The following is a 57,671-nucleotide window of genomic DNA, read 5'->3' as shown; positions in this document are numbered from 1 at the left end:
TGGACAAATACCGCACCCTGCCTGAACCCCTATTGCCCGCCAGATATCGCGATCGCCTTGAACACAACGTTTCCCCCAGTCGCAATCACGCATGGCGCCTGCCGCGCGAGTTGTATGACCGCCTCAATGCGCTGGCGAAGACGTCAAGCCGGTCGAATGCCTTCCATGTGATCCTGGGCGCGCTGTACACCTACTTCGCCCGCGTTACCCAGCGTGATGAGCTGGTGTTCGGAGTGCCGATCCTCAACCGTGCCAATGCCGTGCAAAAGGCAACGCTTGGCCTGTTTGCCGGCATGAGCCCGGTGCGGCTGAGCCTGGGCCATGCCCTTGGTTTCGACGAACTGGTCAGGAACATCGCCCAGGTCCTCAAACAGGACTATCGCCACCAGCGCTTTCCTCTCAGCGAACTGAACCGCGAACTTGAACTGCAGCGCACGGGGCGACGGCAACTGTTCGATGTGGTCGTTTCCTACGAGATCGCGGACCAGGAGCTCTGGTTCGGCCAATCGCGTGGACATCCGGTGAAACTCTGCAACGGTTTTGAACAGACTCCGCTGTCCGTCCACATACGTGAGTCTGCGCCGGGCGACGATGTCTGGATGCATTTGATTTACAACCAAGCCTATTTCGACGGCGCGGAGATCGAAGCGCTGCAACAGCGCATCATGAGCATCCTGCAATCTGTGCTCGAGAATTTCTCCCGGCCGGTCAGCACCCTCTCGTTACTGTCAGCCACCGAGCATGAACAGGTCGACAAGTGGAATCATACGGCCGTCGAGTACCCGGACGACCCATTGCTGCACACCCTGATCGAAGCCCAGGCCGCAGCCAGGCCCGATGCTATTGCCGTGCGATTCGAAAACCAGGTCCTGACCTATGGCGAGCTGAACCGGCAAGCCAATCGGTTGGCCCATTCGTTGCTCGCGCTGGGCATCCGTCCGGACGAGCGCGTTGCCCTCTGCGTTGAACGCAGCCTGGAGATGGTCGTGGGACTGCTCGGCATCCTGAAAGCTGGCGGGGCCTATGTACCGCTGGACCCCGGTTATCCGGCGGACCGCCTGGCCCATATGCTGAGCGACAGCACTCCACGCGCGCTGTTGACGACCACGACGCTGCTCGCGACCTTGCCCGAGGCGAGCATGCCGGTACTGCGACTGGATGCGGACCGCGAGATCTTTTCGTCAAGCCCGGACAGCAACCCTGATGCTTCGGCGCTCGGGCTGACCGCCAGGCATCTGGCCTACGTGATCTATACCTCGGGTTCTACCGGGCTCCCCAAGGGGGTGATGAACCAGCACGACGGCGTGGTCAACCGGCTACGCTGGGCGCAGCAGACCTATGGTGTCGATCATGACAGCCGCATCCTGCAGAAAACCCCGTTCAGTTTCGATGTGTCGGTGTGGGAGTTCTTTCTGCCGCTGCTCGCAGGCGCGCAACTGGTGGTAGCGGCCCCTGGCGGCCATCAGGACCCGCACTACCTGACGGACATCATGGCCGGCGCCGAGATCACGATGCTGCACTTCGTGCCGTCGATGCTGCAGCTCTTCCTCGATCAGGCCGACCCCGACCGCCTGCCCTGCCTGCGGCAAGTACTGTGCAGCGGCGAAGCCTTGCCTTACGCCTTGCAGGAGCGTTTTTTCGAACGCCTGCCAGGGGTCCAGCTGCACAACCTCTATGGCCCCACGGAAGCCGCTATCGACGTCAGCGCCTGGCATTGCCGTCCCGATGTGCATGAAGGCATCACCCCGATCGGCAAACCCATCGCCAATATGCAGATGCATATCCTCGACACGCACTTGCAACCGATGCCGCCGGGGGTAGAGGGCGAGATCTATCTCGGCGGCATTGGCGTGGCCCGAGGCTACCTGAACCAGGCCGAACTGACTGCCGAGCGCTTTCTCGATCATCCGTTGGGCAGCGCTGGACCCAAGCGCCTCTACAAGACCGGCGATCTGGGCCGCTGGTTGCCCGATGGCAGTGTCCAGTACCTGGGACGCAACGACTTCCAGATCAAGATCCGTGGTTTGCGGATCGAGCTGGGCGAAATCGAAAGCCGGCTGCGGGCCTGCGAAGGCGTCAAGGATGTGGTAGTGGCCGCCAGCCACGACGATGATGGCGATACGAGCCTGATCGCCTATCTGCTGAGCGACGAAGGTTGCGTCCTGGAGCATTCCACACTGCGCACCGAACTGCGCAGGCACGTCCCGGACTACATGGTTCCTCGACACTGCATCGAACTCGAGCGTTTCCCCCTCAATGTCAACGGCAAGCTCGACCGCAAGGCCCTGCCGGTACCGGATGCAGTATCCGGCGGCGAAGCCGCGGTCGAGCCGCGCAACGAACTGGAGCGCACCCTGGTCGAGCTGTTTCAGGAAAACCTGAAATGCGACTCGATCGGCATCCATGACAATTACTTCATGCTGGGCGGCGACTCACTGAAAGTGATCCGCTTGAAGGTCAAGGCCCGCGAACGCAACATCCCCCTCAACCTGGAGGACGTTTATCAGCATCCGGACATCGCGCAACTGGCCCGGCACCTCGAAACACAGGACAGCGTTGCCACAGACGCGGACTCGTTTGAGCGGGCGCTCCCGTTCTCGCTGGTAGCGCCCGACATCCGGCGCATCAACCAGCCGGTATTCGACGACATGTTCCCGGCGAGCCAGTTGCAGGTCGGGATGATCTACCACTCGATGATGCATCCGGATTCGGCGATCTATCACGATATCTTTCGCTATACCCTGCGCCTGAAGTGGGATGCCGCGGCCTGGCAACAAGCCTGTGAAGCCCTGATCCGGCGGCACCCGGCGCTGCGGATGTCGTTCGACATGGCCCATGCCGGCCAGCCGATGGCACGTATCCATAAAAGAATCCGCCCGCCGGTACGGACCGTCGACGTCCGCGGGCTGACGCCGGAGGAGCGCCAACGGCTCATCGCCGCCCATGTCGAGGAGCGCAAGCGTCTGCGCACCGACTGGAAACGTCCGCCGCTGTACCTTTTCTGTGTGTTTGCCGCGCAGGACGAGATCGACCTGGTGTTCAGCTTCCATCACGCCATTCTCGATGGATGGAGTGTTGCGACGCTGATGCGCGACTTGCTCGCCTTGTACACCGACCGCTCGGCCACGCTGCCGCTGCTCACCACCTCTGCGGCCGACTTCGCGCGACTGGAACAGCAAGCGATTGCCAACCAAAGCCACAGCGCATTCTGGAAAGGCTACCTGGAGAACGCCCCCGCCGCCGCCCTGGTCAACTGGGCCTACTGTGTTGCGCCAGACACAGTGACGCACCGGACGCTGTATCGCGAGATCCCCGCCCGGAAAGCGGCAGATCTCGAAGCGTTCTGCCAGCGCCACGCCCTGCCGCTACGCACCGTCCTGCTCGCTGCGCACGGGGTTGCCCATTCGATACTGTCCGGCCAGGAAGAGATCCTGTGCGGGGTCATCGGCCATGGTCGACCGGAGTTCGACGACACCGAGTCGCTGCTGGGGCTGTTCCTCAATACCCTGCCGTTGCGCTTCGATCGTCGCGCCGACAGTTGGCTCGGGATGATCGAAGCCTTGATGGAACAGGAACGACAGATCCATGCCCACCGCCGTTATCCATTCGCCCTCATCCACCGCCAAACGGGTGTGTCTTTGCATGGGGTGTTCAACTACGTCGATTTTTACGTGCTGGACCAGGCCCGGGAGCAGGATGAGCCAGTGCTCGCGCACTGGGAAACCACGGAGGCCAGCAACTACGATCTGCTGACCACGGTAGGACGACACCCGGTCAATGGATCGCTCTTGCTGAAGATGGACTACCAGACCGCCCGCGTTGCAACGAGCCAGGCGCAGCTGTATGCCGAATACGTCGTTCGCGTTCTCGAGGCGATGGTCGCGGCGCCGAAGTCCGCCCCTGTGATACCGGTGCGGCCAGCGACCGACAGCTCGCCGCCGGCCATGGGTTCAGTACCCTCGGTGTTGGCCTGTGACAATCTTTCGAGCCTACTGCAGGACGCATTCTCTCGGGGCGGCGAGCAGATCGCGCTGAGCGCGGGCGACACTCGCCTGTCCTACGCCCACCTGGCCGAAGCGAGCGCCCGGATCGCCGACTGGTTGCATCGCCAGGGCATCGGCAAGGGTGACCGGGTCGCGCTCATGCTGCCGCGCTCCCCGGACCTGGTGATCGCACTGTTGGGCATCCTGCAGGCCGGCGCCGCGTATGTGCCGATCGACCTTGGGTATCCGCAAGAACGCATTCAGCTGATTCTCGACGATTCACAGCCACGACTGGTGCTGATCGACGAAACCGTTGCGGAGCGCATCGACACACGACCGGCATGCACCTGGAAAACCTTGACCGAGCAACTGAGCGACGACCGCCGCGGCTGTCGACGACAGGTCGCCTCGATAGCCGCCGACCTGAGCGGCCAGGACCTCGCTTACCTGCTGTACACCTCAGGATCGACCGGGCGCCCCAAGGGCGTGGCGATGCCTCACCGCGCACTGGTCAACATGGTCCTCTGGCAGACTCGCCAAGACCTGCCAGCGCCCAAAGCCTGTGGCCAGCAGAAAACCTTGCAGTACGCGCCCATCTCATTCGACGTGTCGTTCCAGGAAATCGTCTCGACACTCATCTGCGGCGGCGAACTGGTGATGATCGACGAAAGCCTGCGCTACGACTTCATCCGGTTGCTGAAGTTTATTCGCACGCAGGAGATCAACCGTCTATTCCTGCCTTATGTCGCGTTTCAGGGACTGGCCGAAGTGGCCTCGCAGCTCGATCTCCGTCCGGCCTCGCTACGCCAGATCAATGTGGCGGGCGAAGCGCTGAAAATCACCGATGAGATCCGCAACCTGATCGACGGCATCGGCCAATGCGTCGTGGAAAATCACTACGGCCCGACCGAAACCCACGTCGTCACGCACTTGCGCCTGGAGGGGCCGGCCGCTTCCTGGCCAAGCCTGCCGCCCATCGGCAAGGCGATCGACGGCGTACGGGTGCATATCCTCGATAGCGCGGGCCAGCGTTGCCTGGCCGGTGTCGCTGGCGATCTGTACATCGAAGGTATTTGCCTGGCGAACGGCTACTGGAACCAGCCCGCCTTGACCGAAGAACGCTTTGTCGTGCGGACCCTCGACGGTCAGCCGCGACGCATGTACCTGACGGGCGATATCGGGTTCTGCCTGCCGTCGGGCGATGTCGTCTATCTGGGTCGCAGCGACACGCAAGTCAAGATCCGCGGCTACCGTGTCGAACCCGGCGAAGTGGAAATGGCCCTGTTGCGGGCCAATCATCAAGGCGTCGACATCCAGCAAGTGGCGGTCGTCGACCGGCAGGCTCCCGACGGTCAGAGTTTCCTGGTGGGTTTCATTCAGGTCGCGCCAGCCCAGGTACTCGACCTGGAACGACTCAAGGCTGGAATGCGCAGCCTGCTGCCCGCTTACATGCTCCCCGCCTCACTGGTCATCATTGACCGGATGCCCTTGGGGCCGACCGGCAAGATCGACCGTAATCGCCTGCGGCAGATGGAGGTCCAGGTTACCCGGCAACGATCGTTCACTGCACCGGGCAACCCTGAAGAGCAGCTTCTCCAGGCTTGCTGGCAGAAGACTCTGGGGATCGAAGACATCGGCGTGCATGACGACTTCTTCGAGATCGGCGGCAACTCGCTCATGGCCGTCCGCCTGATCGCGATGCTGGCCAAGGAGCATGGCCTGGAACCGCCGCTGTCCGACTTCATCCAGGCACCGACCATTGCCGAATTCGCTCGGGTGCTGCAACGAATCGACAGCGAACCGCACGACACCGGTGTGCTGGTCGACTTCAGAAATGCCGAACAGGCGCCCGCACTCTTCCTCATCCATCCAATCGGTGGCCATGTACTGTGCTATGCCGCGCTGGCGCGGGCCATGCGGGACAAAGTCCGCCTGTATGCGCTGCAATCGCCGGGAACCTGGGATGCCCGTGAACCTTTGCAGTCGGTTCAAGCCCAGGCGGCGTACTACGCCGACGCTATTGAGGCAGTCATGCCCCAGGGGCCGCTGAATGTCGGCGGCTGGTCCTATGGCGGCGTCGTGGCCTACGAGCTGGCCAGAGAACTGCGCAAACGCGGGCGTGAACTGCAGAACGTGTTCCTGCTGGACACAATCGTGCGGTTAAGTAAGGGCAAGGTAGAGATCGACCCTGGCGACTTCCTGAACTGGTTCATGTGGGAGTTGCTCAGCGGCGACGGTCAACGCGAGTACGACTATGAAGCGCTCGAGTTTGCCACGCTCAGTGAATCGCAGGCCCTGGAGGCGATCCGCCAGCACGGCGTCGACAAAGGCATTTTCGATGCCTCCATGACACTGCTCGCCCTGGAGCGGATCTATCGGGTCTTCCATGCCAACTGGCAAGCGCTGGTCGACTATGAATTCCCGCCTCTGAACCTGCCGCTGACGCTGTTCGCGGCCGACACCGAACTGCCCGAGGTGTTGCTGGCCCCGCATGAGCTGGTCGGCACGGCATTCCGCGACCCGTACCGAGGCTGGCTGTCGGTTTCGGACAAGGTAGAGCGGATCGCTGTACAGGGTAACCACCTGACCATGATGCGCCTGCCGCATATCGAGTATGTGGGCAGCACCATCGCCACCCGATTGAAGCGCTCCTTGCCCAGGACAGGGGCACCGAAGGTGGAGCTGGCATAGCCACCCGTCGATCGACGAGGCCGCGTGGCGCGGTCTCGTTTTCTTTCCAGACCCGGACCGGTGCCGGGCCAACCAGGTTCAACAGATATGACTCAATCCAGAAAAGCGATCATTGTCGGCGCGGGAATCGGCGGCCTGACTGCGGCCATTGCCCTGCAACGCGCAGGGTGGCAGGTCGAGGTGTTCGAGGCCGCCCAGGCATTGCGCACCGAGGGCAGCGGCTTGTCCGTGATGTCGAATGCCATGGCGGCGCTGCATTCGATCGACGCCCACGGACCGGTGGCGGAAGCCGGCCAGGCGATCCGGCATTTCTACTTCAAGGACAAGAACGGACGCACCATCACTCGTTTACCCATCCATGAGGTCGGCGAAGAACTGGGACATCCCAGTGTAAACATCCAGCGCCCCCTGTTGCTCAAGGCACTGGCCGGACAGCTCACGCCCGGCACGATCCGCACCGGACGACGCTGTACCGGATATACCCATCTTGCCAATGGCGTCAGTGTCGCGTTCGATGGCGGCGCCTGTCACACCGCCGACCTGCTGATCGGCGCAGACGGCCTGAACTCGATGGTCCGCCGCCAGATGCTGGGCGAAACCTGCGTGCGCTCATCGGGCTACATCGCGTGGCTGGCGGTGACGCCATTCGAGGCACCGGCCACGACACCGGGCACGGTGGCCCACTACTGGGGCCAGGGTAAAAGGTTTGGCCTGTGCGATGTTGGCGACGGGCATGTGTACTGGTGGGGCACCTGTAACCAGCCCGATGCAGCCCTGGCGGCGCAGAGCCTCAGCAAATATGAAGTGCTGCAGGCTTACTCCGGCTGGGCACCGGAAGTGCTGGCCGCCATCGAGGCGACGCCGCCAGCCAGGATCCTGAAAGTGCATGCCCGGGACCGCGACCCCGTCACCCAGTTCTGCGACGCTCATGTCGCATTGCTGGGGGATGCGGCCCATCCGATGCTTCCCAGCCTGGGCCAGGGCGCGGCGCAGGCTATCGAGGACGCGGTAGTGCTGGCCGACTGCATCGCGCGAAACCCCGAGCTTCCCGCGGCACTGGCGACCTATGAGGCGATCCGCCTGCCGCGCGCCAATGACGTGGTCAAGGCCGCACGCTCGATGAGCGGTATCGAGCAGACGCAGTCCAGGTTTCTGTGCTGGCTGCGCGAGCGGTATCTGCGCCTGACGCCGCAGAGCAGCTTGCGCAAGAAGAATCTGGCCTTGCTGTCGTTCAAACTCCCCACCTAGGCCGCGACCGGGCCGGGCAGGAGCGACACGCGCGCGCCTGCCTGGTCAGCTCGCCGGCGCGCTACAGCATCCAGAGCCCGGGGTCGAGGCTCTGGTGCTTCGAGAACGGCGTGTAGACCGGCACCGTTCCGGACGCCGAGCCGGGAACCAGGATGTACTTGCAATACGTCGACAAGGTTCCGGAGGGGCTGACGTCCACATAGAGATTGGGGCCCTGCCGCTCCAGGATGGCCAGCGTTTCCTTGAAGTGAATCGGCTCCCTGAGCACCGCATCGAAATGCTCGGCCTCGTAGGCGCGGATAAGCGCTTTTTTCTGGCAGGAGAACACCGGCACCAAGGGGTGGCCCGGCGCGCTGTTCCCATATTGCTCGCGCAACGCCGAGCGGGCGGGATCGATGGCGGACGAATGAAACCCATACTCGACCGGCAAGCGGCTGGTGATATGGTTGCCGGCCTTGAGGTGCGCCTCGACCCGCTCGATCCGCGCGCGGGTTCCGGCGACCACGAAGTGCCGGTCAAAAGACACCGATGCGATCTCGCAGTTGTCGTGCAACAGCCGGTCTTCGTCGAACAGACTTGGCGGCGCGAAGACCGACAGCATCCCTCCCCGCTCGCAGGTCCGCGCCAGCACCCGGGCGCTGGCCGCCAGCAATTGGATGCACTCCCTGGGGCTCAGCGCCCCGGACACCGCGGCACACACGACCTCCCCCAGGCTCGCACCCAACAGCACATCGGGATAGATACCCCGCGATAACAGGGATTGGGTCAAGGCATATTCAAAACAGAAGACCGCCTGATTGGAGTAAAGGGTGGTGTCGAACGGGACCAGGGCACTGACCCGGTCGTCGAACACATATTCGATGAGCGACCCGCCGATTTCGGTTTCCACCCAGCGGTCAAGACGCTTGAGGCTGTCACGGAAAACCGTGTCGTGAACAAACAGGGTCTTGCACATGTGGAAGTACTGACACCCTTGTCCGGGGTACATGAAAATGGTTTTGCGTTGGGTCATGGGTTCTGACTCTTCAAGAAATGCACAGGCCCGGCAGTCGGCATCCGGACTGATCGGGCCAGACAGGTGAAATCGGCAAAATGTTCGCTGGCCAGGGGACAGATGCGCCGCAACAGCAAATGCGGCGCGCCGTCCCCATGCCCCGAACAGCACACCGCGGCCACATGCGTGAGGTTCGGCTCGAGCAGGCTGAAATGCCAGCCTGCGGCCTGTTGCGCGGGATCGTCGAACCGGCAGTCGATTCGCTCGTCGTCGGGCATCCGGAAGCCGAAGCAGTCGAGTGCCGTCGCCAGCCCCGCGCCGGTGGCCTTGACATAGGCCTCCTTCAACGTCCAGTAGCCGACATATCGCTGCCATCGTTGCACCGGCGCCAGACGATCGAGGGCCGAGACCTCGTCCGCGCGAAAACAGCGCTGGCCGATGGCGACAAAATCATCGCGTCGCTCATAGGACTCGGTGTCGACCCCCAGCTGGCCGCCTCTCATCACCCCGACCAGCACCACTCCCGCGCCATGGGAAATGTTGAACGACAGCTCACGCTCCTCATCGGACGGACACAGAATCGTCGGGCGGCCGTGCGCCGTCTTGCCGAACCGCCAATCCGCCGCGGCCCGCAGGCTGTAGCGCGAAAGTACACAACGCACCAGGGCACGGGTGATCAGGTATTGCCGACGATCATGGGCAAAATGAAAGGTCGACTCGATCGCCCTCTCCTCTTCGCAGAGCAACTCCTGGCGATAGCGTTCAAACAGCGCCGGCTCGATTTCGCTGCACGTTGCCATCCATAAGTGGATCTGCCCCCGGGGCAATTCCAGCCGCTCATGCAGGGCATCGACCTGACCGATATGCCTCATACCGTGACCGAAGATTGTGGTCCTTGAGCCAGCAAGGCCAGCAACCGCGGCAGAAACCGGCTGCCGAGCGCCAGTGCCCGTTGCTCCTGGACAACCTCCTGGAGTATCGACGCAGTCGTCAGCGGGTTTGCCAGCACCACGCGCAAGACACTGATCGAGCGGTTTGCCCAGCGCTCCGGCGTCAACCGGGTACGCGAGACAAAGGAGCGTCCGGCATCCCGTTGCCGCTCCTGGATATCGTCGTTCAGCGCATCCAGGCATTCCTGCAAAGCGTCCACCTTTGCAGCGTCAGCCTTGTGCAAGGCCTGCATGACCAGCGACGGGACATAACGATAAGTCAGCAGGCAGAGTTGCGGTTCGCTGAGCAGCTCGAAGTCGTCCTGCTGCTTGATCAGGTCGGCAAAGTAACGGGCGTTGTCGACGCCGTGATCGATCAACTGCTCATATCCCTGACGCCCAAGAAGGTGCAGGTTGGCGTACAGCAACATCGCCATCGCGCTGCGCGAGCCTTCCAGGGTATGGCGCCCCAGGTCCTTGGAGCCCTTGCGCACGATGTAATTGGCATGTTGGCTGATCGCGGCGGTCAGCGTCGGCTGCCTGAAAAAAACCAGGCCGGCCCCCATCGGCACATACAGCTGCTTGTGCGCATCGATAACCACCGAGTCGGCGCGTTCTATTCCCTTGAACAAGGGGCGTTGTCGATCCGACATCAGGCTCGCGCCCCCCCAGGCCGCATCCACATGGAAATGACAACCCGCCTGCGCGGCCACATCGGCCATGGCATCGAGATCGTCGATAGCCCCGGTTTCGGTGGTCCCTGCGATCCCTACAAGCGCAAGCGGCTTGATATTGTCCAGGCGCAACCGCTCAAGGCAGCGTTGCAAGGCATCGATGCGAATACGCTCGGCGCCATCGGTGGGCACGGCAATCAGTTGGTCCTGGCCAATGCCGAGAAGATCGGCCGCTTTTTTCAATGAATAATGACCGCGCTCGGACACCAGCAGGGCCAGGCCATCGTAACCGTAGTGCTTGAGCCCCTTGGCCAGCCCCTCCCGGGCAACGCCCGCGAACCCCTTGTCGGCGGGCAGCAGGTTATTGCGACTGGCCCACAGGGCCGTGATGTTGGCGGTGGTCCCACCTGCGCAGAATGCCCCCAGGGCATGCTCGCCGCTGTGCAACGTCTGTCGGTAGAAATCCTCGTCATTGCCATAGATCAGCCGGTGCAGCATCCCGAGTACCTGACGCTCCAGCGGCGTGAAGGCATTGGAGGTTTCCAGCTTCACCGGGTTCTGATTCAGCGCCGTCATGATCTTTGCCAACGGCAGCAGATACGACGGCAACGCGGAAGTCATGTGGCCGATGAATGACGGCGAGGCCGTCGGCGTGGCGCGGCTGAACACCTGGTTCTGCAGGTACTGGACATGCTCGTCGAAGCACACGGGCGACTCCGGGAGACAGACGCTGGAGAACGCCGACTCCAGCCCCCCCCGAGCGTCACTCCCGAACCCTGGGTTGCTGAAGTAGCCGGCTGGATGTCCCGCGATAGTGCGCTCCAGCTCCTCCAGTACCCTACCGTTGTTCGCAGAGGGACCGAACAGGCGTAGCAGCTGTTGCAAGCGCGGCGACATCGGCTCGCCCTGCCGCGTCCGGCCAGGCACGCTTCGCTCAAACCCGTGCTCTAGCTGCGTCATAGTATTTTCCCAACGAGCTTGGTCAGCACGTCGCCCGGGCCGACCTCCTTGAACCGCGTGACACCGGCTGCCCGCATGTTCAGCACCGAATCCCGCCACATCACCGAACTGCACAGCTGCGCGGACAGCCGCTCCACCAGGTTGCTGTCGCTATAAAAACCGCCATCGACATTGGACAGTACCGGAACCTGCAACGGGGAAAACCCGATACCCCTCAGGAAATCGGCGAACGCTTCCTTGAGCGGCGCCATCTGGCGGGAGTGGAATGCCGCGCTGACCTTCAGGGGGACGTAGACGATGCCCTGCTCGTCAAACAAGCCATAGGCTGCTGCCAGGTCGGGTTGCAGCCCCGCGATCACTATCTGCGAGTCCGAGTTGTAGTTGGCCACGTCGATGCCATCCAGCCCCCCCTGGTTCAGGCAGGCACGAAGCCTGTCGATGTCACAGTTGATCACCGCCGCCATGCCGCCACCGGAAGCACTGCTCATCAGTTGCGCGCGTTTATGGACGATGCGCAGACCATCATCGAAACCGAATGCTCCAGCGGCTAGAAGCGCGTTGTACTCCCCCAGACTATGACCGGCCAGGCATGCCGCGGGCGTGGGGTCGTCCTGAATGGCTTTCAGGTAACACAGCGTATTGACGGTAAACAGTGCCGGTTGGGTGTAGAGCGTGTTGTTGAGTTGGCGTTCCGGGTCGTTCAGGCACAACTCCTTGATCGAGTAGCCGAGGATGTCATCCGCCATGCGCGTATAAAAATCGAACTCGTCGAACAACTCGCCACCCATGCCCTGGCTTTGCGACCCTTGGCCGGGAAAAATGTAGGCTTTCATTTCCATGCACTCCTTTTCATTAGGGACCGCCGATTGGCGGCTCAGGCCTCGACCGATTGCGCCGACAGGTTTTTTGTCGACCCGGGCGTTACCCTGTCGGTCTTGGCATACAGCCCTTGGCAATAGCTGCCGATCTGGTCCAGGGCCGGTTGCGTGGACAGCATCAACATGTGACACAACGCATCCACCTCGACGACTTCAAGGCTCGGCATCTGCTGCTTCCAGCCTTGTGCGTAGTCGTCCTGCCCCAAGGCACTGTGTTCCCCGCGCACGAACAGATACGGTTGCAGACCACCGAAGTAATTGCCGCCACGGTTGTGCAGGTAATGGCATCGAACGGCCGCGGGATGAGGCAAGGGCAGTATCTGGAAGTTCGTGCTGTCGTAGGCCGACTGCACCTTGGCGTTATGCCGGATACGCTGCATCAGCTGTCCGACCGAAACATCCGAACTGTGCTGGCAGGCCTGCTCGGCGAGGGCCAGCAGGAAGTCATCGTCGCTGACGTCACTGTCGATCCGTTCCTGGTGAATCATGTTCTCCAGCGCCTGTTCCAGGTCGTCGCCATACGAGGCGCCGATGGCGATATTGGCGCTCTGCAGATAAAGCGTCTTGGTTGAAACCCCCGCCCCGCTCATGGCGTGACTGTCCAGGCTGTCGACCATCACCAGGCTGTCCACCGTTTCACCGAGCTCCTGCAACTGCCGCGTCACTTCATAGGCCAGGGCTCCGCCGAGGGAGTAACCGCCCAGGGAATAGGGACCGTCCGGCTGCTGCATCAGGATCAGGTGGCAGTAATAGGTCGCCATCGCCTGCAAGCCCTGGAGTGGCGCACGTTCACTCATGTAGCCGCGGGCCTGGATACCGAAGAACGGGCGCTCGATGCGCTGTGCCAATGCCTGGTAAGCCTCGACACCACCGATGCCGGCATGAATCCAGAACACCGGGCGCCCGCTACGGCCCTGGTTGAGCGCAACCAGCTCCGGGTAACGCCGGCTGAGGTGGCGTACCGGATGCGACTCGATCGAGGCAACCGGCTGTGCGTCCAGCAGGCGAACGATGTCGTTCAGCGTCTGGCACTCACGCAGATCGGCCAGCGCGAACTCGCCGAAGCTCGCACTCAGCCGCTGGTAAAACAGAATGAAGGTCGCGGAGCCCAGGCCGTACTCGCTCAACGCCCGGTCCTCGCGCCAGGTGGTCGCCGGCAGTCCGGTCACTTCCGCGAGGATCCGCCGAATCCTCTCCAGCAGCGGCCCTTGCAGCTTTTCCTCGGCCCATGGCTGCGGCCCCGCTTCTGCCGCCGACGGCGCCGCGCCGACCCAGCAGCGGACCTTGTCGAACGGGTAAAGCGGCAAAGCCACCGGGCGATGACAGTCACTGCCGTCCAGACGTCGCCAGTCGATATCAATACCGTTCGCCCACAGCGCCGCCAACGAGAGCAGATGCTTTTGCCCGACGGCGTCGTCGATCAGGCTGTCGGTGGTGCGATCCTGTGCCAGAGCTTCCAGCAATCGGCTATCGGGCGTCTCGACAGCCCCTGTAAAACCGACACCATCACGTTTCGACCAGTCCTCGGGGTCCGCGCAAAAAGCCTGCAGGCTCCGCATCAGTTCGCTCACGTCGGACACCACCATCGCCAGCCGGAAGTCCATGGCCTCACGCTGTTGGCGCAGGGCGCGCGCATAGTCGACCAGGCTTGTGGCCAGGCCCGAGCCCAGGGACTGCAGGTGAGCCGTCGCCAGGGACAGCAACGACGAGGGACTAGCGGCGGACAGCACGATCAGCTGCTCTTCGGTGGCCAGCGGTACCGGTGCCGGGCACTGCGGCTGCGCAATCTCGAACGCCTCGACGATGACATGCGCATAGGTTCCGCCTGCGCCAAACGAGTCGATGGCCGCCCGCCTCGGTACGCGACATTCCTTGCCATCGACCGTGAGGATCGGTTGTGGCCAGTCGCGCAGCGTCGATTGCAGTTCAAAAGGCGCCTGCCGCCAATCGATATCGCTGTTCATCTGGCCGATGCCCGGCGTTGGCAGCCACTTGCGATGCTTGAGTTGCAATAGCACCTTGGTCAGTTGCGATAGGCCGGAAGCGGCCTCGGCATGCCCGATGTTGGATTTCACCGTACCAATCGCACAGGCCACCCCAGGCTCGCTGAAGACCTTGCGCAGCGCCAGCATTTCCACCGCATCGCTGAGCGGGGTACCGTTGGCGGCGGCTTCGATGTAACTGATGCTGTTGGCCGCGACGCCGGCCTTTTCCAGGCTTTCCCGGATCAGGGCCGTCTGCGCCTTGACGTTCGGCGTGGCGTAATGGCTGGCCCCGCCGCTGTGACTGACATGGGTCGAACGGATCACCCCCAGCACTTCGTCCTGGTCGCGCAAGGCATCGCTTAACGGCCGAAGCAGCACGGCGCCCACTCCCTCGCACGGCAGATAGCCGCTGCCGTCGCTGAAACTGCGACTGTCGGGCGCGCTGCCCAACATGTTCGATGCCCCCAGGCCGATGTATTTCTTGGGGTGCAACGACAGATTGACACCGCCCACGATGGCGCCCGTGCATTCGCCCCGCAGCAGGCTTTCGTGGGCATAGTGCAAGGCCACCAACGACGATGAACACATGGTATCAAGCGCAAGGCTCGGCCCGCGCAGATCAAAAACATGGGAAACGCGGTTGGCGATCGAGCTGTAGGAGGAAATCGATACCAGCGACTCACTGAGCAGATCGCTGTCCACGGCGCTGTATTGCTGGTACATCGCGCCGACGAACACCCCCAGCTTCGACTGGTAACGCTCGGCGATACGCTGACGGGTCAGACCGGCGCTGTCGAAAAGGTGTTGAACCGTCTGCAGGAACAGGCGCCCGTTCGGATCGAGAACGCTGGCCTCCCGCGGCGTCAACTTGAAAAACGCCGGATCGAACGCCGCGACCTCTTCCAGGAAACCGCCCCACTTGCAGGTGCTCTTGCCCAACATCGGCGTGCGGGCATAGAAGTCGTCGGCATTCCAGCGCTCGGGCGGGATCTCACTGATGCCGTCGTAACCTTCGGCCAGGCACTTCCAGAACTCATCCACCGAGTCAGCACCGGGATAACGCCCCGCCACCGCCACAATGGCGATCAACGGCGGCTGTTCGGCGTCACCGGCCAGCCCATGCACGGACGCCTCGACACTACGCGGTGCCGGAGGCTGAACCGGCAATGCGGGCACGTCGGCGCAAACCGCGTCCTTGACCTCTCCTTGTGCAACCTGTCCCGGCGCAACCTGTCCCGGCGCAGGCCAGCGACGGGCCACGACCTCGGCATGCTGCGCCACAAAAAAATCGGCCAGTTCCGCCAGCGTCTGGTACTCAAAAAACAGTGTTTTGGGCAAGGAACCGAAATCACTTTCCAGCTGCGCGATCACCCTCATCATCATGACCGAATCGATACCGTACTTGCTGAGCAAGGCATCGACCTGAATCCGCTGTTCGGCAAGCCCCAGCTCCTGCGCCACCAATCGGGTCAAGTGCGCCAGCAGTGCAGGACGCGACCCGGCCCCGGTCTCTCCCCGGGCCACTGGAGTCGCCAGCGGTGTGACGTCCGGAGCCTCGGCCAACGGACTGAAACCATGCAATGTCGTCGCCACCTGACGTATGCGCCGGACATTGCCCTCGACCACCAACACCTGCTCATCGCCCTGGGCCAAGGCCTGATAGAAAGCCTTGAGGGCGTTTTCGGTGGACAGCGCACGCAGGCCGCTTTCCTGCCACATGCGCTCCACCTGCCGTGGCTCCATGCGCATGCCACCGTCCTGCCAATAGGGCCAGTTGATCGACACCGATCGGCCTGTCCCCTGCCCGGAACGCACCCGTTGCGCACGCAGCCGGGCGTAACCGTCCATAAAACCATTGCCCGCGGCGTAATCGGATTGCCCGGCATTGCCCAACACGCTCGATAGCGAAGAGAACAAGGCAAAGAACGACAACGGCAGCGTCCGGGTCGCCTGGTCCAGATTCACGGCGCCACGAACCTTGGGGGAAAGCACCTGTTCGAACTCACTGACTGACTTGTTCAGCAACAGGTTGTCGCGAATGATCCCGGCGCAATGGATCACCCCGTCCAGCCGGCCACAGGTCTCCAGTACCCAACCGATCAAGTTATCGACTTGCTCCGGATCGGCGATATCGGTACGCCGGTAACTGACCAGGACACCGGCACGCGCCCAGGCCTCCAGTTGTTTGCGCGCCTGTTCGTCCACGCTGGAGCGCCCGACCAGGATCACCCGGCTGTTGAACCCCTGGGCCAGAATTTCCTCGATCAACAGGCGCCCTACCGCGCCCAGCCCGCCGGTAATCAGATAGACATGCCCGGCCCTCCAAGGGCTGGGGCAATGATCGAGCAACGTCAATTCCTGCCAGTCCAGCGCATACCGCTGGTCATCGCGATAAAGGATTTCCACATGGCGATCGCCCGCCTGCGCGTTGCCGCGCAACTTCGCCGTGAGCGTTGCCAGGCTCTCCTGGGCATTGACCGCGATCACCTGCCCGCGAAAGCCGGGGTATTCACTGGCAATGGTGCGAAACAGGCCGGCAATGCCGGAGCGCTGGGCAAACTGCTCCTCGCTGAGGATCACCTGAACCAACGGCAGCTGCTTGTCGCCACGGCGCAAGCATTGATGGACCTGCTCCAGCAACGCCACGGACAGGCGTTCAAAGGACTGCGCCAGGGCAGCGGATGCCCCGTCGCTGAAGTCATGACACTGGGCATCGGGGTAATGCGCGCTCAGGGCGGTGAACGGCAACGAAGCCATGTGGCAAAAATAAATCTGGTGAGCTGAATGCTGCATGTTTTGTCCCTCGGACTTCAAAGGTTGGCCAGCGTCCACCGGGGACTCAGAATCACCAGTGCGTCGTCTTCCAGAGATGGCGTGGCATCGGCGGGCAATCCACGGGTTACCAGGCCGCGCAGCGACAGGCACAGGCCCCCGGCCTGGTCGTACACATCGATATCGGTTTTCGGCCCCAGGGCGTTGAACGCCGGTTGTCGCCGCAGATGCGCCCACAACATGCCGCGACAGGCCGCGAACAACTCGATGCTGTCCGCCGCGAAAGGCAAGGCTATCGACGGCTGTGGCCCGGCCGCCGCCGGCTCGAACAGGGCCAGTGCCTGCAGAACCCCATCGAGCACACCGGGATCGATCACATAACGCGCATCGGTATAGGCCTGCGGATCTGCGCTCAGGCCCACCAGCAAGCTGTCCGGCTTGCTCCCCAGCCAAGTCAGGGTACGCAACGACGCGCCGTACTCCAGGCCATGCTCGGCCAGTCTTTGGTAGAAATCGGCGGCGCCGAGCGCCAGCGGCGGATAGGCATCGCGCAGGCTGTCGAGATCAACCACGCTCCGGGCCTGGGCTTCAGGGAAGTCGATGCTGCCTTGACAATGGAAGGTCCCCTCGGCCGCAGAGATCGACTGCCCGAGACAAAATTGCAGGTCCGTGGCGGTGCGCTTGAGCACCAACTCCAGGCTCAGCGGCTGCTCGCCGCTGACCGGTGTCACCCACGCAAGGTCCCGTAGGCGCATGGGCATCACGCTATCGACCGCCTGCCCCAGCGCCGAGGTGGCCGCGCAACGAATCATTTCCACCTGCGCGGCAGCCGGTAGCAGACGTTGCCGGGCAACACGGTGATCCCTGAACAGGGGCTCGGAGCCATTGAAATGACTCACATAACGAACGCCCTCCAGGCCAGAACGGTTTTCCTGCAACAGCGGATGCAGCTGCGCGGGCGCCGCCAGTGACGGCAACAGCGCGACCGCCTGCGCCCCCAGGTCAAGCCAGAAGAACTCCTTGGCGAACGGATAGGTCGGCAAGCTCACGCGCCGACTCGGCCGCTCGGCATAAAAGCGCTGCCAGTCCACCTGCAAGCCCTTGACCCATAGGGCCAACAACTTGCCAAACTTGCCCTTTTCAAACCAGTGATCGATGGTCTGGCGCAGGTCCTCATCGCCCTGCAGCAGGCCCATGGCCTCGCGGTGATCCTGCACGGAGCCCTGGAACAGCTCGCCCCGCTCGACATCGCGCCCTTCGACAAACGCCTTCAGGGTTTCGCAGACCGCTTCCCGCGTCGAAGCGCCGAACGCCAGGCGATGCTCCATGGGTTCGCGCCCCACCTGAAGGGTGTAGGCCAAATCCCGCAGATCGACCTGAGCACCGCTTCCCTGCAAATGCGCCAGCAAACGTTCGGCGCGCTGACGCAACTGGGGAGCCGACTGCGCCGACAACAGGATCAATACCACGCCGGATGCAATGGGAGTCCGCGGTCGCAGGTTCTGGTACTCCTGAATGATCAGATGGGCGTTGGCCCCGCCGGCCCCGAATGATGAAATGCCCGCACTGCGCGCTACGGAGTGCATCTGGCCGTCCACCTCCACCGACAGGCGTTGCCACTCCTGCGCGCTGAGTTGCAGCTTGAACGGTGTGCGCGCGAAATCGATACGCGGGTTGCTGCGCTCGCTATGCAGCGTCGGCAACAGTGTGGAGTGCTTGAGCTGCAGCAGCACCTTGGTCACGCTGGCGATGCCGGCGGCGCTTTCGCAGTGGCCGATATTGCTCTTGACCGAACCCAGGGCGCAGAACTGACGCTCGTTGCCAGCGTCGGCAAATGCATCGCTGAGGCCTTTGATCTCGATCGGGTCACCTAGCGGCGTACCGGTCCCGTGCGCCTCGACATAGCTGATATGGCGCGCGGGAACTCCGGAGCGCCGCAAGGCCTCGCTCACCACCGCGGTCTGCGCCGCCGGGTTCGGCACCGTGAAACCGCTGGTGCGACCTCCGGCATTCATCGCACTGCCCTTGATCACCCCGTAAATGTGATCGCCAGCGGCCACCGCGGCCGACAGCGGCTTGAGCAGAATCGCGCCCACCCCTTCACCGTCGACGAAACCATCGGCGTCGGCACCGAAGGCCCGGCACTGATCGCTCTCCGACAACATCCCCATCAGGGACAGCCCCATGTAGTGGGTCGGACTCATGATCAGATTGACCCCACCGGCAATCGCGCTGTCGCACGACCCCGACAGCAGACTGTCGATTGCCAGGTGAATGGCGCTCAGGGACGAGGAGCACGCCGTGTCGACCGCCAGGCTCGGCCCCTTGAAGTCGAACAGGTAGGAAACCCGATTGGCGATCGACCAGTAGCTGGCGCCGTTGACGTAGTCGGCGTTCATTGCCCCGACAAACACCCCGACCCGGTTTCCGTTCGATAACGTACCGGGGGTGTAACCGGCCTCCTCGATGCAGGCATACGCCTGTTCGAGGAACAAACGGGACTGTGGGTCCATACGCTCGGCTTCGGTCGGCGATATCTGGAAAAACAACGGGTCGAACGCGTCGATATCGCGGATGAATCCGCCCCATTTGCTGTAGTGCTTGCCCCACTTGCCACGCTGCTCATCGAAATGCTGGCGCCAGTCCCAGCGTTTTGGCGGGATTTCGCTGATGCAGTTGCGCCCCTGGGACAGGTTCTGCCAGAACTCTTCCAGGTCGTCTGCCTGGGCATACCGCCCGCTCATCCCGATAACGGCGATGTCACAGGCGCTGCTCCGGGGATCCGTAACAGCGCTCGGCGCCTGCGGCCAAGCGGCCAGCGGAATCGGCGCCGGTGCTGCGAACGCTGGCGCCGGCGCGACGTCCGACGGCGTCGACTGCACCCCCAGCAATGTCTCCAACTCGAGCCGATGCTTGTTGATGAAATGCATCACCAGCGCGCGGATGTTCTGTACCTCGAAAAACAGTGTATTGCTCACATCGGCGAAGGACTGATTGAGGATCGCAACCAGCCGTACCGAATAGATCGAGTCGATGCCATAGCTGTCCAGCGGTTCGTCGACGTCCAGGCGCTCCACGGGAACCCGCAGCTCCTGCGCGATCAGGCGCTTGAAGTGGACCAGAGCGGCGTCGAGCAGTTGCCCTTCGTGTACCTGGGCGGTCTGAGCCGTCACCGGCGGCTGGCTCGCCTGCGGCGCGTGTTGTGCGTTGGCTGGCGAACGCAACGGCTGACGAATGACCCCATCGCTGACGGCTTCCAGCACCTCGCCGCTGACCGTATCCGACAGCTGCCCCATCACCTTGAAGCCTTCCCGATGCAAGGCCAGGCGCAGCTCGTCGGTGCGTCCATGGCTGGCGACCAACAAGCTTCCCTGGCGTTTGAGCAACACCTTGATGTGGCGCAACGTCAGCCGGAAATCTCCAGCCGCTTGCGCCAGGGCAATGACGAGATCGTATTCCCCCGGTTTCAGGCCTTGCCCGGCGATGTCACATTGCGGGTCGAAAGCCACCGCTTGCAGTCCGCCAACCTGCCCTTCCAGCCCGGCGATCATCAACCGCTCGGCATCGCCATCGTGGCTGCACACATACCGCTGCGTGGCTTGCAGATGCTCCAGTACATCGCCGCGCGCCGCGAAACAGCCCCCCATGTCCAGTATCGATACGGCGGCACCCGGGGTGGCGGCCCACTGGCGCCAGCGCTCGACAACGCTGCCATCGGGGCGGGCAGCCTGGTCCGAGTCACGGCCAGGCAGCCCGGACTGTGCCGCCAGCACCGTCAACTGTTCGTCGGAAGGAATCAGCGCGGGCGGGTTGCGGACCTTGTCCGTGACCTTGAGCAACGCCAGCTGATCGAGGTCGTCGCCAAACAGGTAGTTCAACGCTTCCATGCCATCCACCGGCTCGATGGAGGCAATGCCGTTACGCGCCATGAGTTCACGGTAGTGTGCGGAGGCCGCGATACCGGTATTGCCCCAGAAGCCCCAGTTGATGACTTTGACCCGGCTCGGCAACTCCCGCGCCAGCTGCTCCGCCAGGGCATTCTGGAACAGGCACCCGGCGCTGTAGTTGGCCTGGCCCGGCGGCGGGGTGAACACCACGGTCGAGGAGAAAAACAGCAGGAACTGCGGGGGCGCCTCTCGCAGTGCGATCCCCAGGTTGAGGCTGCTCTGGAGCTTGGCGAAGTACACCCGACGCAGTGTCGCCTCATCCATATTCGCCAGCGTGCTGTCTTCGAGCAGCAACGCCGAATGGATGACGCCATGGATGCTGCCGAAACGCTGGCGAACCTGCTGCAGGCACGCCTGCAGAGCCTCCAGGTCGCAAGCGTCGGCCTGGTAATAGACCGGCGCACGCCCTGCCTGGGCACAGCTGTCTATCTGTCGTTGAATATCGGCATCGAGCGCCCGCCGCCCCAGCCATATCACCTGCGCATTGCAGTGGCCAATCGCGTATTCGCTCCACGCGGTGCCCAGCCCGCCTGCCCCGCCGATCACCACATAGACACCGTCCTGGCACAGGTAGTCGCCGCGTGGCGGCTGCTGGAACTCGGTCTTGAGCCATTGGCGGACGTACCAGTGGCCGTTGCGCCGCACTCGTTGCAGGCCCAGAGGGTCACAAGGCTGGCGGAGGATATCCTTGAGGGCTCCCACGCTGTCGCGCTCGATGTCGACGCTGCGGACCCGCCAGCGCGGCGACTCCTTGGCCATGGTACCGACCAGGCCATGCACGCCTGCCTGGGTAAAATTGCTCGCCTGCCCGTCGAAGCTGCTGGTCTCGTACTGCACCACGGTCAACTCGAACACCGTGCTGGCAACCGGCATCTGCTGCAAGGCCTTGAACAAGTTGAACAGGAACATCACCCCGCCCTGCTGCGCCTGCAGGATCGCGGCCTGATCGAAAGGCGAATGCCTGCCGCTGGGGGCCAGCCATATCAGATGCTCGATATCCCGACCTTCGAGCAAGGCCAAGAGCTCGGCACTGCCGCTGTCGGGGCTGACTTGCAGGCAGACCGCATCAGGCTGGCCTTCGACGATTCGCGCAAGGTCTTCCTGCCGGCTCCCCAGGATCAACAGGCGCCGCAGATCATGGGACAACGGACTGGACTCCGGCTGCGCCAGGGTCCACTGCGGCAACAGATAGACCTTCTGCTCGGCCTCGGTCGTGGCGCGGCTGGCCAGGGTGTGCGGGGTTGAGCCGGGGGTGGTCATCGTGGGCCCGGTTGTATCGCCCGACTTGAGCCGTAACGAGCTGAACCCCTTGATGGCGACACAGACATTGCCCGCGCGATTGCACAGATCGATGTCGAACCGGGTGATTGCTTCGCTCTGCGCCGGCTGACGCCGGACGTACGCCCACAGGGTGTTCTCACAAGGGCCGTACAGTTCCAGGCTGTCGATGGCGAACGGCAGGGCCACCGAGAAACCGGCGGGCGCGCCGGGCAGCATCAACCCCGCGCTCGCCTGCAACGCACCGTCCAGCAACGAGGGCGGCACATCGAACGGTTTGGCCTGGCTCGCCTCTCGGGCCTGCGGCATATGCAGTTTGGCAATCACATAGTCATCGCTACCCCACAGCGTCTCGATGCTCTGGAAAGACTCGCCATACTCATAACCGGCCTCCCGGTAGCCTTGATACAGCTCGGCGCCGCTCAGATGGCGACTGCAGCCGGCGATCAATTGCTCGACGTCATGCCGAAGCGAACGCGATGGGCAATCGGCGACAGTGGCCTGGCAATACACACGCTCAGGGTCTTGAGCGTCGACACACCGCAGGTGCCAGTCAGCGGTATCGGGCTCACCCTGTACCTCGATGTCCAGCCGCAGTTCAGCCGTGCGCTGCCAGATCGGCTGCAGCCAGGCCAGTTGGCTCAGGCGTAGCGCAGAACCACCGCGCCCCTGGCGATGACTGAGTTTCGCCGCCGCCGTGAACATCTCGATGGATGCCGCGGCAGGCAAGAGTTTCTCCCCGTTGATGCGGTGTTCGTCGAGAAAAAACTCACGGCCATCGAAGCGGCTGCTGAAGCGTTGCAGGCCGACGCAGGAAGTGTTGCTCTGTACCAGCGGATGCAGTGGCCGCGTTGTCGGCCATTGGCCGGCGCGACCGGCATCGGCCAGCATGGCCGCCTCGACCTCGTCCTCGACCCAATAGCGCTCACGGGCGAACGGATAGGTCGGCAGACTGACTTTTTGCGGGTACGGCTGTGCATACGCCGTACGCCAGTCCACCTCCTGACCCGCGACCCAGGCCGCGACGGCGGCTGGCAGATCGGTCGCGGCGACACTCGGCCCACTGGCCGACGCGGCGCTGACCGTTGCACTTAACAGGCCCGCCGCAACCTTGTCGCCTTGCAACCAGGCCTCCAGTCGAGTCCGCAGCTCCTGGTGAGAGCTCACGCATAGCGCCAGGCGTTCGCTCATCGCTTCGCGTCCGACCTGCAGGGTAAAGGCAATGCCAGACAGGTCCGCTGACGACAATGCCGGGCTGGCCAGCGCCGCCGCCAGCCGCTGCACGGAAAGATGCAGGGCGGTTGCGGTTTTTGCCGAAAGCACAATGGCCACGGGCATTGACCTCGCCGTATGCGGCGGCACGCTCGAAGGCAGGTACTCCTCTATCAACAGGTGGGCGTTAGCCCCTCCCGCCCCGAAAGACGAGATCCCCGCCAAGCGGGGCCAGGTCTTTTCAACGGCGTGCTCACTCAGCGTCGGACGCTGCCACGGCGTCAGGCTGCGCTGCACGTAGAATGGGCTGCCGGCGAAATCGATGTTGGGGTTGAGGGTCGCCGAGTGCAGCGAAGGGGCCAGTTGTCCGTGCCTGATCTGCAGCAGCACCTTGCTGATCCCGGCAATCCCGGCAGCACTCTCGCAGTGACCGATATTGGACTTCACCGAACCGATGGCACAGAAGCCCCGGTCCTGGGTTTGCCGGGCAAATGCCCGGGACAGCCCGGCGATTTCAATCGGATCGCCAAGTGGCGTGCCTGTGCCATGGGCCTCGATGTAACTCACCGCACGCGCCGGAACCCGGGCCTGGGCCAACGCCGCCGAGATCAGTTCGGCCTGGGCCAGTGGATTGGGGACCGTGTAGCCATTAGTCTTGCCACCGTGGTTGAGCACCGAAGCCTTGATGACGCCGTAGATCTGGTCACCATCGGCAATGGCCTGACGTTTGCGCTTGAGCAATACCGCGCCCACCCCCTCGCCCGGCACATACCCCTCGCCACCTTCACCGAAGCTCTCGCAGCGGCCCTTGGCCGACGCGAAGCCACCCTGGCCCAGCATCAGATATTTGTTGGGATGAATGGACACATTAACGCCACCTGCCAACGCCATTTCGCACTCGCCGTCGCGAATGCTGCGACAAGCCAGGTGCAAGGTGGTGATGGAGGACGAGCACATGGTATCGAGCGCGATGCTCGGGCCTTGCAGGTTGAAAATGTAGGACACCCGATTGGCGATCGAGGCCGGATGCCCCGGAACGGCAAAGGGGTAACCGCGCTCAGTCGATTGAGCGCCGAACAGCTGGTACTCCTCGTACATGACCCCGACGAACACCCCGACACTGCGTCCCTTGCCGCCGCCCGGCGCCGCCGGAAGGCTGCTGCGGGTGTAACCGGCATCCTCCAGCGTCTCATAGGCGCACTCCAGGAACAGGCGCTCCTGTGGCTCCATGCCAATGGCTTCACGCGGCGAGATGCCGAAGAACAAGGGATCGAACTTGTCGACATCATCGATGAAGCCACCGTGCTTGCAGTACGTCTTGCCGATGGTGTTCTTGGCCGGGTCATAGAAGCGCTGGTGGTCCCAACGCTCGGCTGGAATTTCACGGATCATGTCCTGGGCGTTCGCCAGGCAGCTCCAGAACTCCTCCATGTTGCGTGCCCCAGGATAGCGCCCCGCCAGACCGATGATCGCGATCTCCTGATCATCGTCTTCATTGGCGGAGCGCATCGGTGCCGGCGCTTCGGACGCGACCACCGAGGCAGGAGTGACGCCGACTGCCGCGGGGGGTGGGGTCTGGGTTTCCGGCTCCAGTATTCCTTGCAGTACCGCTGCATGCTCGGCCATGAAGTAGTCCGTCACTTCCCCCAGCGACTGGTACTCGAAGAACAATGTCTTGGACAAACGCCCAAAGGTCTTTTCCAGCTCATCGGTCAGGCGAATGATGATGATCGAGTCGATACCGTACTGCTCCAGTTGCACCTGCTCCTGGATGTCGTCTTCGTTCAGACGCAGGATCCGCGCGAACTGCTGGCGAAAGTAGGCGAGCGCCGCGTAGCGCAGATCCCCGGCCGGCGCGGGTGCGGGTGCGGGTGCGGGTGCGGCAGGGGCTTGCGCCGGCCCTGTGGAAGCAGCGCTGCTGGGCGCCAGCACACGCGAGGCCAATCCGTGCAACAGCGCCACGGGCTCGCCCTCGGCGTCGAACAGATCGATATCGATCAACTGCAATGCTGCCGAACTCCCGGCTCCCGGCTGTGGCCGCAGCCAGGCCCAGCATGGCGGCGCCGATGCGCGCAGCAGTTCGAAGTGCGCAAGAGCGAAGGGAACGCTCGCCTGGCCCGCGCCCGACACCTGCATATTCAGCCCCAGGGCCGCTTGCAGGGCCGAGTCGAACACTCCCGGATGGACCAGAAAGTCCTCCTGCGCAGGCTCGGTGGGCTCAGGCGCGCGGAGCTTGACCAGAACACCGAAGTCACCGACCCACAGACGCTCCATACACTGGTGGCCAGGACCGTACTCCAGCCCCATGGCGGTCAGTTGCGGATAACACTCGGCTCCTGTGAACTGGCTCTTGGCCTGTTGCTCAAGCGCCGGGATGTCCAGGCGGCTGGCCGTTCGCAAGGGAGCGCAGACCTCAGCCTTGCAGTGCACCACCCATTGACCGTCAGCCGCTCGCGAGCGGACCTCGAGCTGTTGCCCACGCTCGCCCCCCGCCCGCAGAAGCACCTGCAGATCGATCCCGGCGGCATCCCCCCACATCGGTTGCAACCAGAGCAGGTCGCGCAACTGAAAGGGCGCGGCCGGTTGCCCCGCGGCGCGCAGCGCACGGCTCAACAGTTCGATGTACATCATGCCTGGCAAAATCGCCCGGCCATTGAGTCGATGGTCAAGCAGGAAAAACTCGTTGCCGCTCAAATGCGCGTGATGCGTGACTCCACCTTGAGGCTCGGCCTGGGCGAGCTGTTCCGGCTGCGCCCAATGCCGTTCACGTTCGAAGGGGTAACCCGGCAGGCTGGTCCGGCGTACCGCTTGCCCGGCCCAGAGCCCGGCCCAGGGTAGCGTGACTCCGTCGACCCAGGCCCTGGCCAGGGACTCATGGCTGGCCTCGCGGGATTGCTCGACGCTCCATTGCTCGACCCGGGCGCGCTCGGCAACCCCGCTCCAGAACGGTGGTTCAAGCGCTTCGGGCGACTGCACATAGTCCTGGAGCCGGGCAATCAACTGCGTCATGGACACCGCCAGCAACACCAGACGGTGCGGCAAGGCTTCGCGGCCGACCTGGAGCGTATAGGCAATATCGGGCAGCGCCAGATCCGGCCGGCCGAGCACATGCTCGAGCAACTGTTGCGCCAGTACTGGCAGAGTCTGCGCTTGCAACGCCGAAAGCACGATCAGTTGGTCATCACGATCATTCATCAGCAGATTCCTTTGAGAATTCTTCGAAAAGCAGGTGAGCGTTGGTTCCACCGATACCGAACGAACTGAGCCCGGCCATGCGTGGACGCGTGGAGTCGATCAGCCAGGGACCGCTGTCCTCGAGCAGATAGAACGGGCTGTCCTGCAAGTCGATGTAGGGATTGGTGCGCGCACAATGCAGGTTCTTCACCAGCGTTTTGTGCTTGAGGCACAGCAACAACTTGATTGCACCGGCGATCCCGGCGGCGGCCTCGAGGTGGCCGATATTGCTTTTCAAGGCCCCCAGGGCACAGCGCGCCCCGGATGCGGGCTGATACCCGCCGCGCTGCCAGGCTTCCTTCAGCGCGTTGATTTCAATCGGGTCGCCAATCGGAGTCCCCGTGCCGTGGGTCTCGATGTAACTCACCTGATCCGGGCTGATCCCCACACGCTGGTACAACTGGTGCACCAGATCGGCCTGTGCCTGGGGATTGGGGGCGGTCATCGAATTGGCACGGCCACCGTGATTGACCGCACTACCGCGAATGACGCCATGGATCTGATCGTTATCGGCCAAGGCCTGCTTGAGCGTCTTGAGGACCAGCACCCCGGCCCCCTCGCCTCGCACATAACCATCGGCATCGGCGGCAAAGGTCTTGCAGCGCCCCTCGGGGCTGAGCATCTTGGCCTTGCCCATGGCCAGCGTGATGCGCGGCTCGAGCAAAATATTGACCCCACCCACCAGGGCCCAGCGGCAATCGCCATTGCGAATGGCCTTGACCCCCTCGTGAATCGCCACCAACGAACTGGAGCAGGCGGTGTCGATCGCCACGCTCGGCCCCGTCAGGTCGAGCAGGTAGGACACTCGGTTGGCCAGCATGCTGTGGCCATTACCGAAATTCGCCAGCGGATCGACCTCGCCGTTGATCATCAGCTTGCCGGCGTAATCCATTGAACTGACCCCGACAAACACGCCCACCTCACGCTCGGGCAATGTACGCGGCGCATAACCGGCATCTTCCAGGGCATGCCAGGCCGACTCGAGGAACAAACGGTGCTGCGGGTCCATGAATTCGGCCTCCAGCGGCGACAGGCCGAAGAAGCCGGGGGAAAACTTGTCGACATCGTTGATAAACCCTCCCCAGCGCAAGGCGGCGCCCCCCGGCTGGTCGGCATAGTCCTGCCAACGCCAGCGGGCAGCGGGGGTTTCGCTGACCAGGTCGTTCCCCTCATACAACTGCTGCCAGAAACGGCCCAGGTCATCGGCGCCGGGGAACACCCCGGCCATCCCCACCACCGCGATAGGTTCATCGAGGGCCGCCGAGGTCGGTACAGGCTCACGAGCCTCATCACCGGAGGGCAACGCCAGGCTGGCCAGCCACTTGCGCGGCGTGCCATGGCGATAGAAGTCCGCTGGTGAGCTGTTGACGCCAAACGCAGTGTTCAAGGCGTCGGCCAGGAGTACGAAACGGAATGAATCAAAACCCAGTTGGTAGAAGTCCTGGTCAAGGCTGAGCTCGCTGGCCGCCACCTGCAGGACTTGCGCAATGGCCTGCAGCAGGCGCGTCGCGTTATCGCTGCCGATTTCCGAGTCCGGGCCGCCAGGCTCGTGTTGCGCGTCGTAGGGCAGCAAGCGAGCCCCCGCCGCCGAGAGGCTCAACCGGTCGACTTTGCCACTGGCCAGTCTCGGCAGTTGCGCCAGCTGATAGAAGCGATTGGGGATCATGTGCCGCGGCAAGATCCGGCCAAGGTGCTCACGCAGGGTGCGACCATCGAGCGCTTCGCTCAGCGTCAGAAACGCTTCCAGTCCCGAGTCTTCACCGACCTGCTTGACCAAGGCTTCCAGGACACCGGCATGCTCTCGCAGCGCGGCTTCAATCTCGCCGAGCTCGATTCGCTGTCCCTTGACCTTGACCTGCTGGTCATGGCGCCCCGAAAGCACCATCTCACCATTCGCCAGCCGATACCCCAGGTCGCCACTGCGAAAGTACCGCCGGGGCCCCGTGGCATCGAGATCCAGCAGCGCAAAACGCTGTTCGTGTTCGTCATCCTGGCCGATGTAACCCAGGGCCAGGGCATCTCCGGCGACCAGCAATTGCCCTGTGACGCCGATGGCGCAGTGACGATCCTGCTCGTCGACGATGACCACGCTCACGTTGTCCAGCTCACGGCCGATGTTGATCTGCTCTTCAGCCCCCGGTGTGACGCGCTTGAAGGTCGCGTCCGCGCTCATTTCGCTGGAGCCGTAGATATTGATCAGTTCGGACTGCGGGCAAAGAGCGAAGAAGGTTTTTGCCAGATCCGCCGACAAGGGTTCGCCGCTACTGAAGCAATAACGCAAGCTGCCGAGCGCCGTAGCGGCCGAAGGCTCCTGCAGCATCGCCCGCAGCAACGACGGGATCACCACCATCCGAGTGATCCGATGCCCCTCGAGAGCCTGGAGAAAAGCCGCCGCGCCACGTTCGCGCAACCAGTGGTCGGGAAGAACCACACTCGGTACGCCCTGCAGCAACGGAGCAAAAAGCTCTGCCACATGGTCGACAAAATTCAGTGAGGTCTTCTGGCAGCAGCACTCCTGTTCTCCATAGGGGAAGGTGTTCCAGCCCCATTGCAGACGGTTGAGCGTGCCACGCTGGCTGCCCTTGACGCCTTTGGGACGGCCACTGGAGCCGGAGGTATAGATCACGTAGCAGAAATCCTGAAACCGGCTGCTCACGCCATCGCTGACATCTTGAGCGTCGATCTGCGCCTGTCGGGCATCAAGGTCCAACTCTGGCACGGCCCATTCCAGGGTTCCCTGCAAACGCTGTCGGGCGGCCCCGTGACTGACCACCAGCAGGCAGCCACTGTCGGCGACCATGTAGGCCAAACGGCTGGTTGGCAGTGCCGGGTCCAGTGCCAGATAGGCCAGGCCGAGTTTCCAGACGGCCAGCGCAGCGGCGACAAACGCCGGCCCCGGCTCCAGCAACAGGCCGATCACGACCTCCTGTTCGCCATAGGCTGGCAGCGCTTGCCGGATCTCGCGGGCCAGTTGATTGGCGCGCTGATTGAGTCGCTGGTAGTCAAGCTGCTGGTCGTCGCAGATCAATGCCACCTGATGAGGCGTGAGCGCCGCTTGCCGTTCGAACAGCGCCGCCAGGCTGGGTTGTGCCGCTGGCGCCACGGCTTGGGGAATACCCTGCGCCGCGGCCAACGCTGGCAGCGTGGCCAACAGCTCCAGGTACTGCCGTTGCAGTTCCTGCATCATCGCCGGCGGATAAATCGCCGCGTCGAAATGACAGAACAGCGTACTCCCCTCCTCGCCTTCGAAAACCTCGAACGCCAGCGGGAAATCGACTTGCTGCTGGATCTGCAGCATGGGCTGCAGGTGTCGTCCACTCGATGCCAGTCGACGCTGGGTCGAGCGCACCCAGTTCTGGTACATGAACACCGCGTCGTAAAGCGGCTGTCCCGGACGCGCCAGTTCCTGGTGCAGGCGCGGGTACGGATAATGGCCATGCTCCAGTGCCTCGAGCAGCTCCTGCTGCAAGGTCGGCAACCAGTCCCCCAGCGCGGACTCCTCGGGAACATCCAGGGGCATCACCAACAAATTGACGAAGTAGCCCACGAGGTCTTCGAACTGCGTATGCGGACGGCCGAAAAAAGGAGTCGCTACACGCAGTTGCCTGGTCGCCCCCAGACGTCGCAACAACAGGCCAAAGGCCGCCAGCATCAAGCTGTAGCTACTCACGTTGTGCTGTTCGGCCATCCGTGCCAACCCTTCAAGGGTACGGGCCGGTAACGCCACCTTGAGCATTTCGGGCTGCCTGTCGCGCCCTTCGCCTGGCTGCTGGCCACGCAGCGCCAGCGGCATATGCGGGGTACTCAGCCGCGAATGCCAGAAGCGACCGGCGCGCACGCCCTCCTCACTGAGCAGCCAGCGCTGCTGCCACTCGACAAAGGCGGAATAATTGCTGCGCGGTGCCGGTACGTCGGCCTCTGGACCTTGTTCGTAAAGCGCCAGGAAGGTGCCCAGGAAGATCGGCAACGAGCTGCCGTCGAACACCGAGTGATGGAACGTCAACATCAGGACCGTGCTGTCCTGGTCGGGTGCCTGGACAAACAGATCGACACGCAATAACGCATCGCTCTCCAGCTTGAACGGCTTTCTGGCAATCGCCCGCATGGACGCTTCCAGTGCCTGATCGTCGGCGCCCTGGTACTCATGAACCGTGCATTGCGGACGTGGGTGGGCGTTGTTACGAACCCACAGGCTCTCGCCTCGCAACTCGAAATTTGCGCCCAGCAAGCTGTGGCGGGCGACGGTTTCTTCGGCGGCAGCGAACAGCCGTCGGGCGTCCACCCGGCCATCAAGCCGGAACGCATAGGGGATGTTGTAACCGGCCTGTTGTGCGAAATACCGTTGCTCGGTCCACAGACCTTGCTGGCCGACACTCGGCGGATGCTCGGCCAGCGCCGACTCGCGAGGTTGAACAGCGACCGTCGCCGGGACCTGGGGCAAGCTGCGGGCCAGCTCGGCGAAATTTCGACAGTTCAACAACTGCGGCAGCCCGGGCCGGATCCCGTAGTGCTCGAGAATCCGGTTCTGCAACATCACCGCGGTCAGCGAGTCGACACCGTACTGCGCAACAGGCCGCTGAAAATCCAGCTCATCGGGTTCCAGTTGCAACAAGCTGGCAAGCATCAGCCGCAACTGAGTTTCGGCGTCCTGCGGCGCGTCGCCGTCATGCCTTACCCGCTCGGCCTCTCTCGGCGTGGCGGCACGGCCTGGGGCCGACAGGTTCGGCATGCTGAAGCCGTCCGTGTGGGCGGGCAGTTTGCAGATGCGTTCATCAAAGACGTAGGCCGGTAGTCGCAGCCCAGGCTGCTCGCTCAGGGCCGGATCAATGTCCAGGGCCACGCCGCAGCACCACAGGCTCGCCAGCCGAGGGTAATCGCGCTGCTCACGCACCCCCTGCAACAATGCCGCGCCCGAGGGGCTTTCAAGCAACTCGTGCAGGGCCGGCGAACGGTTGCTCTCATCACCATAATGACAACCCGGCAGAGGCCCCGCTTGTCCCGGCTCGCTGGCAACAAAAGCACGCAAGTGGGTGACGGCTTCCTGAAGAGTGCTCACGACCATCGCCAATCGCACCGGCAATGCGGTCTTGCGCCAGAGGGCGGCGGCCAGTTGCGCCAGGTCCAGGGCTGCGTTGTTTTCCAGAAAGTCCAGCAGCGCTGCCGCACTGCGACGCAACGCCGGGTCCTGCTTGGCACTGAGGACCAGCAACTGCCGCTCGCCTGCCTGGCTTGGCCACGCACTGGGTTCATGGACATATTCTTCAAGCACGGCAAATGCATTGACCCCACCAAAACCGAAGCTGTTGACCCCGGCACGGCGTGGGTGGCCGCTCGCCGGCGCCGGCCAGTCGCGCGGCTGCGCGGCAATGCTCAAGCGACTATGGGCCAGCGACAGGTGCTCGCTGGCCTGCGAGAAACCGGGAACCCCCGGGCGCAGGCGGTTGCGCAAGGCCAATGCGGTTTTTATCAGCGCACCGATCCCCGAAGCGATTTCGGCGTGGCCAATCACCGGCTTGAGACTGCTCAAGACACAATCTTCCGGCGCCGCCCCATCGTCGAGGGTCGACTTCAGCGCTTGAATCTCAATGCTGTCGCCGATTTCCGAGGCAATGCCGTGGGTCTCGACATAGGACAGGGAGCCGGGCTCCACGCCAGCACGGTCCAGCGCCTGGACGATTGCCTCCTTCATGCCCTGGGCATTCGGGGACGTCAGCGAAACCCCTTTGCCGCCGTGGGCCACCCCACTGCCCTTGAGCACCGCGTAGATATCGTCCCGGTCGGCGATCGCCTGTTCCAGGGATTTAAGTACCAGTACCCCCACGCCTTCGGAACGGACAAAACCGTCCGCGCCGGCCTGGAATGAACGGGACTGGCCATCGCTGCTGAGAAAGCCCACGGCCCCCAGGTTGATCGCGCCCAGGGGCGACAACACCAGTTGTACCCCGCCGACCAGGGCCTGCTCGCACTCACCGTTGGCCATCGCCACCAGTGCCCGGTGCAGAGCCACCAGCGAGGACGAACAGCCGGTGTCGTAGTGCTCGCTCGGCCCGCGCAGGTTGAACAGGTGGGAAATCCGGTTGGCGACCATCGCCGATGAAATCGACGACGCCACCAGTGGATTGCCCACCGGCAATTGCACGGTGTACGCATACTCGGATGCCCCGACCGCCATGAACACACCGGTTTTCTTCGCGGCAAACCGCTTGAGCGCGACACCGGCATCCTCGATCGCCAGCCAGGCGTGCTTGAGCAGCAGGCGCTGCTGCGGGTCCATCAATGCCGCTTCATAGGGCGACAATTCAAAGAACAGCGGATCGAAGTGGTAGACATTGTCGATAAAGCCGCCCCAGCGTGACTCGGTGCGGGGGGTCGCGCCGTCGCTTTTACCAAAGAACTGCCGCCAGTCCCAACGCTCCTCCGGGATCTCCTGGGTGCAGTCGATTCCCTCCTCGATGTTGTTCCAGAACGCCGACAGCGAATTTGCCCCGGGAAATTGCGCGCTCATGCCGACGATGGCGACATCATGAGGGCGAGGCTTGTGGCTCGGCGTCAGCACTTGGGCCGGCTGCCGGAGAACCGGCGGCGCGACAGCGGCGCAAACCGGCTCGACGGCAGGCGCAGGCGTGACCCTCGACTCGGGCAACAAGCCGGCTACGTGGCTGGCCAGCAGGTTCAGGGTGTTGAACTCGAACAGAACCCCCGCCACCAGTTCCACGTTCAGTTGGGCATTGATCTGCTGTACCAGCTTGACCCCGATGATGGAGTCCAGACCGTAATCGCCCAGAGACTCGTCGCCATCGATATCACTGGTGGGAACCCCCAGGGCCTGGCTGAAGACCTGCGCCAGGGTGCTGCGCACCTGAGCGAACGCCGACGATACGGCCACCTGCGCCGGAGCGGCCTGGCAGGCAACGGTACGTGCCAGCGCCGCACCTGGGCTGGCTGCCGGGGCATGGGGCTGTGCCGGGGCCGTAGCTTCGGGCGCCTGCACCGATGTCCAGCGGCGCGGGGACTGCGGACCGAGACCGAACCCGCTGCTGCGGCCGACGACTACCTGCAGGTCGCTGCGCTTGAGGGCTGCACAGGGAAAGCTGACGCGATCGAAGGCTTGATCCAGCAAGACGCTGCGCCAGCTCGCGGCCGACAATGCCGGGCCATAAGGCATCCGCAACTCAGGATCGGTGAAGCGCCACCAGCCCTCAAGCAAACCGAACGTCAGGTGGGAGAACAGTGAGTTTTCAGTCAGCTCCAACAGCAGGAACTGACCATGAGTCTTCATCAACGACTGGATATGGCGCACCGAGGTGCGAATGTCCTGAGTCGCGTGAATCACGTTGGCGGCGATCACCACATCGTAGTGTTCAGGCGTCATCCCCTGGGCTTGCGGCTCTTTCTCGGCGTTGAAAATCCGCGTGGCCAGGTACGGATGCTCGGAGCGGTAGCGACGCTCGGCTCGCTGCAGGAACAACTGCGACAGATCGGTGAAGCAGTATTCGCTGATATTTTCGGCAAACGGCTTGAGAGCGGCCAACACATGCTCGGTACAACTGCCGGTGCCGGCGCCCACTTCCAGCAGGCGAATCCTGGCGTCCGGTTGTCGAGCCACAATCGCCTCGATCTGGGCCGCGACCAGCTTGCCGACCACCGAACCGTAGTAGTGGACGACGGGGTTTTCCTTGTAGATGGACTCCACCAGTGCCATCGAACTGTTGGAAAAAAACACGTCGGTGGCTTTCTTGCGCGAGCCCAGCACATCGGGAGTGGCTTGCAGCGCCACGTCGATAAAACGGCTGACCGATGCCAGGAACGGATCTTTTTCCAGCTCGGCCTTGACTGTCTGCCAACGCTCCCAGCTGCTGTCGACCCGATCTTCCAGGGCGCTGGACAGTATGATTTGATCGCCTGAAAGGGTGATTTCCTCGCAGTCTTCGAGAATGCGCAGGCTGGCGTTGAGCCAACGCAGCAGGTAGTGACCGTCGCTGAGCGCCGATTGCAGGTGCTTCAATGAATAGCGGCCGCGACGGTTGCCCGAAGTCAGACCCGCTTCGCCAAGGAACAGGTCGATCTGTCGCCACATCAACGCCCGTAGCAGCGGTGCGATTTCATCCAGCTGGCCATAGGTGATTTCAATCAAGCGTTGCGCCTGGTCCAGCTCGAGCGTCGTCGCAGGCACCACGTCGGCAGCACAGGCCTGCTGCTTGGCGTACACGCCGAAACCGCTGAAGTTCAGCTGTTGCAGCTTGGTTTCACTGGTCAGCCGCAAACTGGCCATGTGCGTGAACGGCTGCGCCAGGAAAGTTTCGAGCTGGGCCATGCCTTGCTCGACAGGCAACACCCCGAACCCCAACCGTGCCAGGTGCTGCCGGACACCCTGGGAGTCCTCGCGCAGTTGCGCGGTCTCCCAATGCGGCCAGTAGACGACTTTCGCGCAACGATCCCTGCGCTGATTGAGCTGGTCGGCCAACGCGCCGATGAAGCTGCCTCCGGCGGCGTATGCACAACTGTTGGGGGCCAGGTAGAAGGCGTTGATCGATGAGAAAAACAACAGGAAATCGAGAGGCTCTTCGCTGAACAGCTGTGCCAGGTTCAGCGCGATGGCAACCTTGGTATTGACCTGACGTTCGAAGTCTTGCGCCGTCTGCTGCTGCAAGACCTGATTCTCACGCACCATCGCCGAGTGCACGACACCGTGAATCCGGGGAAAGCGCTGGCGAATGGCGTCACAGGCCCGCTGCAATTGCTCCAGGTCCGTCGCATCGGCCTGAACATACAGCGGCGCGGGGCCCAGGGCCGCCAGCCGCTCGATGCTGGCCTGCACTTGTGCGTCTGCCGCGCTGCGACCGATCCACACCAGTTGCGCCTGATAGTTGCGCAGCAGGTAAGCGCTCCAGTCCTGCCCGATAGCGCCGGCGCCGCCCACGATCACATACACCCCACCCTGGCGGTACCTCGACCCGGCAAGCCGATCGGGGCTGCCCAGGCTGTCGTCCAGCAGGTGCAACGAAGGCCGGAACCAGTCGCCCGCGCGGTACGCCCAGGGCCTGCCGCTACGCTCGAAGGGCAATGCGGCGAAGGCTGTCGTCCACACCACGCCAAGGTCCTCGACATCGACAATCCGCGCCTGCCAGTGCGGGTGTTCCTTGACCACCGTCCCGACCAGTCCATGGGCCCCGCTGTGGGTGGCCACCAGAGGGTCCTGGTCGAAAATCGCCACGCTGCGCCGGGTCACTACCGTAAACTTGAGCGCCTTGCCGGGGTAGCTTCCCCCCAGTGCCTGCAGCAAGGTGGCGCCCCATAACACCCCTCGGTGCTGCTCGGCCTGCATGCCCGCCAATGTACCGATACGGTCCTCGGGCAGTAGCCAGATCAGGTGTTCAAGGTGCGCGTGCTGTTCGAACAGTGTCGCCAGGGCGGCCTGGTCGCTGAAGACCCGAGGGTCGATGTGCAGCATCTCGCCCGGTGCGCCGGGCAAGTCGAGCGCGTCGCAAACGATCGCCGTCCTGCCGCCCTGCTGCGACTCGCCAGCGGGTGAAGGCTCGCGGACCCAGCAGACAGTGCCCTGCAGGGCATGGCTGGCCGTTCCGGCCGGCGGCGCGGGAACGGGCTGTGGAACAGGCTCGACAGTGTTCTGCAAAGTGGTCGGCATGCTGTGCCTTTCGCGGTCAGTGATGAAGGGATAAGTCGGGAGGTGAATGCGCCGTGGCGGTCTGTCGCCGGTTGGCGCTTGGTAGCCCTCGAGGTGGCCACCCTGGACCCAGTGCAAGGCAAGGCTGTGTACGTCGCTCGCAGCGGAGGCGAGCCCTTCGCGGGCGGCCAGCTGGCGACTCGCCCGCCCTCGATGCAACGCATCGTCGGCACGCCCTTCGATACAGTTCGCCAGGGTGCGGCAGAGCTCGTTACGGTCGCTCACAACCATGGCAATACGCTGCGGCCAGGCTTTGCGGCCGACTTGCAGGGTGTAGGCGAGATCGCCGAGATCGAGTGAGGGAGCGCTGTTTTGCACAAAGGCCAGCAACTGCTGCGCGGCCACCCGGCACTTGTCCTCGGTCTTGGCCGACAGCAACACCAGATAAGGGCCCGAGCCCACGGACGCCGGACGCGCGGGCAAGTCGTCGGCGCTGCGGAACAACGCATGGGCGTTGGTACCGCCCACCCCGAAGGAGCTGACGGCCGCGTGCCGTGGTCGCCCCGGCTGCGCCGGCCACGGCCGCAAGCGGTCCACCAGAAAGAACGGCGAGTGCTCAAGGTCGATCTGCCGGTTTGGCGAGTCGATATGCAGTGTCGGTGGGATCTTCTGGTGGGCCAGGCTGAGGATGGCCTTGATCGAGCCGGCGAGCCCCGCAGCCGTGTCCGTGTGCCCAATGTTGCTTTTCACCGAGCCCAGGCCACAAAACCGTAGCGCTCCGGCGCTGCTGGCGTAGGCGTCGCTGAGCGCGGCGAACTCCACGGGGTCGCCCAGCGCGGTGCCCGTGCCGTGGGTCTCGATGTAACCGACCTCTTGCGGCTCGACACCCGCCTTGTCCAGCACGCGGCCGATGACCGCCGCCTGTCCCGCGACGCTGGGGGCAAAAAAACCGGCCTTGAGGGCCCCGTCGTTATTGACCTGTACTTCCTTGAGCAAGGCGTAGGTCGGGTCGCCATCGGCCAGCGCCAGGCTGGCGCGCTTGAGCAAGAGCATGGCGACGCCCTCACCGCTCACCATGCCGTCGGCTTCGGCATCGAATGCGCGGCACTGGCCGCTGCTGGAAAAGTTCAGCCCGGGCTGATGGAGATAACCGGCCATCGACACCGGAAATACCGTTGCCGCGCCCACCAGGGCGTAATCCGCGGCGCCGCTGCGGATACTGTCCAGCCCCGCCTGCAATGCCACCAGCGACGACGAACAGTTGGTCTGCAGGAATACGCTGGGCCCCGACAGGCCGAGCTTGTAGGAGATCATGGTCGGAATGCTGCCGCCCTGCCCCATCAGCCAGCGGACATACTCATCGGCGTCTTCGATAAAGTACGCCGCGTCCGCCGCTCCCTGCTGGCCGCTCATGCTCTGCCCGGCCGAGATATATACCGCCGTGCTCGGGGTCTGTTCAGGGATATAACCGGCATCTTCGAACGCCCGCCAGGCATGCATCAGCAGGTGCTTGAACGCCGGACTCATGAAGCCCGCGTCCCTGGGCGAGAGTCCGAAGAAGGTCGCGTCGAACGCATGCTTATCGTCCAAGATCGCCTTGACCGGAACGAATTGCGGGTTCCGGATCATGGACTCCGGGACGTTCAGCTCACGCAGCTGGGCATCGCTCCAACGGGTGACGCAGGCGCGGCCCTGGCAGAGATTGTCCCAGAACGCCTCCAGGTCCACGCTTTGTGCAAACTGGCAGGACATGCCGATGACCGCCGCGGCCCCCTCCAGCGCGTCCGGCAAGCGTTCGGGCGTCTGGGTCAGGCTTGCGTCCGCCGTGCTCGGCGCGCCATCGTCGCTCAGGACCGGTGCCAGTTGATTCAGCGCCGCCCCCAGAAGGCTCACCGTTGGGTATTGAAACAGCAGCGTCACCGCCACCTTGTGCTGCAACCGCTCACTCAGCAGCTGTGCGACCTGCACCGCGCTGACCGAATCACCGCCGAAATCGAAAAAGCCGGTCTCGTCATCCTCCACGGGATAACCCAGTACCTGCTGCCAGGCCTGCCGGACCTGCTCTACCCTCTGCGGCTGGCTGACTGGCGGTACTGTCGTGACAACCTTGTCCGGCGCCTTTGGCAACATCCGCGCCATCAGCGCCTTGCGGTCGACCTTGCCGTTGGCAGTCATGGGCAGCGCCTGCTCGCAGACAAAGCGCTGCGGCATCATGTACCCGGGAAGGTGTTTGCCCAGCTCGGCCTTGACCGTTGCGATCAGTTGCTGCTGGTCGATAGCAGCACTGTCGGCCTGCAGGTAGGCCACCAGCATCGAGGCGTGCTCACTCGCCTGATGCAGTACGACGACCGCCGACCGCACCGGGCACTGCGCGACGATGCAGGTCTCGATTTCCTCGACATCGATCCGATGCCCCCGCACTTTGACTTGCAGGTCCTGGCGTCCCAGACACCGGATCTCGCCGTCCTCCAGGCGCAACGCACTGTCGCCGGTAAGGAACATTCGCTGCCCCGGGCGAAACGGGTCGGCGACGAACTTGTCCGCCGTTTGTTCAGCCAGTCGATGGTAACCCGTTGCCAGCCCGGCCCCGGCAATCGCCAGTTCACCCGGCACGCCTATCGGCTGCAGGCGTCGATACTGATTGAAAACATGCAGCTGGGTGTTTGCGATCGGGCCGCCGATGGTCACGCCCTTGGCGTGATCGAGACGCTTGGCGCTGGACCAGATCGTGGTTTCGGTCGGCCCATAGAGATTCCAGACCTGCGCCGACGACGCCTGAAAGCGTTGGAACAACGCCACCGGCATCGCTTCTCCGCCGCACAGCACTTTCAACCGCGAGGAAGGCTGCCAGCCGACCTGGAACAGCAATTGCCAGGTCGTCGGTGTCGCCTGCATCAGGCTTGGATCGCTGTGCTCGATCAACGCCTTGAGGCGCTCGGCATCACTGGCCACGGCGGCATCGCAGAGGACACATTCGGCACCGCGAACAAGCCCGAGAAACAGCTCCAGCCCCGCGATATCGAAACTGAAGGTGGTCACGGCCAGTAAACGGTCGCGCTCATCGACCTGCAGCATCTCAGCCATGCCGTGGAGGAAGTTGTTCAGCGCGCTGTGGGGCACCATCACGCCCTTGGGCTTGCCGGTGGAGCCCGAGGTGTAGATCAGGTACGCCAGATCGCTGTCACTGCGGACCTTGAGTTGCGGTACCTGGCTGTCGGCATACTCTGCGATGCGGGCGCGCTGCTCGTCCAGGCACAGGACGTCACAAGGCACGGGCCAGTCGCGGGTGATCGTCGACTGGCTCAACAACAGACTGGAACCGCTGTCTTCCAGCATGTAGCGCTGGCGTTCGCCGGGATAAGTCGGGTCCAGGGGGACATAGGCCGCGCCGCTGTGCAGGACACCCAGGATGGCCAACGGCAGATCCAGCGAGCGCTCGACACAAATCGCAACCTTCGCCCCCGGCCCGATCCCCCGTGCGTTCAAGAAGTTGCCCAGCGCCTTCGCGCCTTGCATCAGCGCGCGGTAACCGAGCTTGTGTTCCTGATACCGAAAGGCTGTTTTTTCCGGGTCACGCTCGGCCTGTTGCTGCACCCATTCCAGCAGGCTCGCGACCGCCGGCACCTTCAGGTCAGTGTCGTTACAGCGTTGCAGCAGTGCCCGCTCCTGCGCCGCCACAATGTCGTGGTCCGCCAGCGAACGCTGCGGGTCGGCCAGGACCCCTTCCACCAATTGCAGGTAGTGCGCGAGCATCCGTTCGATGCGTGCCGGTTCAAACAGAGCGGTGGCGTATTTGAAGTTGATCAGCGCACCCTCGGCGCTTTCGATGATCTCGAGCTCCAGCTCGTATTCGCCTTCCTGGCGCAACTGCTCGACCATCGTGATACCCAGCGGCGTGGTGTATTGATGCTCGAGGTGCTGCAGCCAATGACTGCTGGCGAAGTTCTGATGGGCGAACGCGATGTTGAACAGCGGGCGCTGTCGATGGTTGCGGGGCACCTTGAGTGCCTTGAGCAGCGTCGGGAAAGGATAATCGCTATGGTCGACGGCATCGATCATCGTCTCTTGCAGGCGTCGCAAATAGTCACGCGCGCTACCGCTTTCGATATCGCGGCTGCGAATCGGCACCATGTTCATGAAGTAGCCGATGCTTTGCCCAAAACACTCTTTGGGGCGCCCCAGCGTCGGCATGCCGACAACGATGTCCTGTTGCTGGGTGTACCGGCTGAGCAACCCATTGAAGACCCCCAGGAAAAATACCGCCCTGGTCAATCCATGTTCGGAGCAAAAGCACTCCAGACGTGCATTCAGTGCCTCAGGCACCGACTGGCGAAGACTGCTGCCTTCGAACGACACCGTGCTGCTGCGGGCGAAGTCCGTCGTCAGCTCCAGGGGCGGCGGTACTTGTTCCAGCGCGCCTTGCCAATAGTCGAGCAACGGCTGTGCGGCAGGCCCCGCGAGCATTTCGTTTTGCCAGGCGACAAACTCAGCGAAGTGCGCGGACGGTTGCTCGACGCGCGGCGGCAGGCCGCTGACAAGACTCTGGTAGGCATCGAACAAGTGATTCAGAAACAGCAAGGCAGAAGTGCCGTCGAAGACAATGTGATGAACCCGGAACAACCCCCACCATTGCTCGTCCGCCTGGAAGACATGACCATCGATCAACGCAGTCCCTTCCAGCGGCAGGGGCTGTTTGCTCAACCCGCGCAACCTGTCCAGCACCTGTGGCGTGGGCATCCCGCGAACGTCCTCCAGCACCAGGCCGAACCGTGAAACCGCCTGCGGTCGCAGGCTCGGCTGGCCCTGCACCTCATGCAGAACGCTGGTCAGCAACGGATAGCTGGTCAGGACACGCCGGTAAGCCTGTTGCAGCGCCTCGAGGTCCAGTGCTCGGTCGCAACGGAAACACAAGGGAATCTGATAGGCCGTGATGTCCGGCAGCGTCTTGTGCAACGCCCACAACCCTTTTTGCCCGGCGGACAGGGGCATGGGTTCGGCGGCAAATAGCAGACTCTTCAATTGTGCGGTCGAAATTTCTCCCGCTTTGTACGCGGCCAGAAGCTGTTCTTTAGTGGCGACTGCATTCATTTCAACAGTTCCTTAACGTCGTCCAGGGATTTCTCGTTTTGGATAATCTGATCGAGCATCGCGATGACTTGTGCATCCTGAAACGGCGCAACCTCGCTCCCGGCCCCATGGGCGAAGTCGGGGTGCTGCTGGATATGCGCATTCAGCGCCGCCAGCGATGGGTTCTCATGAAAGGCTCGCGCGGAAAGTCGCACCTGGAAACGCTGCTCCAGGGCGTGGGCGAGCTTGATGGCCAGAACCGAGTCCATGCCGTACTGGCGCAGCGGTTTGTCCACCACCAGTTGCGCAGGGCTCAGCCCCAGGTGTTGTTCGAGGAATGCCAGGATGAAGGCATGGACATCCTCGTTAGCCTGGCGGGAAGGTTCCGCTCGCACCGGCTGGGCGATCGGGTCGGGCAAGGTATTGGCCGACCAGCACGGGGTCCGCAGGAAAGCGGTCAGGGGCAACGAGATGCGCCGGCCTTCAAGCGCAGGGCGAGCCGGCATCGGTGTTCCCTCCACCCAAGCCGCGGCCAAGGCATGCAGAGCGTCACTGCTCGGCGAATCGGGCCAGGCCGCGGGCGCCAGAGACTCCAGCACCGGGTTATGGCCGCGATACCCCAGCGATACGTCGTCGAAACCGGCCAATACCGTGCGCAATTCGTCAAGCGAATGCACCACCCAGGCGGCACGACACTCCAGCGGCTCGCGGCCCTGCATCAAGGTGAACGCAACGTCCTCGAGCCGCAGCTCAGGGTTATCCGTGATCTGCTGCAACAAACACTCGGCGAGTTGCGCCAGGCGCGGTGCATCCGGCGCAGACAGCAGCACCAGGTGCGCTGTATAGGCTGGCGCGGGTGCCGTCTCGCAAGGCTGTGGGGCTTCCTCGATCAGGACACAAGCATTCGAACCATTGATCCCGGTGGTGCTGACCAGGCCGCGGCGACGCTCTCCTGGTGCCACCTGCCAGGATTGCCGGCTGAGTACCGGAGCAATGCCGGACCGGTCGAAGCCAATGTATTCGTTGACCTGTCGCAAGCCTTGCAACGCAGGCTTACAGGCATGCCGCAGCGCCATCAACATGGCCAGCAGGTCCACGACCCCCGAGGCGGCGAAGCTATGGCCCAACCCCGGTTTTATCGAGCTCAGTGAACAGGGCTGCCGGTTGTCCTGAGCAAATACCTGCTGCAACGCCTGTACTTCGACCGGATCGCCCAGGTGCATGCCGATGCTATGGGCCAGGACCAGCTGGATCTGCCCTGGCTCAAGCCCTCCGGTGGCAAGGGCCTGAGCGAAGAGTTCGGCCTGACGGGCCGGATTCGGCGCCAGAATGCCGTTGGTACGCCCGTCGTAGTTCACCGCACTGCTGCGAATCACGCCGTAAACCTGATCGCCATCGGCCAGCGCCTGGCTCAACGGCTTGAGCACCACGGCAGCCACCGCTTCGGCCGGAACCAGGCCGCTGGCGTCCTGATCAAACACCCGGCACGCAGGCTCCTGTGCCAACGGCATGACATCGGCCAATACCCCCAGCTCCCTGGATGAAATCATCAGGCTGACGCCACCAGCCAGGGCGATGGTGCACTCACGGTTATGCAAGGCGCGGCACGCCTGATGTATCGCCATCAGACCGGAGGAGCATGAAGAGGTCAGGCTGTAGTTGGGGCCATTGAGGTCCAGAGCGTAGGCAATTCGCGCCGACAAGGTGGCATTGCGGTTAGCGTTGATGCGGCCTGCATCTGCCAGTTGCTCGCCGTAGAAACTTTCTTCGGCACCGACAAACACACCACACTGGCTGCCACGGATCGAAGCGCCGAGGTAACCGGCGTCCTCGAACGCATGCCAGGCGGCTTGCAGGAACAGACGTTGCTGGGGATCGATCACTGCCGCTTCATGGGGCGAGAGTTCGAAGAACAGCGGGTCGAACGCCTCCACGCCATCGATAAAACCTGCGTAGAGCCGGGACTGCGTGGCAAAACCGGCGCTCTCGGCCCGCAAACCGCGACACGCCGAGGCGGCTTGAATCGCCGATGTGCCCTCGACCCAGTTCCGCCACAACTGCTCCACCGAATCCGCACCGGGGAAACGACCGCTGACGCCGATGATCGCGATCGGCTCATAGGTTTCGGGCGTGTTCGACGACGCCGATTGCGGCGCCATGTGCGGCTTGTCTGCCGGGACAACTGGGGGACTTTGTGGCGCCGGGTCGCGCGTCAGGAAAGCCAGCAGATCATCGACGCTCGGATTAGCAAAAAAGGTCGCGGGGGTCAGTGCGCAGCCCAGTCGTTGCGACAGTTGCTTGCCCAGTTGAGCCAGCTTGATCGAGTCGAAACCCAGCTCTGTCCAGTTCAGGCTCGTCCGGACACGCTCCGCCGGCAGCTTTATCTGCTCTTCGATAGCCTCGAACACCCATTGGCGCACCTGCCGCGCGTCGACCGGGGCCGACGACGGTTGAACCGGTATGGAAACGCCCGGTGCAGGCTCCGCTGCCGGCGCATGGCCCGACAGGCGACGCTGCAATGGGTTGTTGCCACCTACCAGAACGATCGCCTGAGGCACGGCCGAGGCGAGAATTTGCTCGAAAAGCGCCAGGCCGTCGGGGGTCTCCAGATAGTCCTGGCCACTACCGTCCAGGTAAAAGCGTTCTTCGCGGCGGCTGTTGAGCCCCATTGCCCCATCGCGCCACAACGGCCAGTTGATGACGATGTGGCGCGTCTGACTGTCGAGGTTCTTGGCCAGGGCAAATGCGCTCTGGTAACGGTTCGCCACGGCATAGCTGCAGGAACCGAAGTCCCCCAGAATCGCGGACGACGACGAAAACTGCACATGCCAGGTCAGCCCTTCAGGTTCGAACACCCGGGACAGGACGCGCGTTCCTTCGACCTTGGCCGCGAGCACGCGCTGGAAGTCAGCCAGGTCGATCGCCTCCAGCGTGGTGGTCGGTGCAGCTCCCGCCGCATGGATGACCCCATGAACCTGCCCAAAACGCGCTTTGGCTTGCTGTACGGCGCGACGCAGGCTGATTTCATCGCTGACATCGGCCTGCACATAAAGCAGGCGCCCGACACCTCGATCCAGCGCCTCGATGTCCCTGACGAGGGCCGGTGTCAGCGCTGAACGCCCGGTAAGGACCAGGTTCGCTCCCTGGGCATGCAGGCGACGCCATAGAAGCTGCGCCAGAGCCCCCATCCCGCCGGTGATGAACCAGGTCTTTCCCGCCTGTTCGACCCGGGGGCTGTCGACCAGCGCCAAGGCCTCGGTAACAGCCACATGGCGAATGCCATCCCGATAGAACACGCTGTCCTCTTCAGCGGCCAGCGCCTCTGGCAACACATGAAGGGCGAACCAGTCCGCCATCGACAATGCACCTGTGCCGGGGGTGTCCTGGCAGGCCAGCAGGCTGACCCGCGTCTGCGGCATGACCATCGGCAGCGAACGCACAAACCCCATCCAGCTCTCGACCTGGGCCTGCAACCTCGGCAGTGGATAACGAGCCAGCAGGAACAGTCGATGGACCGGTAACTGTGCCGCCATCATTGCCTGGATGCTGTACAGCAATCCTTCATAACGCTCGCAGTAATAGAGATCGCAGGCGCCCAGTGCGTGGTAGCAGATATCCACGTCGGACCAGCGTTGGCGCACCTGTTGAAAGGCCGCGGTGAAGCCCTCCAGGTCGTCACGGGCGAGCGCCACCCCATTGCTCAGGCCAGTGGCTTCGCCGTCGCAGACCAGGAACATCACCGCGCAACCCGGGTGCGCCTGTTCGATGACCAGGTTCAGCGCCTGGCCGCGCTCCGCACGATCGACCAGACACAGGACTCGCCGCACCTGCGCCGACGAATGACGGTTCTGCCGTTCCTGTGGCTGCCAGACTTCCCGGTAAGTCAGCACCGGTTGCTTGGCACGCGCCTCCACCTGCGCGCTTTCCCTGAGCGGTGAAGACGAGTTCCCTTCTGCCGTCGGAGTCAGGCGGCGCAGGTCATGGCTCGGTGCAAGCCAATAGCGGTCACGACGGAACGGATAACCGGGCAAACTCAGGCGTTGCGGTTGCCGGACATGGCACTGCGCCCAATCCACCGGGTCGCCCTGCACCCAGTTGTCGATCTGCTGTTGCAGCGCCTGGCTGGTCCATGGCGCTGCGCTATGCACCGGCGGCAACGTGGGCTTGCTGCGGGGCGGAGTATCGCCGATGGCCAGCCAGGCCAGTTGCGACCAGTCGGTATCCAGTATCTGGCCCAGGCATTGGCTCAAATGGGCCATGTCCCGAACGACGAACCCCAGGCGCCACTCCAGGGTCTCGCGGCCTGTCTGTAATGTGAATGCCAGACGACTCAGGTGAGTGTCGTCGAGCCTTTCGTTGTGCAGGTGCCGCGACAGATCGTCGACGCGTTGCCGCAGTTGTTCACGGCTTTGCGCCGACAACACAATCGCACTCACGACAGCGCCAGGCATGTGGGCTGGAGCCTGATCATCCTCGGCGATCAACAGATGGGCATTGGCCCCTCCTGCCCCGAAGGAGGACAGGCCGGCAATCCGCGGCACCAGCCAGGTCTGGCCGTCCTGTTGCCTGGTCCGACGCTCCCAGGCTTGAGCCGTCTCCACGAGGTACAACGGCGTCTGGCTGAAATCGATACGCGGGTTGCATGGGTGGGCATGCAGGGTCGGCGCCAGCATGCCGTGTTTCATCTGCAGCAATATTTTGCTCAGGCCCGCCATGCCGGCGGCGCTTTCCGCGTGGCCGATATTGGACTTCACCGAGCCCAGCGCGCAGGTCTGGCCGGATGCCGTCAGCCCCGTATAGGCACCTACCAGCCCCTTGATTTCAATCGGGTCGCCCAGGGCGGTCCCGGTGCCATGGGCCTCGATGTAACTGACATCCTGGGCCGCGATTCCCCCACGCTCGAGCGCTTTGACCATGAGCTGGGACTGGGATCGTGGACTCGGTACGGTGTAGCCCGACGTGCGTCCCCCGGCGCCGATCATGCTGCCCTTGATCACCCCGTAGATATGGTCGCCTTCTCGCCTGGCCTGCCCCAGGGATTTGAGCATCACCACGCCCACGCCTTCACTGGCGACGAAACCGTCCGCCCGATCGCCGAAGGCACGGCAGGCATCGCCGTGGGAGAGCATCTGCATGTAGGACAGGCTGGAGAGATGCACCGGGTCGGTAATCAGGTTGACCCCGCCCACCAGGGCGCTGGCGCAGCTGCCGCAACGGATGCTTTCGGCAGCCAGGTGCAGCGCACTCAGGGACGAAGAACAGGCCGTATCCAGCGCAATGCTGGGACCTCGAAAGTCAAAGACGTAGGACACGCGGTTGGCGATCGACCAATAGCGCGAAACCAGCGGATAGTCGCTGTTCATGACGCCGACAAACACCCCGACATCCCCTCCGTTCGAAAGCCCTTGGGGGGTGTAGCCGGCATCCTCGATGCAACTGTAGGCGTGCTGCAGAATCAGCCTTTCCTGCGGGTCCATCAACTCGGCCTCGGCCGGAGAAATATGGAAAAAGACTGGATCGAATTCGTCATGCCCCTCGATGAAACCGCCCCAGCGCGTATAGCAGCCGCCGATCAATTCGGGGTCGCTCGAAAAGCCGGTGCGCCAATCCCAGCGCTGCGCGGGAATTTCTTCGATGCAGTGCACCCCCTTGAGCAGGTTGTGCCAGAACGCGGGGAGATCGAGCGCCTGGGGATAACGACCGGCCATGCCGACAATCGCGATATCGTCGTCACGGTTGATTGTCAGCATCGGCAACCGCGGTGCCGCAGACGAGGCCTGTACTGAAGTCGCTGCCCCCTGCTGCGGTGTCTCGAGCAATGGGCCTTGAACGCGGTTGGTGTCGCTAACGTCCGTCTCAGCCCCGAACAGCCTGGCGCAGGTATCGGGCTCGTGAGCCAGGAAATAGTCCGCCACTTCGTCGATGGTCTGGACATCGAACAGCAGGCTGCTGTCGACTTTACCGAACAACTCGCCCAGGGCATTGGTGATGTACACCGCCGAGATCGAGTCAACTCCATAGCGCACCAATGGCGTGCTGTCATCGAGTTGATCGAGCGGAACCTCCAGGGCATTGCTGACCAGGGCTCTCATGCGCAGCACCGTATTGCTGCGCAAATCCGCGCCAGACGACACCGCGGGCTGGCTGCTGGCGGAGGGAGGATCCTCGGCCGTCACACTGCCGAAAAGCCCTGCGTAGACCTGAGGCTGAACCGAAAGAAAATGGTCGGCCAGCTCTTCAATCGTCTGCAGGTCGAACAACAAGGTGCCATCGACCTTGCCGAACACCTCACCCAAGGCGTTGGTGATGTACACCGCCGAGATCGAGTCGACGCCATAACGCACCAGCGGCGTACCGAGATCCAACTCGTCAACAGGCACCTGTAGGGCCTCACTGACCAGAGTCTTCATATGAGCCAACGCCCTGTCGCGCAGATCACGCACCGGCTTTGCCGAGTCTCTCGCTGGCAACGGCGCCAGCCCCCCATTCGCTTCGGCGGGCAACGACGCAGCCAGGGCGGCGACCTGAGGTGCAACGGCCATGGCCGCGCCCAGGGGCTGCGGCAGCAGTGCCTGCATCTGCAGGTCCGCGCGGGCCAGTACCCCGGCCACATCGCTCACCGTGGCGTACCGATCGCCGATTTCCAGCGCACGATCCAGCAGCATGCCCGGCAAGATATTGAGCGCGTTGAAATCGAGCATGCGGATGAAGCCCAGTTGCGAAAGCGAACTGCGCAGCAGGAACTCGACGGCCGCGATGCCCTCGGCGGTATCAATGCAAGCAACGCCGATGTTCGCCATCCGCTGACGATAGTGCTCGGAAGCACCCGCGCCGAACTCGCCCCAGTAGCCCCAGTTCATGATCTTGACCGGGAACCGGCAAACGTTGCGCAAGTGATGGGCAAAGGCATCCTGGAATACCGACCCTGACGTGTAATTGCTCTGCCCCGCGGTCTTGAGGAAGGCCGCCAGAGAGGAGAAGAACAACATGAAGTCGAGCGGTTCATGGCCGAACACCTGCGCCATGTTCACACTGCTTGCGACCTTGGTGCCTAGCACCAGGGCGAACGTTCGCTCCTCCATGCTCAGGACACTCTGATCGTGGAGCACGATGGCCGAATTGATCACGCCATGAATGTGCGCAAAGCGTTGCTTGATCTGCCGATAGGCCTCGGCAAGCGCCGCCGGGTCGGTTGCATCAGCCTGAAAATAGATCGGCACATGAGACAGGTCGCGGAAACTGTCCAGTTCCGCGGTGATGCCTTGCTCCAGGCTGCGCCTGCCAAGCCAGATCACGTTGGCGCTGTAGTGTTCGATCAGATAACGGCTCAGGGCCTTGCCGATGCCACCGGCGCCACCGAGGATCACATACACCCCATGCCGACGGAACGCCCAGGCCTCTTTCGCCAGCGGCTCATGGCACGCCATCAGGCATTGCCGGTACCAACGGCCTGCACGCAAGGCCCAGGTTTCCCCCTTCGAGTCGAAGGGCAGCGTCAGCAGTTGCTCCACTGGCCAGGGGCGAGTCCCGTCCAGGTCAATCATCCGGAAACGCCATTTACGCATTTCCTTGGCAAGCACCCCTACCAAGCCGTGGACGGAGGCATGGGCGGCAAAGACCGGCTCGGCCTCGTGCACCGATTGAGCCTGGGATGTGACCAGCGTCAATGACAACTGACGGGTATGGCAGTCTTGCGAAAGCAGCGCCTTGACCAGTCGGAACAGGTTCATCATGCCTGTTTCCTGTTCTTGTATCAGGTCGGCTCCAGGCGTTGGAGCAATCCACAGGATTTCATCGAACGCCCCTGCGCGGGCCAGCAGGCGATCACACGACTCGCGACTGGCCAGCTCCTGATGGTCGGCATAAACACGCTGCGGCAACAGCCTGGACAGCTCGGCTTCGATTCCATCCTGCGTGCCGATCTGCAATACCTTGAGAGGCGCGGGTGCTGGCGTGGCAAGCCATTCACAAGGTTGCCACTCGACCGCCAAGGACACATTCCTACCCGGCGTGACAGCGACCGGGGCGACCTCGACCGGGACACGTTTCGCCGCAGAGAAATCCTTGATCGTCAATGCGCTGAACAGCGCGCAAAGCCGCCCGTCGACATCGAGCAGTTGGATATCGAAGACCTTGCCGTCCCCTTGCGCCGCATGCGAGACAATGCACCACATCTCGGATGAACAGGCACGATGCAGATCCGCCCGTTCCAGGGCAAAAGGCACCGGTAGCCAGTCGCTATGATCGGCCCCCAGATAAAACCCGATGATCGCCTGGAACGCCCCATCCGCCATTGAAGGATGGAGCTGGTAGCTTGTGTCGAATGGCGCCAGGTTCAGTCTGGCAACTACGTGGTGCGCTCCGCGGTGCAGGTATTCAATGGTCTGGTGGCTGCGCCCGTAGTCCAGACCGATGCTCGCGAAGTGGCGATAGCACTCAGCCCCCTCATACCGCCGATGACAGTGCTGGCCAATGAATGCCGGTACATCGAGCGCTGGCGGTGCGGATTGCTGCAGCCTGCCGATCGTGCCCCTGGCGCATGTCAGGTAGTCACCCGAGGCGTCCGTGCTTTCAATGATGAATGACTGATGGGCGCTGTCTTGGACGCTCAGGGTAATACGTGTGTCGAGTACTGCGTCTGCCACTTGTGCCGGCCTGGACCAGAGCAGTTTGTGCAGGCTCAGTGGCGCCTTATCGGGCGTCAATGCCTCATGTGCCGCTCTGGCCATCTCCAGATAGGCAACGGCCGGCAGTATCGGGCTGCCGTTGACTTGATGATCGGCCAGGAAAGGCTCCTGACCGCTGAACACTGAAGAAAACATCAGTGTTCCAGACTGATGCTGTCCGAGCAGGGGATGGGCATGAGGTCCATCTACCACTGGCGATGGGTAAGGTGAAAGCCGGGTATCGGTTTTCAACCAGAGCTTGTTCCGGGAAAACGGATACGTCGGCAGGCTGACGCGAGCCGGACGAACCTTGCCGTACAGGTTCGCCCAGTCGATATCCGCGCCATCGATCCAGGCGCGCAGGCATTGCTGTGGGTCAGCGCCGCCATGGGTGTCCCCGGGCACCGCCGGACGGGCTGTCGATTCGTTTATCCTGCCGTGCAGAATATGGGCAACCTGCTCATGGGCCCCATCGAGGAACTGCTCCAGTGACGCAATCGCCGCATCCACATCCTGGGCCACGAATCCGAGGCGCCAATCAAAGGCCTCCCTGCCCACTTGCAAGGTGTAGGCACACTCAAGCAGCTCCTGGGAGGTAGCGGCACCGCCCGCCTGGAAGAACTGCAACAACTGCCTGGCCTGGAGCTGCAAGGCCACCTGGTTGGGTGCGGACAACACCAGGACTGGAGGCACCTGCGGGCCTTGCTGAGCGACCGCCTGCGACGGCAGATACTCCGCAATGATCAGGTGGGCATTCGAGCCTCCGGCGCCGTATGAAGACAGGCTGGCCATGCGCGGACGCCGACGGCCCTGCTCGTCGACCGCACACGGCCATGCCTCCAGATTCCGCTGCACATAGAAGGGAGAGTCGGTGAAGTTGAGATCGGGATTGATTTCATCGGCATACAGCGAGGGTGCCAACTGCCCATGTTTCATCTGCAGCAGGATTTTGCTCAGCGCCGCAACACCGGCGGCGCTTTCGGAATGGCCAATGTTCGACTTGACCGATCCGATTGCACAGAACTGTTTATCCTGGGTATAGGCGCCAAAGGCGGTGCTCAGTCCTTGTAACTCGATCGGGTCGCCTACCGGCGTGCCGGTGCCATGCGCTTCGACATACTGGATGTGCCGGGGATCGATACCTGCCTTGTCGATGGCCTCCCTGATCAACGCCGATTGCTGCTCGGCGTTGGGCACGTAGTAACCCGTGGAGTGCCCGCCGTGATTTATCACACTGGCCTTGATGACCCCATGGATTCGGTCACCATCGAGCACAGCCTTGGCCAAGGGCTTGAGCACCACGACACCGACACCTTCGCTGGGAATATAGCCATCCCCTCCCCTGGCGAAACTGCGACAGCGCCCCTTTTGCGAAAGGAACTTGTTGTCCTTGAGCAAGCGGTACTTGTTGGGGTGCAAAGAGAGATTGATACCACCGGCCAACGCCACTTCGCACTCTTGCAATTGCAGGCTCTGGCAAGCCAGGTGGATGGCGGTAATCGAGGACGAACACATGGTATCGAGCGTCAGGCTCGGGCCATTGAAACCGCAGAAAAAACTGACCCGGTTCGCAATGGATGCGGCCACACCATTCGCCGCCGTGCCATCGCTGACCAATGAAGCTTCAACTCCGTAGAGTTGATACTCCTGATACATGGCTCCCGCGAAGACCCCCACCCGGCTTTGCCTGGAATGCCGCTCGGCCACCGACTTGCCCAAGGTCCTTCGGGTGTAGCCGGCGTCCTCGATGGCAGCATAGGCACATTGCAGGAAAAGCCGTTCCTGCGGATCGAGCTTGGCGGCATCCCGCGGAGTGATGTTGAAGAACAGCGAATCGAAGCAATCGACATCCTTCAGGAAACCGCCCCAGGTATCGCCAGAGTGCTCTCGTTGCGGGTGTCCCTGTTGCCAGCGATCTTCGGGCAGCCTGGATACACAGTCGCGACCTGAGGCCAGGTTGCGCCAGAACTCATCAAGGTTTTCAGCCATGGGATAACGACCGGAGACGCCGATGATCGCGATGTCCTGAAAGTCCGCCTGGGGACCGCCGACCTTCTCGTTATCTGGAAAAAATGCTGGTGTATTCATGATGCCACCCGAAAGTTATTCAAATAGTAGGAGGTTGAGGTTTCCATCGGGCACAGGCCGCCTATACCACCAGGACGGGCCACAGTCGGGCTTCATCCAGAGGCAGGGTTAATGCGACGTTGATTCCGGTTTTGGAACGACGACCTCTTGGCGTGAACTCAGTCAGCCATCAGCGGCTCGCGCGCCCAGTGGTCGAGCACCTTGAGTTCGCCGCTTTCCCAGGCCTGGCGACAGGCTTTGCGGCGGACTTTGCCGCTCGATGTCCGCGGTACCTGGCCGGGAGATACCAGCACCACGGCTTGCGGATTGATTTCGTGTTTCATCCAGACTTCCTTCTGGATATCCATCATCATGTCCTGCAAATTGCCATGGCGTTGCGTGCGCTCGACTTCGGCGACAATCACCAGGCTTTCCTGAACGTCATGCTCGCTGACGAATGCAGCGCAGCCATTAGCGACCACCTTGGGCTGACTCGTTACGACCGACTGCTCGATGTCTTCCGAATAGAAGTTGCGCCCGGCGATGATGATCATGTCCTTCAAGCGACCGGTCACGTACAGCTCCCCTTCATGCAGAAATCCAAGATCACCGGAGCGAAGGTAAACCTCTCCCGCCTGATCGCTGACGGACTGGAACGCGTGGTTGCTGGCTTGCGCCTGCTGCCAATACCCACGGGCAACGCTCGGCCCCGATACGCAGATCTCACCGACACAGCGCTCGGCGCACGGCGAGGCCGTCTCGGGATCGACAATCAGTAACTTCTGCTGGCCGATTACCGGTCCGACGCTGACCAACGAACGCCATACCGGACTGTCCTGGGCCTGTGGAGTCTCGAATTGCTGGTTGATGATTGCGTGCTTTTCATCCTGCAGAATCTGCCGGTCGACCAGCAGACTGGAAGGCTGTTTATCACCGGCATAGCCGGTAACGATCAATGTGCTCTCAGCCAGTCCGTAGCACGGTGCAAAAGCGAAGGGGTCGAAGCCGCTGGCAGCAAAACGCGAGGAGAACTCAGCCATGGTCCGGGCCCTGACAGGCTCCGCGCCATTAAAAGCATGCCGCCAACTGCCAAGATCCAACGTAGACAATTGCTCATTGCTGATGCGCTGACAGCACATGCTGTAGGCAAAGTTGGGAGCACCGCTGATCGTCGCTCGATACCGACTGATCGCGTCCAACCAGACAAACGGGCTATGGGCAAAGGTTTCCGGTGGCATCAACACGCACGGATAACCAGCCATGACCGGCGCCAACAGACCCGCGATCAACCCCATGTCGTGGTAAGGCGGAAGCCAGCTGACCATGACCTCACCAGGCTTCCCCCCCAGCCATTCGTTGAGCATCCCCAGGTTGTGTTCAATATTCCGGTTGGAAACCATCACCCCTTTGGGGTTTCCCGTACTTCCTGAGGTGTATTGCAGGAATGCGGTGTTTTCAGGAAGTTGAACCGCAGGTTCGGGCAGCCCCTCGACGTATCGCTCACTTGCCTCAATAGTCAGCAAGGCGGAGTCGGGGACGCCCATTTCGGAAAAAAACTCACCGTAACGCCCCATCCCCTTGGCGTTGCAGAGCAACAAGGAGGCCTGGGCATCGTTCAAAATGCTGACGACGCGCGAGACATGCAAACGATTGCGCGGCGGAAATAAAGGAACGGCAACAGCACCCGCATAAAGACAGCCAAAAAACGCCGTGACGTACTCCGGCCCAGGTTGACAGAGAATCAGGACGCGTTCCCCAACACCCGCTCCGGCAGCCTTGAGCATGGCTGCCACTCGACTTGCGGAACGCTTCAGTTCCGCGTAATCCAGAACCTGCTCCGACACACCCTTCGACGACAAAAATTCGAACGCTCTCTGTGAGGAAGAAGTTCTGGCGCGCTCGCAAAGTTTATCAATGATCGAACTCATAAGTATCACCCCCTTCAGGCAACTATTAAGTAGGTACTCTCGGCACTCATCACTGCTATCGATTTTTTTGGGCAACGACAAACCGTCCATCGCTCATACCAAACGATGAATTAGGCCCAGCTCTATCTCCGTCGCAATGACAGTTAAAAATCACAAGATCATTTATTCACTACAACCAGGGCGCGCCGACTTCCAGATTCAATGAAGACAAGACATCAACAATGGAAGTTACCATTGCATGACATAGTCAATGCCAATTGATGTTTTCAGACGAACCCCACCCGCCAGTCGAACTCAAGCGTTACTCGAGTTAAACTTTATAATCTTTATCGTGAAATTAATCGTCGTTCAAGAAGCGCTAATGAGATCACCCAGCGCAACACTGCCTCAATTACGGCAAGATACAGGTATAGAGGCATCCACTCCCAGAACCGGAATGAAAGACAAACCACTAGATACGTAAACTTATCGGATTTTACCGGAAGCGAACCGCTTCCAGCAGGCAGGAGGTAGCAAGGAGCGCTAAAGGGAGAGGCGTCGATGGCGAGCGGATCATTTGCATATTCATGATCTATCGTCACATTCATTGACAAGGCACTAATGGCCTTACGAGCAGGGCATTTCACTTTGCAGCAATACGTCGTTAATCCGCTCCCCATGAAGTAACGCTGAACCAACCCGCGCTGCCACTTCCATGCTACATGCGCCACAGTCAGGACAGCATTTCCATGGTTGATGAAAAGCACCTCAATACCCTGCCTACAACCGGAAAAACGCCTACGCTCAGCCATAACCACTCGAGCGAAGCCTGTATCATACAATGCGTGCAACTGCCCAGGCACCACAACACGAACAAGAGTCCCACGATGCAACGGTTTAAAGCCCTCTACAGAAAGGCTGTAGATCCGATGTATCAAAGACAAGATCAAAGCCCCGTCTCGATAACCATCAGGCAGATGGGCTTTCATAGGAAACCCCTGAAATTACATCCCTGCATATTTCATGATTCCATACCAGTTAACCGTTGACAGGCATGATAGCGCGACTTCATCAATCTTAAGCCAGTCGCATACTTTTCATACGCCATCGTTTTTCAAATCAACCACCAACGACCCAACTCTATCAAAGATACTCTTCAAGACCTTATATAAATCGGCGTTTTTTTATCATTTTTAATCAGTGCTCGCGTCGATACACTCTCATATCTAGACACATCCTCCAGACAGATGGATCGACATATTACGCCTCCGCACTCAACGCGGACTCCTTGCACTGCCGGGAGCGACTTGGGGTACAACCGAATCGACGCCGGTAGCTCTGGGTAAAGTACGACTGACTGGAAAAACCACTTGCCATCGCAATATCCACAATGCTCAGCTCGCTATTAAGGAGCAAATGATGGGCATGCAAAATTCGTCTCTCACTGATCCAGGCCCTGGGAGAGACGCCATACACAACTCCAAAAAGATCCTTGAACGTCGTCAAGCCCATGCCAAACTCCCTGGAAAACTGACTTATCCGCCATTCCTTCAGGAAGTACTGCTCCATAAAAAGCTGCAATCGCTCGACGTTCCTGTTGCTCTGCTGACGCAGTAATGACATCAACTCTGCGCCTTGAGGACCAAAGACAAACAGAATCAGCAACTCTTCCACCTTCAACGATGCCAGCATCGGTGGGTGCTCGTGCACAAGCAAATTCTTCAAACTTTTTACACAATCAGCGAGCAATGGATTGCTCTCAAAAGCGATAATATTTACACCTGATTTTTCCCTCCGCTCAACCTCACCCAGCAATGCGCCGAAGCGCTGGATAAAGCCTTGCAGGAACTGATCTGACAATGGAATCCATAACAAGTCACTTCGCTGCTCCCCAGTTCTCACCAGATAGCTACCCCGCCTGACAACCAATAGCTCGCCAGCTTCAATGTGCCTTGTTACGTTAACATCTCGAATTGTCAGCTCCCCCCTCATCAGAACATAAACACCTTCTACAGAGATGGATAGTGACTGAAACGCAGGAATACACCATCGACACGAAGATACTTTCTGATCAAGCGTGTTAGCACCTTGCATATCATTATAACCCCAACTTGTACAGCACCCCTATGCCGCCATGCTTAAACAGCATGCCAACATCACCCCTATATACTATTACAATTTTTTTGCAGCGCATCATCAACCTGGGCCGACTACGCGTATTCATGATTTAGTGCAATAGCTCTTATTACCCCAGCAGCCGGCAGCGGTGTATATCTTACGCACAAGCAACTATAGATTATTAACCTTTTGGGTAGTACAGACAGGAAGCAGACAGGAAGGCCTTGGACAAATATTTAAATTATTATTGACATTCAACCTGCTCGAGATTATTACCAAACCAGCAGATAGCATATAGCCATCATCGCCCTTGACCTTAGCGGCTCCTCATAAAATGCCAAGCACCATCTAATCATTAAGCGCAGTCTCGCAAGCCACTCCTCTTTTGCCTCTCAGCCAACTAAATCTGGCAACCAAGAAACTACTGCGCCCACCTCTTGTCCATTGAATGCTAACACGCAAGGTACGAAGCACTTTGTCACTGACAGACTTATATTTTAAAAAAAAAGCCACATCTACTCGCAGCCTTTCTCATGAAGTAATCACAAAATCTTACAATGAATCCATCTTATAACTTCAAACTAGCGCTTGATGCATGCTTCATGCTTTACAAGCGTACAGGCTCCCTCTCCACCCAAGCCAAGTACCCCATTGGTAAAGACCCTCTCCCTGGACGGGCCTCCGAACACCCCATTTTTACCCCCAACAAAAGTGGTTCATCGATCACCCTACCCCTCTGCTATCGACAAGGAGAAAACCGGGGCTCGAGCGAATGCCTGCCGATCATCCTGCTCTGGTTCTTCTGATCCGCGTCCTCCCCTCGTCTCATCGCCGCGCATGACATGATGCACCGCCCACCCGGGATCAGACCATGAGCCTCTCCCTCTCTTAAACTCCCCACAAGGCCCTACCTACGCGCAACGTTCGGTTGGCAAGCGCAGCGCAGGATTCGACTGCGGGGACAGGCATAGATCTACGTCGAGGCGAGGGCAATTGATGAAAAATACAGTCGCCACCACAACGAACACCATAAAGGAGACCCACGATGGCGCGACAACCGACACCGGTATCTGCCAAATGACAAATCAACGATGAGGTACAGAGACGCGTCACAGAGCGGTACCCCAGGAAAAGATCCAGCAGCAGGGGCCATGACGCCTGGATTTGCTGACGTCACGCAGCAGAAACCAACTCGGCGACCAACAAAGTCCACGAACCTCATGAAAACCTGTATTCCCGCCCTGGCGGAAGGATGAGAAAGAGAATCAGGTCATGATTCAGCGAATGCACACCACAACCAGGAAGAATGTGAGGATTGCAGAGCAAAGGCCTGAAGAGAGAGGATCTTCACTCCTGCGCGGGGGGGGGGGGGGGGGGGGGGGGGGGGGGGGGGGGGGGGGGGGGGGGGGGGGGGGGGGGGGGGGGGGGGGGGGGGG

The 57,671-nt window shown here is 62.0% G+C and carries 13 protein-coding genes (1 of these 13 running past the window's edge); 2 read left to right on the top strand and 11 right to left on the bottom strand.

Features of this window, described 5'->3' with window-relative positions:
* Both AC07PQ_RS05340 and AC07PQ_RS05335 read left to right on the top strand, forming a co-directional pair.
* Positions 1–6,674, top strand: partial view of an amino acid adenylation domain-containing protein gene (locus AC07PQ_RS05340; RefSeq protein WP_493185207.1) — the 3' portion only. Its footprint begins 616 nt before the window's first position; the window shows 6,674 of its 7,290 coding nt (coding positions 617–7,290); its start codon lies beyond the left edge, outside the window; its stop codon occupies positions 6,672–6,674.
* Between the two features lie 87 nt (positions 6,675–6,761).
* The gene (locus AC07PQ_RS05335; RefSeq protein WP_007932316.1) at positions 6,762–7,922 is read left to right on the top strand and encodes an FAD-dependent monooxygenase; all 1,161 of its coding nucleotides are present in this window, start codon (positions 6,762–6,764) and stop codon (positions 7,920–7,922) included.
* 61 nt (positions 7,923–7,983) lie between these two features.
* Here the strand turns inward: AC07PQ_RS05335 and AC07PQ_RS05330 are convergent, their stop codons facing one another.
* From AC07PQ_RS05330 to AC07PQ_RS05280, 11 genes are all read right to left on the bottom strand, one after another.
* Complete coding sequence (locus tag AC07PQ_RS05330) at positions 7,984–8,934, bottom strand: acyltransferase domain-containing protein (RefSeq protein WP_493185208.1); 951 nt, start codon at positions 8,932–8,934, stop codon at positions 7,984–7,986.
* The gene (locus AC07PQ_RS05325) at positions 8,931–9,788 is read right to left on the bottom strand and encodes a 4'-phosphopantetheinyl transferase family protein (RefSeq protein WP_493185209.1); all 858 of its coding nucleotides are present in this window, start codon (positions 9,786–9,788) and stop codon (positions 8,931–8,933) included. Before AC07PQ_RS05325 ends, AC07PQ_RS05330 begins: the two co-directional genes overlap by 4 nt.
* Positions 9,785–11,416 carry a pyridoxal-dependent aspartate 1-decarboxylase PanP gene (panP, locus tag AC07PQ_RS05320; RefSeq protein WP_495072385.1) on the bottom strand — a complete coding sequence of 544 codons (1,632 nt, stop codon included), beginning with the start codon at positions 11,414–11,416 and terminating at the stop codon, positions 9,785–9,787. Before panP ends, AC07PQ_RS05325 begins: the two co-directional genes overlap by 4 nt.
* Positions 11,417–11,475: 59 nt before the next feature.
* Positions 11,476–12,312 (bottom strand): ACP S-malonyltransferase, encoded by an 837-nt coding sequence (gene fabD, locus AC07PQ_RS05315; protein ID WP_007920500.1) that lies wholly within the window; start codon positions 12,310–12,312, stop codon positions 11,476–11,478.
* 41 nt (positions 12,313–12,353) lie between these two features.
* The gene (locus AC07PQ_RS05310) at positions 12,354–17,135 is read right to left on the bottom strand and encodes an SDR family NAD(P)-dependent oxidoreductase (protein ID WP_493185210.1); all 4,782 of its coding nucleotides are present in this window, start codon (positions 17,133–17,135) and stop codon (positions 12,354–12,356) included.
* Between the two features lie 17 nt (positions 17,136–17,152).
* Positions 17,153–26,746, bottom strand: a complete 9,594-nt coding sequence (locus AC07PQ_RS05305) for an SDR family NAD(P)-dependent oxidoreductase (RefSeq protein WP_493185211.1) — start codon at positions 26,744–26,746, stop codon at positions 17,153–17,155.
* Positions 26,739–41,498 (bottom strand): amino acid adenylation domain-containing protein, encoded by a 14,760-nt coding sequence (locus tag AC07PQ_RS05300; protein ID WP_493185212.1) that lies wholly within the window; start codon positions 41,496–41,498, stop codon positions 26,739–26,741. Before AC07PQ_RS05300 ends, AC07PQ_RS05305 begins: the two co-directional genes overlap by 8 nt.
* Positions 41,495–52,231, bottom strand: coding sequence for an SDR family NAD(P)-dependent oxidoreductase (locus tag AC07PQ_RS05295; RefSeq protein WP_493185213.1), 10,737 nt, complete (start codon positions 52,229–52,231; stop codon positions 41,495–41,497). Before AC07PQ_RS05295 ends, AC07PQ_RS05300 begins: the two co-directional genes overlap by 4 nt.
* Before the next feature lie 158 nt (positions 52,232–52,389).
* A complete protein-coding gene (locus AC07PQ_RS05290) occupies positions 52,390–54,138 on the bottom strand; it encodes a fatty acyl-AMP ligase (RefSeq protein WP_157832246.1) in 1,749 nt (582 codons plus the stop codon).
* Between the two features lie 326 nt (positions 54,139–54,464).
* The gene (locus tag AC07PQ_RS05285; RefSeq protein WP_007920507.1) at positions 54,465–55,106 is read right to left on the bottom strand and encodes a hypothetical protein; all 642 of its coding nucleotides are present in this window, start codon (positions 55,104–55,106) and stop codon (positions 54,465–54,467) included.
* Between the two features lie 271 nt (positions 55,107–55,377).
* The gene (locus tag AC07PQ_RS05280; RefSeq protein WP_037033539.1) at positions 55,378–56,211 is read right to left on the bottom strand and encodes a helix-turn-helix transcriptional regulator; all 834 of its coding nucleotides are present in this window, start codon (positions 56,209–56,211) and stop codon (positions 55,378–55,380) included.
* Between the last annotated feature and the right edge of the window lie 1,460 nt (positions 56,212–57,671).

It is taken from the genome of Pseudomonas sp. GW821-FHT09E12 (assembly GCF_059416085.1).
The sequence above is the reverse complement of the archived record's forward strand: the minus strand, read 5'-3'. Positions and strand labels throughout refer to the sequence as shown.

Coding starts and splice junctions, on each gene's coding strand:
- AC07PQ_RS05335 (WP_007932316.1), top strand. CDS start 6,762: ATGACTCAATCCAGAAAAGCGATCATTGTCGGCGCGGGAATCGGCGGC.
- AC07PQ_RS05330 (WP_493185208.1), bottom strand. CDS start 8,934: ATGACCCAACGCAAAACCATTTTCATGTACCCCGGACAAGGGTGTCAG.
- AC07PQ_RS05325 (WP_493185209.1), bottom strand. CDS start 9,788: ATGAGGCATATCGGTCAGGTCGATGCCCTGCATGAGCGGCTGGAATTG.
- panP (WP_495072385.1), bottom strand. CDS start 11,416: ATGTCGCCGCGCTTGCAACAGCTGCTACGCCTGTTCGGTCCCTCTGCG.
- fabD (WP_007920500.1), bottom strand. CDS start 12,312: ATGAAAGCCTACATTTTTCCCGGCCAAGGGTCGCAAAGCCAGGGCATG.
- AC07PQ_RS05310 (WP_493185210.1), bottom strand. CDS start 17,135: ATGCAGCATTCAGCTCACCAGATTTATTTTTGCCACATGGCTTCGTTG.
- AC07PQ_RS05305 (WP_493185211.1), bottom strand. CDS start 26,746: ATGAATGATCGTGATGACCAACTGATCGTGCTTTCGGCGTTGCAAGCG.
- AC07PQ_RS05300 (WP_493185212.1), bottom strand. CDS start 41,498: ATGAATGCAGTCGCCACTAAAGAACAGCTTCTGGCCGCGTACAAAGCG.
- AC07PQ_RS05295 (WP_493185213.1), bottom strand. CDS start 52,231: ATGAATACACCAGCATTTTTTCCAGATAACGAGAAGGTCGGCGGTCCC.
- AC07PQ_RS05290 (WP_157832246.1), bottom strand. CDS start 54,138: ATGAGTTCGATCATTGATAAACTTTGCGAGCGCGCCAGAACTTCTTCC.
- AC07PQ_RS05285 (WP_007920507.1), bottom strand. CDS start 55,106: ATGAAAGCCCATCTGCCTGATGGTTATCGAGACGGGGCTTTGATCTTG.
- AC07PQ_RS05280 (WP_037033539.1), bottom strand. CDS start 56,211: ATGCAAGGTGCTAACACGCTTGATCAGAAAGTATCTTCGTGTCGATGG.